This is a genomic window from Mycobacterium sp. NGS33 (genome assembly GCF_059812885.1).
On the sequence record NZ_JCALDN010000021.1, the window covers coordinates 1 to 57,671 of the forward strand.

The 57,671-nt window shown below is 68.8% G+C and carries 44 protein-coding genes and 2 pseudogenes (1 of these 46 running past the window's edge); 23 read left to right on the plus strand and 23 right to left on the minus strand.

Going from position 1 to position 57,671, the window contains the following annotated elements:
- Positions 1-180 precede the first annotated feature (180 nt).
- From AC5Y5B_RS22200 to AC5Y5B_RS22210, 3 genes are all read right to left on the minus strand, one after another.
- Entirely contained in the window at positions 181-999 is an 819-nt protein-coding gene (locus AC5Y5B_RS22200; RefSeq protein ID WP_500006678.1) for a mycofactocin-coupled SDR family oxidoreductase, read from the minus strand.
- A gap of 1 nt (position 1,000) precedes the next feature.
- On the minus strand, positions 1,001-2,083 hold the full coding sequence (locus tag AC5Y5B_RS22205; RefSeq protein ID WP_500006588.1) for an NAD(P)H-dependent amine dehydrogenase family protein: 1,083 nt from the start codon (positions 2,081-2,083) through the stop codon (positions 1,001-1,003).
- 64 nt (positions 2,084-2,147) lie between these two features.
- Positions 2,148-2,936, minus strand: coding sequence for an SDR family NAD(P)-dependent oxidoreductase (locus tag AC5Y5B_RS22210; protein ID WP_500006590.1), 789 nt, complete (start codon positions 2,934-2,936; stop codon positions 2,148-2,150).
- Positions 2,937-3,142: 206 nt separating this feature from the next.
- On the opposite strand from AC5Y5B_RS22210, the gene AC5Y5B_RS22215 reads away from it, so the two are divergent.
- Entirely contained in the window at positions 3,143-3,742 is a 600-nt protein-coding gene (locus AC5Y5B_RS22215) for a TetR family transcriptional regulator (protein ID WP_112631278.1), read from the plus strand.
- A gap of 10 nt (positions 3,743-3,752) precedes the next feature.
- On the opposite strand, the gene AC5Y5B_RS22220 is transcribed toward AC5Y5B_RS22215, so the two are convergent.
- The gene (locus tag AC5Y5B_RS22220; protein WP_500006591.1) at positions 3,753-4,856 is read right to left on the minus strand and encodes an NAD(P)H-dependent amine dehydrogenase family protein; all 1,104 of its coding nucleotides are present in this window, start codon (positions 4,854-4,856) and stop codon (positions 3,753-3,755) included.
- 287 nt (positions 4,857-5,143) lie between these two features.
- Between AC5Y5B_RS22220 and AC5Y5B_RS22225 the strand changes: the two genes are divergently transcribed.
- From AC5Y5B_RS22225 to AC5Y5B_RS22270, 10 genes are all read left to right on the plus strand, one after another.
- Positions 5,144-5,890: a hypothetical protein gene (locus AC5Y5B_RS22225; protein ID WP_500006592.1), complete on the plus strand. Its 747-nt coding sequence runs from the start codon at positions 5,144-5,146 to the stop codon at positions 5,888-5,890.
- Between the two features lie 188 nt (positions 5,891-6,078).
- Positions 6,079-7,608 carry a nitric oxide reductase activation protein NorD gene (locus AC5Y5B_RS22230; RefSeq protein ID WP_500006593.1) on the plus strand — a complete coding sequence of 510 codons (1,530 nt, stop codon included), beginning with the start codon at positions 6,079-6,081 and terminating at the stop codon, positions 7,606-7,608.
- A 22-nt stretch (positions 7,609-7,630) separates the two neighbouring features.
- A complete protein-coding gene (locus tag AC5Y5B_RS22235; RefSeq protein ID WP_500006594.1) occupies positions 7,631-8,431 on the plus strand; it encodes a CbbQ/NirQ/NorQ/GpvN family protein in 801 nt (266 codons plus the stop codon).
- 14 nt (positions 8,432-8,445) lie between these two features.
- Positions 8,446-8,574, plus strand: coding sequence for a hypothetical protein (locus tag AC5Y5B_RS22240; protein WP_255360762.1), 129 nt, complete (start codon positions 8,446-8,448; stop codon positions 8,572-8,574).
- Entirely contained in the window at positions 8,571-9,284 is a 714-nt protein-coding gene (locus AC5Y5B_RS22245; RefSeq protein ID WP_500006596.1) for a hypothetical protein, read from the plus strand. The genes AC5Y5B_RS22240 and AC5Y5B_RS22245 overlap by 4 nt, the downstream gene beginning before the upstream one ends.
- Before the next feature lie 14 nt (positions 9,285-9,298).
- Entirely contained in the window at positions 9,299-9,739 is a 441-nt protein-coding gene (locus AC5Y5B_RS22250; RefSeq protein ID WP_500006598.1) for a hypothetical protein, read from the plus strand.
- Positions 9,736-10,794, plus strand: coding sequence for an NAD(P)H-dependent amine dehydrogenase family protein (locus AC5Y5B_RS22255; RefSeq protein WP_500006601.1), 1,059 nt, complete (start codon positions 9,736-9,738; stop codon positions 10,792-10,794). The genes AC5Y5B_RS22250 and AC5Y5B_RS22255 overlap by 4 nt, the downstream gene beginning before the upstream one ends.
- 9 nt (positions 10,795-10,803) lie before the next feature.
- Positions 10,804-11,220 carry a hypothetical protein gene (locus tag AC5Y5B_RS22260; protein WP_500006605.1) on the plus strand — a complete coding sequence of 139 codons (417 nt, stop codon included), beginning with the start codon at positions 10,804-10,806 and terminating at the stop codon, positions 11,218-11,220.
- A gap of 11 nt (positions 11,221-11,231) precedes the next feature.
- On the plus strand, positions 11,232-12,191 hold the full coding sequence (locus AC5Y5B_RS22265) for an SDR family NAD(P)-dependent oxidoreductase (RefSeq protein WP_500006607.1): 960 nt from the start codon (positions 11,232-11,234) through the stop codon (positions 12,189-12,191).
- Between the two features lie 24 nt (positions 12,192-12,215).
- A complete protein-coding gene (locus tag AC5Y5B_RS22270) occupies positions 12,216-13,451 on the plus strand; it encodes a cytochrome P450 (protein ID WP_500006611.1) in 1,236 nt (411 codons plus the stop codon).
- Here AC5Y5B_RS22270 and AC5Y5B_RS22275 read toward each other — a convergent pair.
- The 3 genes from AC5Y5B_RS22275 to AC5Y5B_RS22285 all read right to left on the minus strand — a co-directional run bounded on the left by AC5Y5B_RS22275 (position 13,448) and on the right by AC5Y5B_RS22285 (position 29,373).
- A complete protein-coding gene (locus AC5Y5B_RS22275; protein ID WP_500006613.1) occupies positions 13,448-16,045 on the minus strand; it encodes a sugar epimerase family protein in 2,598 nt (865 codons plus the stop codon). The genes AC5Y5B_RS22270 and AC5Y5B_RS22275 overlap by 4 nt on opposite strands.
- A gap of 7 nt (positions 16,046-16,052) precedes the next feature.
- Positions 16,053-28,604, minus strand: coding sequence for a type I polyketide synthase (locus AC5Y5B_RS22280; RefSeq protein WP_500006615.1), 12,552 nt, complete (start codon positions 28,602-28,604; stop codon positions 16,053-16,055).
- Positions 28,605-29,022: 418 nt separating this feature from the next.
- Positions 29,023-29,373, minus strand: a complete 351-nt coding sequence (locus tag AC5Y5B_RS22285; RefSeq protein ID WP_112631261.1) for a hypothetical protein — start codon at positions 29,371-29,373, stop codon at positions 29,023-29,025.
- 177 nt (positions 29,374-29,550) lie between these two features.
- Here AC5Y5B_RS22285 and AC5Y5B_RS22290 point away from each other — a divergent pair, with 177 nt between their 5' ends.
- A complete protein-coding gene (locus AC5Y5B_RS22290) occupies positions 29,551-29,886 on the plus strand; it encodes an RNA polymerase-binding protein RbpA (protein WP_007770897.1) in 336 nt (111 codons plus the stop codon).
- A gap of 30 nt (positions 29,887-29,916) precedes the next feature.
- Here the strand turns inward: AC5Y5B_RS22290 and AC5Y5B_RS22295 are convergent.
- The 4 genes and pseudogenes from AC5Y5B_RS22295 to AC5Y5B_RS22310 all read right to left on the minus strand — a co-directional run.
- A pseudogene (locus AC5Y5B_RS22295) lies at positions 29,917-30,738 on the minus strand (polyprenol monophosphomannose synthase); the annotation flags it as partial.
- Positions 30,739-30,772: 34 nt separating this feature from the next.
- Positions 30,773-32,506: an apolipoprotein N-acyltransferase gene (gene lnt, locus AC5Y5B_RS22300; protein ID WP_430917756.1), complete on the minus strand. Its 1,734-nt coding sequence runs from the start codon at positions 32,504-32,506 to the stop codon at positions 30,773-30,775.
- 280 nt (positions 32,507-32,786) lie between these two features.
- Positions 32,787-34,319, minus strand: coding sequence for an amidohydrolase (locus AC5Y5B_RS22305; protein ID WP_500006682.1), 1,533 nt, complete (start codon positions 34,317-34,319; stop codon positions 32,787-32,789).
- A gap of 216 nt (positions 34,320-34,535) precedes the next feature.
- Positions 34,536-35,066 carry an FxsA family protein gene (locus AC5Y5B_RS22310; RefSeq protein WP_112635109.1) on the minus strand — a complete coding sequence of 177 codons (531 nt, stop codon included), beginning with the start codon at positions 35,064-35,066 and terminating at the stop codon, positions 34,536-34,538.
- Positions 35,067-35,139: 73 nt separating this feature from the next.
- Here AC5Y5B_RS22310 and AC5Y5B_RS22315 point away from each other — a divergent pair, with 73 nt between their 5' ends.
- Positions 35,140-35,847, plus strand: coding sequence for a dienelactone hydrolase family protein (locus tag AC5Y5B_RS22315; RefSeq protein ID WP_112635108.1), 708 nt, complete (start codon positions 35,140-35,142; stop codon positions 35,845-35,847).
- 86 nt (positions 35,848-35,933) lie between these two features.
- On the opposite strand, the gene AC5Y5B_RS22320 is transcribed toward AC5Y5B_RS22315, so the two are convergent.
- Positions 35,934-36,323, minus strand: coding sequence for a PPOX class F420-dependent oxidoreductase (locus AC5Y5B_RS22320; protein WP_112635107.1), 390 nt, complete (start codon positions 36,321-36,323; stop codon positions 35,934-35,936).
- Between the two features lie 125 nt (positions 36,324-36,448).
- Between AC5Y5B_RS22320 and AC5Y5B_RS22325 the strand changes: the two genes are divergently transcribed.
- Genes AC5Y5B_RS22325 through AC5Y5B_RS22340 form a run of 4 tightly spaced genes read left to right on the plus strand, consistent with a single transcriptional unit; the run spans position 36,449 to position 40,277 of the window.
- Entirely contained in the window at positions 36,449-37,693 is a 1,245-nt protein-coding gene (locus tag AC5Y5B_RS22325; protein ID WP_205869223.1) for a hypothetical protein, read from the plus strand.
- Complete coding sequence (locus tag AC5Y5B_RS22330) at positions 37,690-38,835, plus strand: sulfotransferase family protein (protein WP_112635106.1); 1,146 nt, start codon at positions 37,690-37,692, stop codon at positions 38,833-38,835. The genes AC5Y5B_RS22325 and AC5Y5B_RS22330 overlap by 4 nt, the downstream gene beginning before the upstream one ends.
- Before the next feature lie 4 nt (positions 38,836-38,839).
- Positions 38,840-39,451, plus strand: a complete 612-nt coding sequence (locus AC5Y5B_RS22335) for a TetR/AcrR family transcriptional regulator (protein ID WP_112635105.1) — start codon at positions 38,840-38,842, stop codon at positions 39,449-39,451.
- A 22-nt stretch (positions 39,452-39,473) separates the two neighbouring features.
- Positions 39,474-40,277, plus strand: coding sequence for an SDR family NAD(P)-dependent oxidoreductase (locus AC5Y5B_RS22340; RefSeq protein WP_112635104.1), 804 nt, complete (start codon positions 39,474-39,476; stop codon positions 40,275-40,277).
- Positions 40,278-40,285: 8 nt separating this feature from the next.
- Here AC5Y5B_RS22340 and cobN read toward each other — a convergent pair whose 3' ends face one another.
- From cobN to AC5Y5B_RS22360, 4 genes are all read right to left on the minus strand, one after another.
- Positions 40,286-43,861 carry a cobaltochelatase subunit CobN gene (cobN, locus tag AC5Y5B_RS22345; protein ID WP_500006627.1) on the minus strand — a complete coding sequence of 1,192 codons (3,576 nt, stop codon included), beginning with the start codon at positions 43,859-43,861 and terminating at the stop codon, positions 40,286-40,288.
- A gap of 57 nt (positions 43,862-43,918) precedes the next feature.
- A complete protein-coding gene (locus tag AC5Y5B_RS22350) occupies positions 43,919-44,593 on the minus strand; it encodes an alpha/beta hydrolase (RefSeq protein ID WP_500006631.1) in 675 nt (224 codons plus the stop codon).
- A gap of 127 nt (positions 44,594-44,720) precedes the next feature.
- A complete protein-coding gene (locus tag AC5Y5B_RS22355; protein WP_500006633.1) occupies positions 44,721-45,476 on the minus strand; it encodes an ABC transporter ATP-binding protein in 756 nt (251 codons plus the stop codon).
- Between the two features lie 11 nt (positions 45,477-45,487).
- On the minus strand, positions 45,488-46,303 hold the full coding sequence (locus tag AC5Y5B_RS22360; RefSeq protein ID WP_500006635.1) for an ABC transporter permease: 816 nt from the start codon (positions 46,301-46,303) through the stop codon (positions 45,488-45,490).
- 99 nt (positions 46,304-46,402) lie between these two features.
- Between AC5Y5B_RS22360 and cobG the strand changes: the two genes are divergently transcribed.
- Genes cobG through AC5Y5B_RS22375 form a run of 3 tightly spaced genes read left to right on the plus strand, consistent with a single transcriptional unit; the run spans position 46,403 to position 49,644 of the window.
- Positions 46,403-47,497, plus strand: a complete 1,095-nt coding sequence (gene cobG, locus AC5Y5B_RS22365) for a precorrin-3B synthase (RefSeq protein WP_500006639.1) — start codon at positions 46,403-46,405, stop codon at positions 47,495-47,497.
- A gap of 45 nt (positions 47,498-47,542) precedes the next feature.
- A complete protein-coding gene (locus AC5Y5B_RS22370) occupies positions 47,543-48,169 on the plus strand; it encodes a precorrin-8X methylmutase (protein WP_112635099.1) in 627 nt (208 codons plus the stop codon).
- Positions 48,166-49,644: a precorrin-2 C(20)-methyltransferase gene (locus tag AC5Y5B_RS22375; RefSeq protein ID WP_500006642.1), complete on the plus strand. Its 1,479-nt coding sequence runs from the start codon at positions 48,166-48,168 to the stop codon at positions 49,642-49,644. The genes AC5Y5B_RS22370 and AC5Y5B_RS22375 overlap by 4 nt, the downstream gene beginning before the upstream one ends.
- A 9-nt stretch (positions 49,645-49,653) precedes the next feature.
- Here the strand turns inward: AC5Y5B_RS22375 and AC5Y5B_RS22380 are convergent, their stop codons facing one another.
- Positions 49,654-51,303 (minus strand): PPE domain-containing protein, encoded by a 1,650-nt coding sequence (locus AC5Y5B_RS22380; RefSeq protein WP_289176292.1) that lies wholly within the window; start codon positions 51,301-51,303, stop codon positions 49,654-49,656.
- 176 nt (positions 51,304-51,479) lie between these two features.
- Here AC5Y5B_RS22380 and AC5Y5B_RS22385 point away from each other — a divergent pair.
- Positions 51,480-52,172, plus strand: a pseudogene (locus AC5Y5B_RS22385) (DUF2275 domain-containing protein); the annotation flags it as partial.
- Between the two features lie 114 nt (positions 52,173-52,286).
- Complete coding sequence (gene sigC / locus AC5Y5B_RS22390; RefSeq protein WP_240631829.1) at positions 52,287-52,841, plus strand: RNA polymerase sigma factor SigC; 555 nt, start codon at positions 52,287-52,289, stop codon at positions 52,839-52,841.
- Here sigC and AC5Y5B_RS22395 read toward each other — a convergent pair.
- From AC5Y5B_RS22395 to AC5Y5B_RS22410, 4 genes are read right to left on the minus strand one after another with little or no spacing between them, the layout of a single operon-like run.
- Entirely contained in the window at positions 52,830-53,558 is a 729-nt protein-coding gene (locus AC5Y5B_RS22395; protein ID WP_500006647.1) for a cobalt-precorrin-6A reductase, read from the minus strand. The genes sigC and AC5Y5B_RS22395 overlap by 12 nt on opposite strands.
- Complete coding sequence (cobM, locus tag AC5Y5B_RS22400; protein WP_500006650.1) at positions 53,558-54,313, minus strand: precorrin-4 C(11)-methyltransferase; 756 nt, start codon at positions 54,311-54,313, stop codon at positions 53,558-53,560. The genes AC5Y5B_RS22395 and cobM overlap by 1 nt, the downstream gene beginning before the upstream one ends.
- Positions 54,310-55,476, minus strand: a complete 1,167-nt coding sequence (gene cbiE, locus AC5Y5B_RS22405) for a precorrin-6y C5,15-methyltransferase (decarboxylating) subunit CbiE (RefSeq protein WP_112634556.1) — start codon at positions 55,474-55,476, stop codon at positions 54,310-54,312. The genes cobM and cbiE overlap by 4 nt, the downstream gene beginning before the upstream one ends.
- A gap of 46 nt (positions 55,477-55,522) precedes the next feature.
- A complete protein-coding gene (locus AC5Y5B_RS22410) occupies positions 55,523-56,272 on the minus strand; it encodes an SDR family NAD(P)-dependent oxidoreductase (protein WP_500006653.1) in 750 nt (249 codons plus the stop codon).
- 35 nt (positions 56,273-56,307) lie between these two features.
- Here AC5Y5B_RS22410 and AC5Y5B_RS22415 point away from each other — a divergent pair, with 35 nt between their 5' ends.
- Positions 56,308-56,718 (plus strand): F420-dependent biliverdin reductase, encoded by a 411-nt coding sequence (locus AC5Y5B_RS22415; RefSeq protein ID WP_112634554.1) that lies wholly within the window; start codon positions 56,308-56,310, stop codon positions 56,716-56,718.
- A 39-nt stretch (positions 56,719-56,757) separates the two neighbouring features.
- Here the strand turns inward: AC5Y5B_RS22415 and AC5Y5B_RS22420 are convergent, their stop codons facing one another.
- Positions 56,758-57,309 (minus strand): TNT antitoxin family protein, encoded by a 552-nt coding sequence (locus tag AC5Y5B_RS22420; RefSeq protein WP_500006656.1) that lies wholly within the window; start codon positions 57,307-57,309, stop codon positions 56,758-56,760.
- Positions 57,310-57,433: 124 nt separating this feature from the next.
- On the minus strand, positions 57,434-57,671 hold the end of the coding sequence (locus AC5Y5B_RS22425) for a TNT antitoxin family protein (RefSeq protein ID WP_500006658.1). Its footprint extends 287 nt past the window's final position; only the last 238 of its 525 coding nucleotides appear in the window; its start codon lies off the right edge, out of view; its stop codon occupies positions 57,434-57,436.

Consider the following 57,671-nt stretch of genomic DNA (forward strand, 5'->3'; position numbering starts at 1 on the left):
GGTGAGCTCAGCTAGTTGTATCCCTTACCGCGCGCGTGGGCGGCGTGAACGCGCAAACTCCGGCCGCCGAACCAATGTTCATCTGGCAGCCCAGCCTATGGGCTCGCGGCGAGATCGGTAAGGGCATGCGCTTTCCAGCGGCGCGTCGTCGTGCGGTGCGGCCTCGATGAGGCCGACTGTCTAGTTGATGGTCACTCCCGCATCGACCTTGAACTCCAGCCCCGTTACATACCTGGACTCGTCCGACAGCAGGAACAGCACGGCGTTACTGACGTCGACCGGCTCGACGGCCGGGGTGGGCATCGCGTTGACGAAGATGGGAATCAGATCGGACCGTTGCTCGCCCAGCAGCGGTCCGAACGACGGTGGAACCATTCCGGTGGGAACGCCGGTGGGAAGCACGGTGTTGACGCGCACGTTCTGTGCCGCCAGTTCGTTGGCCAAGGCCAGCGTCAGACCGACGACGCCGTGCTTGGCCGCCGTGTAGGGCGTCTGCAGGGGAAATCCCTTGCTGGCACCGGCCGAGCTGACGTTGACCAGGCTGCCTCCGCCCTGGTCGAGCAAGTGGGGTATCGCGGCCGCGCACGTGTTCCACACTCCGATGAGGTTGATGTCGACCACCGTGCGCCATTGGTCAGCGGTGGTCCGGTCCCACGAGGCGACCGTGAGGACACCGGCGTTGGCCACCGCGCCATCGAGCCCTCCGAGTTCGCCGACGCCGTCGTCGACAGCGGACCGCAGTCGTGCCTCGTCACGAACGTCGACGATGCCGCTCACGCAGCGGCGCCCGAAACTCCTTACCAATTCCACCGTTTCGGCCAAGTCATCCTCGGTGGCCAAGGGATATTCGATCTGGGGCAAAGATTCACAAATATCGAGCAGGATGACGTCGGCACCCTCCTGCGCAAGCCGCAGCGCGTGACTGCGTCCCAGGCCGCGGGCGGCCCCGGTGACCAGAATGCGTTTCCCGGCAACGCGTCCGGGGGCCGAGGCCGTCAGGTCAGTGCCCGTTCCACATCAGGCCCCGCATCGTTGCGGACAGCGGGATATCCTCCACGCCGATCAACCCCTGCGGCGCGCGGCACACCCAATCGATCGCGTTGACGGCCCGGCCGGCCGTCGAGATGCAGCCGGCATCAGTGGAATCGAAGAGGGGATGCGACACGTGGGTGTTGATTTCGACCCGCGGTTCGCCCTCCACGACGACCCGATGAACCCCGGTGTGGCCCTCGGGCGGGAATTCCCAATCGGGCGCGGCGGCCTGAGTGAGCCGGGTGACGTGCTCGAGGGTGATGACCGGTTCGCCGTCGCGCACCCCCTCGGTGGCGAACCGCACCGCCGCCATCTGTCCGGGCTGCACCGTCATCATGGTGCAGTCGATTCGCTCGGGGGTGTACCAGGGTTCGCAGCGCTGGCGCACGTCGTCGAGCTTGATGTCGAGATGGTCCGCCAGGCTTCGGACCTGACCACCCCACATCGCCACGATCACGCCGGGCAGGAACATCATCGCTGGGTCGTCGTCCGGCGTCGACCCGAACCCCATTGCGGCACCGGTGAACTCGGCGTCATCGTAGTTTCCGTAATCGAAGATCTCCTGCACCGTGATCGAGGAAACCCGGGTGGTCAGGCTCGCCGCCGCGTGCACCAGCGTATCGCCGGAGAAACCGGGGTCGATGCCGTTGACGTACAACGACGCGTTGCCGGCCGCGCAGGCGCGCTCCAGGGGCTCTCGCAACCAGTCGTCGGCGTGGCGAGGCGTGACCAGCCAGACCATCGACGTACCAACGACGTTGGTGCCCGCCCTGAGGAACGTGGCCATCTGTTCGATGGCCTCCATCGGCCGAGTCTCGCCCTGAGATGTGTACACAACGCAGTCGGCACCGAGGGCCACCAAGGCGTCGATGTCGTCGGTGGCGATGACGCCGGTCGGCTCGTCCAGTCCGCACAGCTGCGCCGCATCCCGGCCGATCTTCTGGCTGCTCGCGGCGTGCACGCCGACCAGCTCGAGATCGGGTCTGCCGATGATGGCTCGCAGCGAATGCCGGCCCACGTTACCGGTGGAGAATTGAATGACTCTGCGCATCGTTACCCTCGTCCTTCCGGCGGTGGGTGATGACCCATCATGACGCGTTCGATCACCGCGCAGGTCAGTAATCGGGTATCGGCAGCGGCGAATTGTTCGAATCGATGCCGCCGTCGACGTGGAACGTCGCGTTGGTCGCGTAACAGTCGCGGGTGGACAGGTACACCGCAAGCCGTCCGAGATCCTCGACGTCACCCAGCCGATGCAGCGGGGTGGCCTCCTGCATCTTCTCCAGCGACCCGGGCATCAGATCCAGGCTGCCCTTCAGGCCGTCGGTGGCGAAGGACCCCAGGGCGATGGCGTTGACGCGAATCTTCGGGGCAAGTTCCTGCGCCATGGCGCGGGTCAGCGCTTCCAGGCCACCCTTGGCAACGCAATAGGCGGTCAGCGCCCGTATGCCGAATCGCGCCGAGCCCGATGAGATGTTGATGATGGAACCGTGTCCGGCGCTGAGCATGTGCGGTGCCACGAGCTGACTCATGATGAAGGCCGACGTCACACACCAATCGAACGTGTGCCGGAAGTCTTCGTCGGTGATGTCGAGGAATCGCGCGTAGGTCGACCCGCCGACATTGTTGACCAGAATGTCGATGCGGCCGAGGCGCTCCATGGCCGTGTGCACCACCCGCTCCGAATCCGGACGACTCATCGCGTCCGCGACGAGCGCCAGCCCCTTGCCACCGGCGTCCTCGATACCCTCAATCGTCCCAACGATATCCGCCTCGGTCCGCGCGGTTCCGACTACCGTGGCACCCGCCTCCGCCAGCACCCGGGCGATGCCCGCCCCCACACCCTTCCCCGCTCCCGTGACGATCGCGACCTGTCCGTCCAGCCTGAACTGCTCCAATGCCATGCCGGCTCCTCCGATGTGCGGTGTGGTGCGGCTTCAATCTATGGAGCCTACTGACTAAAGTCAACGAGTTCGCAGTGTGCGAGATCCCGCGCAGTGCGAAGATCCCACTAAGACAAGTTGTGCAAGCCTTTTTGACCGGGACACGGCATACTGATCAGGTCAGCCTCGTAACCCTGACATGAGTCAGGTCAACCGTGAGGAAAGCAATGGCTGTGACGGACCGGCTGTCGGCACGAGAAGCGAAGCGCCTGCAGACGCGGGAGCGTCTGATGGGAGCCGCAATCGGTGAGTTCGCCCGCGCCGGAATGGCCGAGGCAGACGTGGGCGCCATCGTGGCCGCGGCGGGCGTCGCCCACGGGACGTTCTTCTTCCACTTCCCCACCAAGGAGCACGTGCTGCTGGAGCTGGAGCGCCGCGAAGAGGACCGCATCGCCAAGCAGTTCGCGCAATTCCTGAAGTCCAAACACGATCTCGCTTCGGCGTTGAACGAGGCGGTCCGATTGGTCGTCGGATTGGAACGCCGCCTGGGTGATCGGCTCTTCAATGACTTTCTCGCGCTGCACTTCTCCCAAACCCGTCCGCAGACCGAAGACGGCAGGGATCACCCGCTGATCGTCTTGGTCGCCCAAGAGATCGCGCAGGCCCAAGAGCGGGGCGAGACGGACGCGGACGTCGATCCCATGAACAGCGCGGTGTTCTTCTTGCTGGGTCTCTACGCGTTGTTGATCACCACCAACCACTGGCCCACTGGGCACGCGCTGCTGGAAGACTATGTCGCGAGGACGTTGCGAAGCCTGAAGCCATGACTCGTCGGCGTCAGTGCCGTATCACGCCACGCAGCGGCATCAGCCCGAGTTCGTTGTGGGACATGAATCCCGGCGGGGCGTCACAGACCGCGGGAATGGCGTTCGCGGGGCCCATCGCGGTCCAGGTGTAGCCGGGCAGCGCGTAGCCGCCGTTCGGATCCTGCGCCCCCTGCAGGATCAGCTCGGTGGACGAATCGCCCTCGATCACTATGCGGTAGTGGTAATGCTGAGGCCAATCCTCTTGCGGTTCAATGGCATCGAAGGAATCAATCGTGTAGATCTCGTGAAAGATCACCAAAGGCTTGCCGTCCACCCAAGCCGTCCACTTGTGATGCTGGCGGGCGACCGTGCCCTTCTTGATCACGCCCTTGAAGCCCGACATGTCGCTGGTCTCTTTTCCTTCGAAGGGGATGTCGCGCGTGGCGTGCCCTAGCTCCACCTCAGTCGTATATCTCTCGACCGTCTTACCCATTCCCTCCACAACCAAAGCCATCGACTGTGCGAACAATGGCCATGCCTGTCCCAACAGGTTCGGGCCGTCCTCAAACCCGGCCGGATCGCTGCCCATTCCCATCTCGTACAGGTACTTCAGCGTGTCCCGACCGAAGTTCACCACCTCGTAGATGTGAATCGCATCGATCTGACTGACGATTCGGGCCAACGTCAGCACGAGCAGGTCCCCGGCAAAGCCGGGGTTGACACCACCCGCATGAAACGACGTCCCGCCCTCGTGGCACGCCGCATCGATCTTGTCGATGTCGGCCTTGCTGTGCTCGGTTCGATACCACCAGGCGCCGCCGGACGCGACGACGTTCTTGCCCCCACGCAGTAGGCGGCACACCTCATCGGGGTCAGACCAGAGCGGCGCATAGAACACACAATCGGCGTCGAGCGCCTCGATGGCAGCCTTGTCGGTGGTCGCCAGCACCCCGGTCGGCGCTTTGCCGCAGAGTTCGCCGGCGTCCTTGCCCACCTTCTCCGGGCGATTGCACAGCACTCCGACCAGTTCATAGGCGGGGTTATGGACGAAATGACGGAGCGCTATCGTGCCGACATTGCCCACGCCCCATTGGATTACGCGATATTTTTTCTCGGCCGCCGGCCTGGTTGTCATCGCTACTCCTCTGCATGGCCACAAGGGCTGAGCGCTCGCTGAGCGTAGGCGCCGCTCGAATGCCGTGTCAACGATTAGCAGCTGACTTTTGTCAGTAATGTCGCCCTGCGCCGCTAGGCAGCGGGTGCCACGCGACCGGCCGGATCCGCCTGATACTCGGCCAGACAGCAGCGCGGGTCGGCCGGGCGAGGTGGCTAGCCGCCCACGCCTCACAAGCGCCACCGCGCACTTATGCTGACTAGAGTCAGCCTGTTATAGTGGGCCGGTCCAATCAGCGGGGAGGGTTCGTGAATCTGCCGAGGCTGCATCAGCGCAATGCCGGCAGTGCGGGCGCCACCGCCGGATCGAGCGGCGCTCCCCCAACGGGTCTGAGCCTCGACGAACATCTGGACCGTTCGCAGCTCGCGCAGCGCCAGGCCGACAAATGGCTCATCTCCGGCAGTCTGCTGATCGGCACCGCGGCCCTCGGCGTCTTCGGGTTGCCGCTGTTTCTCTGGGGCGTGCGGTTGCTGCGCCGGGCCCAGCGCGATGGCCTCTCCGTCCGGCCGATGCTGGTCACACTGCTGGGTTACCTCGTCATCATCGACGCCGCCATCAACACCGTCGGATGGGCCCTCGACCTGGTGGCCAACCACACGATCCTGGCGCGGGTGTTGCTCAACGGGTGGGGCAACATGTTCGACGCCGGCTACTTCTGGCACTACAACGAGCTGTGGGTCGGCGGCGCGGCGGGCCCCGGCGAGAAGGCCCTGGAAGTCGGACTCATCCTGACCGTCTTCACCATGCGCATCGCGGCCGCCATCGGTTTCCTGCAGATGAAGCGGTGGGGGCATCAGTGGATGATCGTCACCTGCTGGATGGGGGTGGTCATCTGGATCACCTACGTCTTCAACATGACCATGTTCGCCGACGTGCGCTTCGCCGGCGTCGTGCTGCCGGTTGTCGGTTGGTGGCTCTACGACATCTTCTACATCACCCCGTTCCTGGCCATCCCCTATCTGCACACCGTCAACCGCGAACTCTTCTCCGATTGACATGCGCGAGCTGAAATCCACTCCGCCACCGAGGAAGTCACATCATGGGCTATCTATGGGAAATCCTTCGCTATGTCGCCGCCTGGGGCGGCACCGGTCTGATCATCTGGTTCTGGTACTGGCTGTTCTCCAACATCGGCACGTTCTGAACCGCGGCCCGCTCCTCCACGACGCGCGGGATTCGGCCCATGGCTGACCATTCCGAAGGACACGCGATGTCACTGGAACGGGCTTGCTCCGTCACGGCGGTCGCGCTCAGTGACCAACGCCGCGACGGCGCGCGGCTGGTCACCGGCGGACGACGCGGATTCGGGGTGAACGCGGCCCTCACGTTCGTCCACGTCCCCTACCCCGTACCGCCTGACTGGACGCGGCGGACCCTGACTTGCGGCGTGGCGCTGCAGTGTTCGCCGTCGAAAGAAAGAGTCACCGCATTTCGCCTCAACGAGCTGACCGCCCGCGAGCTGTCCGCGCTCACGCTTATCGAGGCCGGCGTGGCGCTGGGCTGGATAGCGTCGCGGTGGCCGGGCCTGCTCTCCGAGTTCCAACGGCTCCTTGCCGACCTCCCACCCGAGGCCGCCGATATGGACGGCGCCGAGATGCTCAACCGGGCAATTGCATTGGCGGCCAGCGGCGAGGCATTACCGATTCATCCGCTGCTGGGCACCTTGCCGCTGGCGTACACGGCGCCGCACGGATTGGCCGACAGGTTGCGACGCAGCTTCGGCAGGATGCCATGGACCACAACGCAAAAGCGACTGCCGCGGCCGTACTCGGTTCCTGTCGGCGGCGACGGAGGCGTCCGCAACCCCAACCTGCCGCCGCCCAGCCGGCCCCAGGACAACGACCTCGACGTCACGCCCGAACACCGGCCCGGCATTCCCTATCCCGAATGGAACATGTGGACACAGCGATTCATGCGCGACCATGTCGCGGTCGTCGAGCACGTCGATGGCCGGCACGCCGGCCGTCCGGTGCCGGTAGCGGTCGACGTGCGTAGGTGGTTCGAGGAACACACCCACCGTGCGATGACCAACCGTCTCGAAGACGGGTCCGACCTCGACGTCGACCAATACGTCAATCACTACATCGATCTCGCCACCGGCGAGGCAAAGGAGCCCAAGGTGTTCCGCGATCTGCTGCCCAGCAGCCGCGACGTCACCACGGCCTTGTTGCTCGACGGCAGCTCGTCGCTGGGGGTGCACGGTGGCCGGGTGTTCGCGCTGGAATTGTCCTGCGCCGATGCGCTTTCCCGCGCCATGACGGTGGCCCACGAACGCCACGGCATCTTCGTGTTCACCGGCAACACCCGTCATCGGGTCGAAGTCCGCTGCCTCAAGGACTTCGACCACCGCCGCTTCGTGCCATCGAGCGCGCTGGGATTGGCCACCCGCGGATACACCAGACTCGGTGCGCCACTTCGGCATTTGACGAGCCGGCTGCTGGCACAGGCCGGCGAGCGCCGCCTGCTGATCGTCATCGGCGACGGACTGATCTCCGACGAGGGCTACGAGGGCCGGTATGCCTGGGCGGACGCCGCGCACGCCGTCGAGGAGGCCAACGAGGCCGGGGTGTCGATCTACTACGTCGGCGTGGGACCGACCCGCGTCGATCCCCTTCCCGAGGTGTTCGGCCCTCGCCGGTCGCAACGGATCCGGCGCATCGAGGAGCTGCCCCGGGTACTGGCCCACGTCCATCGCGAACTGGTCGCGGCATGAACACCGACCGGCGGAGGAAGAGATGACGACCGAAACATATTTCGCCAACGGCAACGAAGTTCAGCTGTTCGAGCAGGCCTTCCACCGGCGTATCCCGGTGATGCTCACCGGCCCGACCGGGTGCGGCAAGACCCGCTTCGTCGAGCACATGGGCTCGCTGCTGCAGCGGCCCGTGGTCACCATCAGCTGCCACGACGACCTCACCAGTTCCGATCTCGTCGGCCGGTTCATGGTGACCGGCGGCGACGTCGTCTGGACGGACGGCCCGTTGACCCGAGCGGTCAAAGCCGGTGCGATCTGCTACCTCGACGAAGTCGTCGAGGCCCGCCATGACTCGTTGGCGATCCTGCATTCGCTCACCGACCACCGGCGGTCGCTGTACCTGGATCGCGCCGGTGAGGTGGTGAAAGCGCCCGAGGAGTTCATGCTGGTCTGTTCGTACAACCCGGCCTACCGCAGCTCGCTCAAGGAGCTCAAACCGTCGTTCCGGCAGCGGTTCGCGACGCTGACGATGCGGTATCTGCCGCCCGACCGGGAGGCCGAGGTGATCGTCGCCGAATCCGGAATTCCGCTGGCCACAGCGAGGCGACTGGTCGGCTGCGCGGTCGCGATCCGCACCGCAGACCAAGCCTTCCACTTCGAGCCGCCATCGACCAGGGTGCTGGTCACGGCGGCCCACCTGATCGCTGCCGGCGCAACCGAATTGGATGCGGCCGAGGCGTGCATACTCGCGCCGCTGAGCACCGACGGCGCGGTCACCGACGGCCTTCGCGAAGTCGCGGCCGCCAGCCTGGGGACCGCGGACGCACCGAGCAGTTCGTAGAAAGGAGCAACGGCATGGACCGCCAAGAGGAGAAGCGCAAGAGGGCGCTCATCGTCTTCCAGATCTTCATCTACGGCTACCTGCTGGCGATGTTCGGGATCCAGCTCTACATGTCGTTCGCGCGGGGGTGGTGGGATCTGTGAATCTCCCCTTGCTGAAACGACATTCAGCCGGTGCCGAGGCGTCGGTCGGCCTCGAGGATCACCACGACGAATCGCGCCAGGCCCAGCGCCGCGCCGACAAGTGGATGATCGTCGGCGCCGCCCTGATGGGCATGTGGGCGCCGGGCCTGATCGGCTTGCCCATCTTCATGCGTGGGGTGTGGCTGCAACGCCAGGCCCTGCGCGCCGGACTGTCGGTCCGGCCCATGATCGTCACCCTGATCGGCTACCTGACCCTGATCGACGGGATGCTCAACAGCCTGGGCTGGGCGTTGGACCTGGTCGCCAACCACACCCTGATCAACAGGGTGCTGATGGTCGGCTGGGGCAACATGTTCGACGCCGGCTACTTCTGGCACTACAACGAGCTGTGGGTCGGCGGCGCGGCGGGTCCGGGCGAAAAGGCCTATGTGGCCGGCCTGATCCTCACGGTCTTCTCGATGCGGGTGGCCGCCGCGATCGGGTTTTTACAGATGAAGCGGTGGGGCCATCAGTGGATGGTCGTCACCTGCTGGATGGGGGTGGTGATCTGGTCGGCATACGTGTTCAACATGACCATGTTCGCCGACGTGCGCTACGCCGGTGTCGTTTTCCCGGTCATCGGCTGGTGGCTCTACGACATCTTCTACATCACCCCCTTCCTCGCCATCCCCTATCTGCACACCGTCAACCGCGAAATCTTCTCCGACTAGCAAGGAGTAGTGCCATGACAAGCCCTCCCGTACCGGCGTCCGCCGAAGACAAAGACCCGAGCACCGAGCTCGAGCCGGGGACGACGCCGTACTACGCGCGGATGCACAAATGGATCAAGCGCGCCGTGTTGGTGTGCCTGGTGGCCCTGGTGATCGAGGGTGCCTTCACGCTGCCGTTCATGGCGGTCTACTACGGCTACCCGACCCTGAGCCTCACCCAGATCTGCAGTGAGCTGCTCAAGATCCGTTACTCCAACGACACTTTGGAGTGCAAGTACCCCTACCCGCCGTTCGGGCCGCCCGAGGGCGCCGAAGGCAAAGCCACCGCGCAGGACGTCTGGGGCATCCAGCCGATACCGAAGTATCACCGGCTGGGGTTCCGCGAACTCGTCAAGATCCACAACGACAGGCTGGCTCGCCAAGCCGCCCAACAGCATCCCGCTGCGCACTCGTGACCTATCGGGTCGTGCAGTGGACGACGGGTAACGTCGGTAAGAGTTCGGTCAAGGCCATCGCCGCCAACCCGGCGCTCGAGCTCGTCGGGTGCTACGCCTGGTCGCCGGACAAGGCCGGGCGTGATGTCGGCGAGCTGTGCGGGATCGAACCGCTCAATGTCAAGGCCACCAACGACATTGAGGCGCTGCTCGCGCTGAAGCCGGACTGTGTGGTCTACAACCCGATGTTCGCCGACGTCGACGAGCTGGTCCGCATCCTGGGCGCGGGCATCAACGTGGTGGGCACCGCCGGGTTCATCACCGGGCACTACCTCGGCGCCGGCCGCGGCCGCATCGAACGAGCCTGCGCGGACGGCGGGTCAACCATCTTCGGCAGCGGCATCAACCCGGGCTTCATCCAACTCTTCGCCATCGTCTCGGCGGGGCTTTCGGACCGGGTGGACAAGGTCTCCATGCTCGAATCCGTCGACACCACGATCTACAATTCGCCCGCCACCGAGATACCCATGGGCTTCGGCTATCCCATCGATCTACCGGACCTCCCGGCCATCACCAAGAAGGGCTCCGGCATCTTCCGCGACGGCGTATTCCTGATCGCCGAGGCGTTGGGCGCCGAGCTCGACGACGTGCGGTGCGAAGTCGACTACGCCCAAACCACCGAGGATCTGGACCTTCCCGGCGACTGGACGATCAAAAAGGGATGCGTCGCCGGCGTGGACGTCCGTTGGAAAGGGATTGTCGCGGATCGCGAGATCATCGAAATCCGCGGGCGATGGCGCAAGGGTCAATCGCTGGATCCGGATTGGCCGCTGGACATGGGCTACACGATCGAGGTGCAGGGCCAGCCGACGATCAAGACCACGCTGAGTTTCCTTCCGCCGCCAGACTTTGCGGGCCAGACGCTGGAGGACTACATCATGCTGGGTCTCACCATCACCGCGATGCCGGCGATCACCGCGATACCCGCCGTCGTCGCAGCGCCCCCCGGCATCGTCACCTACAACGACCTGCCACTGCTACTTCCGCGCGGAGTCCTGTGCGCCGATTCTCGATAGGAAACTCCGATGCCTGAAGAACCCTCGCTCCATCACGTCGTGTTCGCGGTGGCACCGGAACGACATGCCGCCGCGACACAGATGTTCACCGATCTCGGATTCGTCTTCGAGCCCCTGCAGCTGGCCGCGCTCGGCCTGGACATCCATCTCGACTGGAATCGGGGCATCGAACTGATCAGCCCGATCCCCGGGTCGACCGGCGAGGTCGCCGTCTCGGTGACGGCGTTCCTCGAGCGTCACGGTGACGGCGTGTTCACCGTGGTGATCGGCGTTCCGGAAGCCGCCATGGCCGACGCCGTCGCCGAGCGTTACGGCGCGACAACGCGATTCCGGCAGCGCATGGAGGGCGAGGGCACCTACCTCGACGAACACGACGTGTCGATCCTGGGCCTGCCACTGACATTCCTGGCGACCAATATTCCGTGATTGGAGACGGCATGGGCGAGCTTCGCTTTGACGGAAGGGTCGCGATCGTCACCGGCGCCGGGGGTCAGGAGCCGAGCCTGGGGCGATCGCACGCCAAGCTGCTCGCCGAGCGGGGAGCCAAGGTCGTCGTCAACGACCTCGGCGTCGGGCCCGATGGGCGAAGCCTCCTGCGCGCCAACGCCGAACAGGTGGCGGCTGAAATTTGCGCGGCGGGTGGTGAGGCTGTCGCGGACCAGCACAGCGTCGCCGATCAGGACGGTGCGCGTCGGGTCGTCGAGACCGCGCTGGACGCGTGGGGTCGCCTCGACATTCTGGTGAACAATGCCGGCGTTTGCTTCATGGCGCACTTCGACGAGATTTCCGACGCCGACATCCGCAACGTCATCGACGTGCATCTGATGGGAACCGTGTGGATGTGCCGGGCAGCCTGGCCGCACATGCGGGACGCCGGTTACGGCCGCATCGTTAACACGACGTCCGGGGCGATGTTCGGGCTGGAGAACCTGTCCATCTACGGTGCCGCCAAGGGCGGAATCTTCGGGCTGACACGCGGTCTCGCGGTCGAAGGGGCACCGCTCGGCATCAAGGTCAACGCGTTAGGGCCTGCGGCCAACACCAGCGCCGTGCGGCATTTCAACAACCCGTCCGCCTTTACCAAGCTGATGGAGGATCACTTTCCGACGGGCCTGGTCTCACCCGTGGTGGCCTTTCTTGTCCACGAGAGCTGCCCGTTATCCGGTGCCAACCTCGAGGCGGGCGGCGGAAACGTGGGCATCCGGGTGTTCGGCCAGACCACCGGCCACTACGACTCCGAGCTCACCCTCGAAAAGGTACGGGACAACCTGGCCACGATCGTCGACACCGCCACGGCGAGGTTGATGCCGGATCTGGCGAATTCCGGGGAGCTGGCCCCGGGTGAGGCCATATCGGCGCCGATCGAAGTACTACCAAAGCGCTACCAGCCGAACTGATTTCGGCCCGAGGAGGACAGCACAATGAGCGTCGACACCGCGACACCCAACGTCTTCGACGCCGACCTTCCGACGCTGCACTATGACATCACCGACACCGTGCACCAGGTCGCCCCGCGGATCCACGAGGCGCGCAAGCGGTCCCCGATAGCCATCGGGCCGTTGGGACCCGAGGTGCTCGGCTACGAACTCGCCCGCGGGATACTTCGCGACCCGCGGTTCGTTTTCCCGCCCGGGATGCACATGACCGCTCGGGGGATAACCTCCGGCCCCCTCTATGACCGGGTCCTCGGCACCATCCTGGGCATGGAAGGCGAGGAACATCGACGGCTGCGCGGCCTGGTGTCCAAGGCCTTCACGCCGCGGGCGTCCGCGCGCATGGAAGACACCATCGACACGGTGATCAACGAGTTGATCGACCAGGTTGCCTCAGGTGGCCGAGCCGGCCGATGTGATTTCGTCGCCGACATCGCCCGCCCCTACCCGATCCCGATCATCTGCGCGCTGTTGGGCGCGCCCCCCGAGGACTGGGAGCGGTTTTCCCTCTGGGCCGAGGACATTTTCAAAATCGTCAGGTTCGACTCGGACCTGGCGAACGAGCAGCACATCGTGATGCGGGCGTGGGACGAGTTCGACTCCTACATCGACAACATGATCACCGAACGACGGAGCCGGTTGACCGACGACTTGATCTCCGAATTGATCCGCGCCCAGGACGGCGGCGACCGGCTGAGCAACGCGGAAATGCGGATGCTGGCGTTCAGCATCCTGAGCGCCGGCACGGACACCACGCGCAACCAACTGGCCGCGTGCATGCACGCGCTGTGTGATCACCCCGACCAACTGGCGATGCTGCGCGACAATCCCGGCCTGGCGATGCGCGCCGTCGAGGAATGCATGCGCCATTCACCCGCGGTCTGCACCACCCTGCGCACCGTCCTGGACGACGTCACGTTCGCGGAGTACACGTTTCCGGCCGGCACCTTCATTTCGGTGAATACCTTTGCGGCCAACTGTGATCCAGAGGTCTATCCATACCCGGACCGGTTCGACATCACCCGCGAGGACCCCCCGCCCATCCTGACGTTCGGCGGCGGCGCCCACTATTGCCTTGGCGCCAACCTCGCCCGAACGGAACTCGCCGGAGCGCTCAAAGTCATCGCCCGGCGCATGACCGCCCCGCGTCGCGTGGCCACGGCGCACTGGAAGCCGATGCTGGGCCTGAGCGGGCCGGTGGACCTGAAGATCGAGTTCGACTAGCTCAGCGCGTCGTCCGCGGCCAGCTCGAGCACCCGGATCTCCCCGGTGGCGCCGTCGACCTCCACCATGGCTCCCGGCGGCAGCGCCTTGGTGGCCCCCTGAACGTCGACGACACACGGGAACCCGAATTCGCGGGCCACCACCGCGGCGTGCGACATCGGCCCGCCGAGTTCGGTGACAACGGCGGCGGCGTAGCAGAACGCCGCGGTGTACCCGACGTCGGTCACCTCCGCGACCAGCACCTCGCCGGGTTGCAGCTCGTCGATCGTCTCGGGCCGCACGATCCGCACCCGGCCGCGCACCCGTCCGCCGCATACGCCGACGCCACGCAAGATGTCCCCACTGGCCAGCGCGTCCGATGAGGTCGCGGTCGGCTGCCAGCTCCCGCTGAAGACCGTCGGCGGCGCCACCGAGACCAGCCGGCGTTGTTCGGCGCGGCGGCGGGCCACCAGCGCGCCGACGTCCGCCGGGAGGGCGTCGAGTTCGTCGACGAGCAGATAGAAGACGTCGTCGGCCGCGGTGAACACCCCGGCCTCGACCGACCTGCGGCCGTATTCGCGAAGCAGCGTGCGCAGCACCCAGTTCGCCCGCACCACCTTGTCGCGGCGGACCTCACGGTCGCGCAGTTGCTGGGTGGCAAGTACGGCAACCGGCTTGGCGTGCAACGGAATCCGGGGGCGCTGGGGCTGCGCCGCGGACGGCGCGCTCATCGCTCGGGTCACCATCCGCACGAGCAGCTCGGGGTCGTCGGCGTAGCTGGTCGACAGCATCTCGAGCTCGGCCGGACCGCGGTGACCGATGAGCGCCAGCTCGTCGAGCAGGGCGGCATGGAATTCCGGCGCCTCGACGGCGAGCTTGTCCAGCCGGTCCCCCGGTTCGGCCAGCAGCGCCCTCACTTTCGGATCGCGCTGCGCGGCGACCACCAGCCGCTGCATCGCCTCGACGGAGCGCGCGCTGACCAATTCCGGTCCGCCGGGCGCGGCGATGTCTCGCCCGCATAAACCGCGCAGCAGCACGTTGAACGCGGCGCACAACAGGAACGAGCCCGCCGCCAGCACCCAGCCGTGCACCACCTGGTCACGCGCCAGGGTGATCAGGCTCAGCAGCCGACGATCGTCGAGCCCGCCGAGGTCGCCGTCGGTCAGGCGCTCCAGGCGATCGACATCGGCGACGAACTCTCGGGTGTCCAGGCCCGCACCGGCGGACAGCCCGATCAGATTGACGCCGAACACGCCGATGTTGCGGATGGTCCGCAGTTGCTTGCGAATTCGGCCGGTGTCGGCGTGTGGACGTTCCTCACCGAAGATCGGCAGGGCGGCCATGCTTGGGCCGAAGAACCCGCTGTTGCTCACCACCGTCGTGGGCTTGACGAAAGGCACCGTCTCGGCCATGAAGTGCGCGGTCGTGATGGCGCCGTACAGCCGGTGGGCAAACACCGCGACCATGCGCATCGCGATTTCGCGCTGGATCGTCCCGCCGGGCCGCAACCGCTCCGCGACGCACACGGCGCTGGCCCGCAGCCCACGCACCGTCGCCGATGCCGACGCCGGCGAAAACGGGCCAGGCAGTGCCTCGGACAAATTGGTGGCCAGAAACGTGGGAAAGCGCGGGTCGATCGGTGTGTCGAATTCCCCGTTATCCCCGGCTGCGCCCGCCCAGACGGGCTTGACGCCGTCGCCGCTCGGCGCGTCGACCGAAGGCAGGTCCTGAATGTTGGCCAGCCGCCAGGGCAGCGATACCACCCGAGTGCCCACGGTCACCCGGCCGCGCACCGCCAGCGCGAAATCCTGGACACATTCGCCCGCTTCCCACGCCGGCCGGAACGCCCATGCGTCGGCCAGCCGCGCGGTCTCCATAAGCGCGGCCCCGCGCACCAGCCGCAGCTCCGCCGGCTCGGGGCCGACGCGCACGACTGGGCGGCGTAGCGCGGCGGCGACTTGGCGGAAGGTCAGTTCGCCCGAAGCGGCCAGATTCACCGGCCCTCCGGCGATGTCGGCTTCCACGATGGCGCGGTTGAACAGCCGCAGCGCGTCGTCGAGGTGGACGACCTGCATGCGGCGATCGCCCGACCGGTCGACAAACGCCGGTAACGCCAGCAGGCGACGCACCCAGTTATCGACGCTGCGGCCCAGAATGAGCGCCGAGCGGACCGCGACCCATTCCACGCCCGATTCCGCCAGCATCTGTTCGACTCGGGCCTTGAATCGGCCTTCGGCGCTGACCGGAGTCATGGCCTCATGTTCGGCCCTCGGCACGTCACCCCCGCCGTACACGTGGGCCGACGACGCGAACACGATTCGCCTGGAACCGGTCTCGGCCATCGCGTCGAGCACGTTGCGGGTGCCACCGATGTTCACCTGGTCGTCGTCTCCGGAACCCGTCGCCCACGCGAAGTGCGCGACGACGTCGGCGCCGGCCAGGGCGCGTCGGACAGCGTCGGCGTCGCGGATGTCCGCCACGACGAAATCCGCTGCGCCCGGCCAGCTTTCGGGACGAGAGCGGGCGATGCCCGCGACGTCGTGGCCCTGGCTGAGCAGCCTCATGGCGAGGCCCCGGCCGAGCACGCCGCCGGCCCCCGTGACCGCGATTCTCACGTCATGCCTACTCGTCGTCGTCGTCGCGCAGCGCCGCGTTGACCAGGGCGTCCAGATCCATGTCCGCAATGTCCTTTTCGGTGGTCACCGTCGAGGCCTGCGCGGCGCCGTCGGCCTCGCTCGCCAAAGCCAGCAGGAGCTCCAGCACGCCGGCCTGCCGAAGACGCTTGACCGGAATGGATCCGACGACGCGTTGAATCTCCGCTTCGCCCGGTGCGGCCGCCGCGGCGGGTTGGTCCGACGATCCGACCAATTCGCGGTACATGTAGCCGGCCAGCGCGGCGGAGTTCGGGTAGTCGAAGATCAGCGTCGGTGACAGCGCCAGTCCGGTAGCGGCTTTGAGCCGGTTGCGCATCTCGACGGCGGTCAGCGAGTCGAAACCGAGTTCCTGGAACGCCCGGTCCGGATGGATCGCCTCCGGGCTGGAGCTGCCCAGCACGGTGGCGATGTTGGCCCGCACCAAGTCCAGCAGGATCGCCTGCTGCTCGTCCTCGGGGAGCCCTTCGAGGCGTTGCAGCAGAGCGGATTTCGACTTGGCGGCGGCCAGCGAGTCATCGACCTGGCGCCGCGTCGGGGCGTTGATCAGATCGACGAACATCGGCGGCAACGTGCCTCCATCGAACTTGACCCGCAGGGCCGCGAGGTCGATGTGGGCCGGCAGCATGAACGGCTCATCGACGATGAGCGCGGTGTCCATCAGCTCCAGAGCCTGGTCGGAGGACATTGCGACGATCCCGTCGCGCCCGAACCGCGCGCGGTCGGCGGCGCCCAACCCTCCGGTCATGGCGCTGGCCTGATCCCATAGGCCCCAGCCCAGCGAGATCGCCGGCAGCCCGTGCGCCCGCCGGTGGGCGGCCAGCCCGTCCAGGAACGAGTTGCCGGCCGCGTAGTTGGCCTGACCCGACGCGCCGGCGAGTCCCGCGATCGACGAGAACATCACGAAGGCAGACACGTCCAGCTCGCGGGTCAACTCGTGCAGGTTCCAGGCCGCGTCGACCTTGGACCGCAACACCGATTCGATTCGGTCGGTGGTCAGCGACGTCACGACCGCGTCGTGCAGGACTCCGGCGGCGTGGATCACCCCGGTCAACGGACGCTGCATCGGGATGTCGGCGATCACCTTGGCCAGGGCCTCACGATCGGCGGCATCACAGGCCACCGTCTCCACGTGCGCACCGGCCGCGCTCAGCTCGGCGACCAGCTCCGCGGCGCCCGGTGCGTCCAGTCCGCGGCGGCTGACCAGCACCAGATTCCTTGCGCCGTGGCGGGTCACCACGTGTCGCGCGACCGCCGAACCGGCCATGCCGGTGGCGCCGGTGATCAACACCGTGCCGGCCGTCCACGCGTCCGGCATGGTCATCACGACCTTGCCGACATGGCGGGCCTGACTCAGGTAGCGCAGCGCCGCGGGCGCGCGTCGCACGTCAAACCTGGTGACCGGCAACGGCCGTAGTACATCCTCGCCGAACATGCCGGCCAACTCGTCGAGCATCTGGGCGATGCGATCCGGTCCCGCCTCGAACAGATCGAAGGCGCGGTAACGCACACCCGGGTGGTCGCGGGCGACGACCTCGGGATCCCGGATGTCGGTCTTGCCCATCTCCAAGAACACGCCGCCGGGCGCCATCAAGCGCAGGGACGCGTCGACGAAATCACCGGACAGCGAGTCCAGCACGATATCCATTCCGGCCACGCCGGCCCTGCCGGTGACCGCCCGGAACTTCTCCTCGAATTCCAGGCTGCGTGAGTCGGCGATGTGGTCGTCGTCAAAGCCCATGTCGCGCAATGTGTCCCACTTGCCACGGCTGGCGGTCGCGAATACTTCCAGACCCATGTGCCGGGCCAGCTGGACGGCGGCCATGCCGACACCGCCGGCGGCGGCATGGACCAGCACTCGCTGACCGGGCTTGGCGCCGGCCAGGTCCACCAGTGCGTAGTTCGCCGTGGCGAACACCACCGACGCCGTCGCGGCGGCGGTGTGTGACCAGCCGGGCGGCACCTTGACGAGCAGGCGCTGGTCGGTCTTGGCGATGGTTCCGGTGCCGTCCGGGAAGAGCCCCATCACGCGGTCACCGACAGCGAAACGCCCGGCACCGGGGCCGATTTCGCTCACCACACCCGCGGCCTCGATGCCCATGATCGCCTCGGGGTCGGGGTAGAGGCCCAACGCGATCATGACGTCGCGGAAGTTGGCCGCGATGGCCGACAGCGCGACCCGCACCTGACCGGGACCCAACGGGGTGTCGGCGTCGGGAATGCGCTCTATCCGCAGGTTTTCGATCGTGCCGTAGCTGCTCATGCCGAGTCGCCACGGTCCCTCGTCGGGTGGCAGCAACAGACCGCCGACGGCGCGGCTGCCGAGCACCCGGGCGGTGTGGACCGCCCCGTTGCGCAGTATCGCCTGCGGCTCGCCGACCGCCAGCACCGCCGCTATCGCGTCGGAATCCAGCGGGGCGTCCGTGTCGACGAGCACGATTCGTCCGGGGTGCTCGGTCTGCGCCGACCGCACCAGCCCCCAGACCGCCGCGCCGGCCAAATCGGTGACGTCCTCCCCCGGCAGCGTCATCGCGCCCCGGGTCGCCATCACCAGGGTGCCTGCACCGTCGCGGGCCAACCAGGACTGCAGCACGGGCAGCACCGCTCGCGTCGCCGCGTACACCTCGGCGATCACGTCGCCGGACACCGGCGCCGATTCGAACAGCACCGCCGATCGTTCGGCCGCGGGGTCGTCGACTTCCGCTGCGCCCCAGGCGGACACCGACACGGGCTGCGTCGGCTGCGACGGTTGAGCGGACCAGATGACCTCGAAGAGCCGGTCCGGTCCCGAATTCGTCACGGCGGCCAGGAGTTGCTTGTCGGTGACCGGACGGGCCACCATCGACGCCACCGAGAGCACCGGGAGACCCAGCCCGTCGGCCAATTCGATGGACACGGTGGACGGGCTCACCGGCACGATCCGCGCGCGCACCGCCCCGGCCCCCGCGGCGTGCAGCGACACCTGCTGCCAGGAGAACGGGACCAGCATCGATCCCTCGGGCAGTTCGTCGCTGTCGGACGCCAACATGACGGCGTGCAGCGCCGCGTCGAGCATCGCCGGGTGGACGCCGAATCCGGCCGGCGACACCCCCGCGTCGGCGGGCAGCGACACCTCGGCGAAGACCTCGTCGCCGCGGCGCCACATCGATGTCAGGCCGCGGAACGCGGGCCCGTAGCCGTAACCCCGCTCGGCCAGTTGCTCGTATCCGTCGCCGACATCCACCGGGACCGCACCCGCCGGCGGCCACGCCGACAAGTCCGCGCCCGGCTGCACCGACCCCGCTCGCAGCACACCCTCGGCGTGCAGGGACCAGCCCGAGCCCGCTTCGGCGCGCGAAAACACCGACACTGAGCGGGCGCCCGAGTCGTCGGGGCCGCCCACCACGACCTGTACCGCGACCGATCCGCCGGCCGGCAACACCAGCGGCGCGGCCAGATTCAGTTCGTCGACCACGCCGCAGCCCACCTCGTCGCCGGCGCGGATCGCCAACTCGACGAATCCCGCGCCGGGGAACAGCACGACACCGCCGACGGCGTGATCGGCCAACCAGCTCTGCGTGCCCGGAGACAGCCGGCCGGTCAGCACCACTCCGCCGGTGGCCGGCAGTTCCACCACCGCGCCCAGCAGGGCGTGTTCACTGGCGGCCAGACCCAGGCCCAGGGCGTCGGCCGGGGCGCCGTCGGCGGCAAGCCAAAAGCGCCGCCGGTCAAAGGCATACGTGGGCAGCTCGACCAGATTGGCCTCGCCCAGCGCACCGCGCCAGTCCACGTCCATCCCGGCGACGAATCCCTGCGCGACGGCGTTGACCAAGGCGACTGGTTCCGGGCGGTCCTTGCGCAGCGCCGACATCGTGGTCACCTGGGCCGCCCCGGGATCCAAGTCCAGCGATTGCTCGATCGATGCCGTCAGACCGCTGCTCGGCCCGACCTCGAGGAACCGGGTTGCGCCGGCCGAGTGCACGAACCGCACGCTGTCTGCGAACCGCACCGCCTCGCGCACGTGTCGCTTCCAGTACGCCGCCGACGCGAAGTCGTCACCGGCCAGCTGACCGGTCACATTGGACACGATCGGGATGGTCGGCTTGCCGATGGCCAATCCGGCCGCGACGGTGCCGAATTCATCGATCATCGGATCCATCAACGGGGAGTGGAAGGCGTGCGACACCGAGAGCCGGTGCACGCGGTCGCCCTCGGCGCGGAGCCGGTCCGCGATCGCGATCACCGCGTCTTCGGCGCCGGAAATGACCACCGAGGCAGGCCCGTTGACCGCGGCGATGCCGACGCCGGCCCCGTCCGAGGACGCCAGCAGCGCCCGCACCTCGTCTTCGGTGGCCTGCACCGCGACCATCGCGCCGCCCTCGGGAAGCGCCTGCATGAACCGGCCGCGGGCCGCCACCAGCACCGCGGCGTTCTCCAACGACAACACGCCGGCGACGTGCGCGGCCGACAGCTCCCCGATCGAGTGCCCCAGCACGAAATCGGGGCGCACGCCCCAGGATTCGAGCAGCCGGAACAGCGCTACTTCCACCGCGAACAGCGCGGGTTGCGCGAATTCGGTGCTGTTCAGCAGGTTTTCGTCGTGGCCCCACATCACCTCGCGCAGCGGGCGCAGCAGGTGCCGATCCAGTTCGGCCACGACGGTGTTGAACGCCTCGGCGAAGACCGGATAGCCGGCGTGCAATCCCATTCCCATGCCCAGCATTTGGGACCCCTGGCCCGGGAAGACGAAGACCGTCTTCCCTGCGGTCGCAGTGCCGCGGATGACCGAGCCGGCCAGGTCGTCGCCGGCCAGCTCGTCCAGGCCCGCGAGCAGCCCGTCGCGGTCGCTACCGACGATGACGGCCCGGTGCTCGAAAACCGACCGCCCCGCCAGCGACCACCCCACATCGGCAATGTCTGACTCCGGGTGGGCCCGCAGGTGGGCGGCCAACCGGGCGGCCTGAGAGTTCAACGCCGACAACGATTTCGCCGACACCGGCCACGACACAACCGGCGCCTTGGGGCGGTCCACGGCGTGCGGCGGCTCGACCGGCACGGCCTCGACGATGACGTGCGCGTTGGTGCCGCTGATCCCGAACGACGACACGCCCGCGCGGCGCGGACGGTCGCCGGGCCAAGGCCGCGCCTCGGTCAACAACGACACGGCGCCGGTCGACCAGTCCACATGTGGGCTCGGCTCATCGACATGCAGTGTGGCGGGCAGCATTTCGTGGCGCATCGCCAGGACCATCTTGATGACGCCGGCCACTCCGGCGGCGGCCTGCGTGTGGCCCATGTTCGACTTGATCGATCCCAGCCACAGTGGCTGTTTCCCGGGCTCGGCCCTCTCTTGCCCGTAGGTCGCCAGCAGCGCCTGCGCCTCGATCGGGTCGCCCAACGTGGTTCCCGTGCCATGGCCCTCGACGACGTCGACCTCCGCGGCCGTCAAGCCCGCACTCGCCAGGGCCGCACGCACCACCCGCTGCTGCGAGGGACCATTGGGCGCGGTCAGCCCGTTGGAGGCGCCGTCCTGGTTGATGGCGGAGCCCCGCACCATAGCCAGCACCGGGTGCCCCAGCCGTCGCGCATCAGAGAGCCGCTCCACCACGAGCATGCCGCCGCCCTCGGAGAATCCGGTGCCGTCGGCCGCGCCGGCGTACGCCTTGCACCGGCCGTCCTCGGACAGCCCGCGCATGCGGCTGAACTCCACGAAAATGTCGGGGGTGGCGTTCACGGTGACGCCGCCGGCCAGGGCCAGGTCGCACTCCCCCGAGCGCAGCGACTGCGCGGCCATGTGCAACGCCACCAACGACGACGAACACGCCGTGTCCACCGACACCGCCGGGCCCTCCAGCCCCAGCACATAGGACACCCGCCCCGAGGCCACGCTCGACGACTGCCCGGTCAGCCGGAAGCCCTCGGCCGTCGGTGCGGCGCCCATGCCGTAACCCTGCGTGTACACGCCGGCGAACATTCCGGTGGCGCTGCCGCGGAGCTTGCCGGGTTCGATTCCCGCTCGCTCCAACGCTTCCCAGGACAGCTCCAGGAACATGCGCTGCTGCGGGTCCATCGCCAGCGCCTCGCTGGGCGCGATGCCGAAGAAGGCCGGATCGAAGTCCGCTACGCCGTCGACGAAGCCCCCGGTGCGGGTGTAGCAGGTGCCCGGCACGTCGGGATCCGGGTTGTACACACCGGCCAGGTCCCAGCCGCGGTCGGTCGGAAACTCCGAGAGCACGTCGCGGCCCTCGGTCAGCATGTCCCACAGGTCGTCCGGCGAATTCACCCCGCCCGGATAGCGGCATGCCATGCCGACGATCACGATCGGGTCGTCGTCGGTGGCGCGCGTGACCGGCGCGTGCTTGACCTCTTGCGGAAGCCCCGCGAGCTGGGTCCGGATGTAGCCGGCCAGGCCGTTGGGCGTCGGGTAGTCGAAGATCAATGTGGGCGAAAGCGCAAGGCCGGTCGCGGTTTTGAGGCGGTTGCGCATTTCGACCGCGGTCAGCGAGTCAAACCCCAACTCTTGGAACGCCTTGTCGGGGTCGATCGCGTCGGCGGTGGTGTTCCCCAGCACGGTGGCGATGTGCGATCGCACCAGGTCCAGCAGCACGGCGTGCTGCTCGGCTTCGGACAGCCCGTCCAGGCGATGCGCCAGCGCCGATTTCGATTTCGCGGCCGCCAGCGAATCGTCGACCCGGCGGCGCGTCGGGGCGTTGATCAGATCGGTGAACATCGGCGGCACCGCGACCGCATGGGCCCGCAGCGCTCCGAGGTCGATGCGGGCCGGCGCCAGGAACGGCTCGTCGACGATCAACGCGGTGTCGAACAGTTCCATCGCCTCGTCCGAGGACAGCGCCAAGATCCCGTCGCGGCCCAACCGGGCGAGGTCGGCGGCGTCCAGTCCGCCGGTCATGGCGCTGGCCTGATCCCACAGCCCCCAGGCCAGCGAGATCGCCGGCAGCCCGTGCGCCCGCCGGTGCGCGGCCAGCCCGTCCAGGAACGCGTTCGCCGCCCCGTAGTTGCCCTGTCCCGACGAGCCCACCAGCCCGGCCATCGACGAAAACACCACGAAGGCCGACAGATTCGCGTCGCGGGTCAACTCGTGCAGATTCCACGCCGCGTCGACCTTGGCTCGCAACACCGCGTCGACACGCTCCGGCGTCAGCGAGGTGATCGTGGCGTCGTCCAGCACGCCGGTCGCGTGAATCACGCCCGACAGTGGCCGCTGCGCCGAAATGTCGGCGATCACCCGCGCCAGCGCCGTGCGATCGGCGGCATCGCACGCCACCACGCGCGCGCTTGCTCCGGCGGCTTGCAGCTCGGCGATCAACTCGGCGGACCCGGGCGCGTCCGGACCGCGTCGGCTCAGCAGCACCAGGTCCTCGACGCCGTGGTTGGCCACCAGGTGACGGGCCAGCGTCGAACCCGCCATGCCGGTGCCCCCGGTGATCAGCACGGTGCCCGATGCGAGGCCGGACGGCAGGGTCATCACGACCTTGCCGATGTGGCGGGCCTGGCTCAGGTAGCGCAGCGCGGTGCGGGCGCGCCGCACGTCAAACGTGGTGACGGGCAACGGTTCCAGCACGCCTGCGTCGAACAGCCCGGCCAGCTCCTCCATCCACTGATGCATCCGCGGACGGCCCGGCTCGAACAGGTCGAAGGCGCGGTAGCGGACACCCGGGTAGTCCCGGGCCACCACCCCAGGGTCGCGGATGTCGGTCTTGCCCATCTCCAGGAACACGCCGCCGGGGGCGACGAGTCGCAGTGAGGCGTCGACGAATTCACCGGCCAGCGAGTCCAGCACCACATCCATGCCGCGGCCGCCGGTCACCGCCCGGAACTTCTCCTCGAACTCGAGGCTGCGCGAATCCGAGATGTGGTCGTCGTCGAAGCCCATGGCCCGCAACGTGTCCCACTTGCCGCGGCTCGCGGTCGCGAAGACCTCGAGGCCCAAGTGCCGCCCCATCTGGACCGCGGCCATGCCCACGCCACCGGCGGCGGCGTGCACCAGCACCCGCTGCCCGGGCTTGACGTCGGCCAGATGAATGAAGGCCATGTAGGCGGTGGTGAAAACCGCCGAGATGCCGGCCGCTTCGGCATAAGACCAGCCGGCGGGCTTGTGCTGCAACAGGCGGACGTCCCCGGGCACCAAGGTGCCGCTGCCGTCGGGGAAGAAGCCGTACACCGAATCGCCGACCTCGAATTCGGTGACCCCCGGCCCGACTTCGACCACCACGCCGGCGCCCTCGCCACCAAGCAGGGCGTCGTGGGTGAACATGCCCAGGGTGATCATGACGTCGCGGAAATTGGTGGCGATGGCCCGCAGGGCCACCCGAACCTGGCCCGGTTCCAGCGCGGCGCCGGCGTTGGGAACCGGCTCCAGCTGCAGGTTTTCGAAGGTGCCCGCGCTGCTGATGCCGAGCCGCCAGGGCCCGTCCGCCGGGGGCGTCATGATGCCGTCGACCGCCCGGCTGCCGCGCACCCGCGCGGTGTACGCGATGCCGTCACGCAGCAACACGGCGGGCTCGCCGACCGCGAGAACCGTCGCGATGGCGCTATCGTCAAGCGTCGCATCGGAATCCACCAGCACGATGCGGCCGGGATGCTCTGTCTGCGCCGAACGCACCAGCCCCCACACGGCCGCGCCGGCCAGATCGGGGACATCCTCCCCCGCCAATCCCATCGCGCCACGCGTCGCGACGACGAGCACCCCGGAGTCACGCTCGGTCAGCCACGACTGCACGGCCGCCAGCGCCCGATGCGTGCGTTCATACGTTCCGGACACCGGATCTTCGCCGGCCGCAACGGATTCGAAGACCTCGTGCGCCGGCGGGTCGGCATCGCCGGCGGTCGCCGTGACCGGTGACCATACCGCCTCGAACAGACGGTCCGGGCCCGAAGCCGATACGGCCGCGCGCAGCTGCCGCTCGCTCACCGCACGCGCGACCATCGCGCGCACCGACAGCACCGGCAAGCCCAACCCGTCGGCCAGCTCGATCGAGACCGCCCTGGTGGGGGCCCCGGCCGCCCCGGACGCCGACGCCGGGGCCAGGCGCGCGCGCACCGCCGAGGCGCCCGCGGCATGCAGCGACACGCCCTGCCAGGAGAACGGCAACACCACTTCGTCGGTCTGGCCACCTATTTGGTGGCTGACGACCAGTGCGTGCATGGCCGCGTCGAGCAAGGCCGGGTGGACGCCGAACCCGGTGACGCCGCCGGCGGCGTCGGGCAGACGCACCTCGGCGAACACCTCGTCGCCGCGGACCCACGCCGCCGTCAGGCCCTGGAATGCCGGGCCGTAGCCATATCCGCGCGCGGCCAGCTGCTCGTAACCGTCGGCCACGTCGACCTTCACGGCTCCCGCCGGCGGCCATGCCGACAGGTCGGCGCCCGGCTCGACCGAGCCGGTGCTCAGCGTTCCCTCGGCGTGGCAAACCCAGCCGGAGCCGGCGTCGGGGCGCGAGAAGATCGACACCGCGCGCTGACCGGATTCTTCGGCGGGACCCACGACCACTTGCACCGCAACCGATCCCGAGCCGGCATCCTTGCCCGGCAACATCAACGGCGCCTGCAGCGTGAGTTCGTCGACCGTCGAGCAGCCGACTTCGTCGCCGGCGCGAATCGCCAGCTCCACGAAGCCGGACCCGGGGAACACCGCCGACCCGGAGACGGCGTGATCGGTCAGCCAGCCCTGCAGACTGGCAGACAGGCGGCCCGTCAGGACGACCCCGCCCGAGGCCGGCAGTTCGACGACCGCGCTCAACAGGGGGTGCTCGCTGGCGCCGAGCCCCAGGCCGGACGCGTCCGCCGAGATGCCCTCCCCGGAGAGCCAAAACCGCCGCCGGTCAAAGGCATACGTCGGCAGCTCGACGAAGCCCGCGCCGTCCAGCGCCCCGCGCCAGTGCACGCCGACTCCCGCGACAAACGCGGTGGCGGCCGACGTCAGGAATCGTTCGAGCCCGCCGTCCTCGCGACCCAGGGTGGGGATGACGATGGCCTCGGTGTCGCCGGGCAGGCTGTCGTTGGCGGTGTCCTCGATGCCGGCGACCAGGGCGGGGTGGGGGCTGGATTCGATGAACGTCCGGTAGCCGTGTTCGCAGGCGCTGCGCACCGCCTGGTCGAACTGCACGGTCTGCCGGATATTGCGGTACCAGTAATCAGCATCCAATCCCGCTGTGTCCAACCGGTTTCCGGTGACGGTGGAGAAGAATGCGATGCGCGTGGAGCGCGGCTCGATGCCGGAGAGCACCTCAGCGAGGTCGGTGCGGATCGCCTCCACCTCGACCGAGTGCGAGGCATAGTCCACGTCGATGCGCCGGGTCCGCAGCTCGAGGTCGGCGCAGAAGCCGACGAGCTCGTCGAGCGCGGCCACCTCGCCGGAGACAACGACGGCGGAGCGACCGTTGACGGCGGCGATGCTGACTCGATTTCCATACGGAGCCAACAACTCCCGCGCCCGTTCGGTGCTGCAGGCGATGGACAGCATGCCGCCGGGGCCGGCCAGTGACGTCAGCAGCTTGCTGCGCAGCGTGACCACCCGGGCGGCGTCCTGCAGCGACAGCGCCCCGGCGACGTAGGCGGCCGCGATTTCGCCTTGCGAATGGCCGATCACCGCATCGGGGTTCACCCCCACCGACTTCCACAGCTCGGCCAGCGCCACCATCACCGCGAAGAGCACCGGCTGTACGACGTCGACGCGGTCCAGTCCCGGAGCGTCGGGTGCGCCGCGGAGCACGTCGGTCAGCGACCAGTCGACGAAGTCGGCGAAGGCCTCGTCGCATTCCTGGATCTGTTGCGCGAATACCGGCGCGGTATCCAGCAATTCGACGGCCATGGCCGCCCATTGGGAGCCCTGGCCGGGGAAGACGAACACGGTCTTGCCCGCCGGCGTCGCGGCGCCCCGGATCACCGATCCGATCGGGTCGTCGTTGGCCAGCTCGTCCAGCCCGGCCAGCAACCGGTCGCGATCACCGCCCACCACGACTGCCCGGTGCTCAAAGGTCGCGCGGCCCGCCAATGACCACCCGATGTCGGCGATGTCCAGATCATCGTGTGCGCGAACGTATTCGGCCAATCGGGCCGCCTGCGCCGCCAACGACGACGGGGACTTCGCCGTCACCGCCCACGGCACCACCGCCCGCGCCGGTCCGGCCTCCCGATGCGGGGCCTGTCGGTCCGGCGCCGGCACGGCCTCGACGATGACGTGCGCGTTGGTGCCGCTGATGCCGAACGACGACACGCCCGCGCGGCGCGGGCGCTCGGCGTGCCAGGGCTGCGCCTGGGTCAGCAGCGAGACCGAGCCCGCCGTCCAGTCGACGTGCGGGCTCGGCGCGTCCACGTGCAGCGTCGCCGGCAGCGTCTCGTGGCGCATCGCCTGCACCATCTTGATGACGCCGGCCACCCCGGCGGCGGCCTGCGTGTGGCCCATGTTCGACTTGATCGACCCCAGCCACAGCGGCTCGCTGCGATCCTGTCCGTAGGTCGCCAGCAGCGCCTGCGCCTCGATCGGGTCGCCCAACGTGGTTCCCGTGCCGTGGCCCTCGACGACGTCCACGTCGGCCGCGGTCAATCCGGCGTTGGCCAGGGCCGCACGCACCACCCGCTGCTGCGAGGGACCGTTGGGCGCGGTCAGCCCGTTCGAGGCGCCGTCCTGGTTGACCGCCGAGCCCCGCACCACCGCCAGCACCGGATGTCCCAGCCGCTGCGCGTCCGACAGCCGCTCCACCACCAGGATGGCGCCACCCTCGGACCAGCCGACGCCGTCGGCCGCGCCCGCGTAGGCCTTGCACCGGCCGTCCGGCGCCAACCCGCGGTGCCGGCTGAACTCCACGAAGACGGTCGGCGTGGCGTTCACGGTCGCACCGCCGGCCAGGGCCAGGTCGCACTCCCCCGAGCGCAGCGACTGCACGGCCATGTGCAACGCCACCAACGACGACGAACACGCCGTGTCCACCGACACCGCCGGGCCCTCCAGCCCCAACACATAGGACACCCGCCCCGAGGCGACGCTGGAGGTCATGCCGGTCAGCCGGTAACCCTCGATCTCCTCGGCGAGCATGCCGTAGCCCTGAACGATGAGCCCGGCAAATACCCCGGTGGCGCTGCCACGCAGCCCGCTGGGGTCAATCCCGGCCCGCTCCAACGCTTCCCATGCCAGTTCGAGCAGCATCCGATGCTGGGGGTCCATCGCCAGCGCCTCGCTGGGCGCGATGCCGAAGAATGCCGGATCGAAGTCCGCGACACCGTCGACGAAGCCCCCGGTGTTCACGTAGCACTTGTGCCGCGCGTCGGGGTCCGGGTCGTAGAGGCCCGCCACGTCCCAGCCGCGGTCGGTGGGAAACTCCGAGATCACGTCGCGGCCCTCGACCACCATTTGCCACAGCGCCTCCGGGCTGTCCACGCCGCCGGGGAAGCGGCAGGACATACCGACGATCGCGATCGGCTCGTTGGACCGCTCCAGCAGCGCACGGTTGGTGCGCTTCAGGCGCTCAACCTGGACCAGCGCCTTACGCAGCGCTTCGGTGGCATGCTGGAGTTGATCAACCATCACAAACCTCGCCTAACCTTCACCTGACGACGTGCGGCCGTCTTCCACCGCCGGATGCGGTTCTCGCCGAGTCACGGAATTTGCTGCACGAGGCGACGCCGTTTCCCGTCCGACCAGCGTCGTGCCGCTCTGAGACCCAAGAATATTGCTGGTGAGTATGGCCAACTCCGACAGGATTTCAAAACGTCCGCTGCTCCCGGCTGCTACGGGAGGACCGGCTTGGACAGTTGCGCCGCGCCGCGCAAAAAAGATGTGGCACGAGGTGCCCGGTGTGCTCGCTGGACAGCGGTGCGCTGCAGACATGGCCCGACGTCCATGGCGCGACTGTACCCGGCTAGCCATAGCTGGTGGTCAGGAGCATGTCGGGAAAGGTCCGGCGCAGCATCGGGCCCGGCCGGGTCCGGTGCGGACGAGGCGGTCACACACCCGCTCGGCGCCAGCCGTCGGCGGCCCTGGCGGCCTGGATCAGCGTGTCGCACAACTGACGCAGCTCGGTGGCGCCGGCGCCCTCGTCGACCGCCGTGGCGACATCCTCGGCCGCGCAACGTACCTGGTAGACGCGATCCGACAGGTCGGCCGCTTCGTCGGCCGACAGCACCACGGCGTCCTCGGGAACGGCCGCCGCGCCGTTTCGGTTCAGCGAGGCCCGCTGCTCGTACGCCCGCTGCCGGCACGACTGCCGGCAGTATTGGCGGCGACGACCCATTCCCGCGTCGGTGACGTCTCGTCCGCACCAGCGACAGGGCTGGGGGCGGGTACGGCGGCTCACGCCTGCCGACTTTAGTCGGGTTTTCCCGGCGACCCCGGTATCATTGAAGGTCGCGTCGCGCACGCCGGCTTCGGCCGGGGAACTGCGTAGATGGCCGCAGCGTTTGCTAGATGAAGAATGCACTGGACGCACTAAGGGAGCCGCAGAGCTCCGAGAAGACCTGAAGGAGTAGCAGCGATGGCTGATCGCGTACTGAGAGGCAGTCGCCTCGGGGCCGTGAGCTACGAGACTGACCGCAACCACGACCTGGCGCCGCGTCAGCTCGCGAAGTACCGCACCGAGAACGGCGAGGAGTTCGAGGTCCCCTTCGCCGACGACGCCGAAATCCCCGGCACCTGGCTGTGCCGCAACGGCCTGGAAGGCACCCTGATCGAGGGCGACCTGCCCGAGCCGAAGAAGGTGAAGCCGCCGCGGACCCACTGGGACATGCTGCTGGAGCGCCGCTCGGTCGAGGAGCTCGAAGAGCTGCTCAAAGAGCGCCTCGAGATCATCAAGACCCGCCGTCGCGGCTGATTCAGCCCGCGCCGGCCCGCGAACCCCGCGCTAGGTGCGGTTGTCGGCCCTGCTGGTCCGGGCACCGGACCGGCGGCCCTGGACACCCCAGCGGGTGACTTTGACCAGGGCCTCGCGGATGTTCGATCCGCTCATCTTGGACACGCCGAGTTCTCGCTCGGTGAAGGTGATGGGCACCTCGGCGATGGTGAAGCCGTTGCAGATGGTGCGCCACGTCAGATCGATCTGGAAGCAGTAGCCCTTGGAGTCGACGCCGTCGAGGTCGATCGCTTCGAGCACTTCGCGGCGGTAGGCGCGGTAGCCGGCGGTGATGTCGTGCACGCCGATCCCGAGCGCCAGCCGGGCATAGGTGTTGGCCGTCCAGGACAACGCCCAGCGCCGCCAGGGCCAGTTGCGGACCGTGCCGCCGTCCACGTAGCGCGACCCGATGGCCAGGTCGGCGCCGGCGTCGACGGCGTCTAACAGGCGGTGCAGCTGCTCGGGCGCGTGGCTGCCGTCGGCGTCCATCTCGACCAGCACCGAGTAGTCACGGCTCAGCCCCCAGGCGAAGCCGGCCAGATACGCCGCGCCCAGGCCGTCCTTGGCGGTGCGGTGCATGACGTGCGTACGCCCCGCGTCGCCGGCCGCGAGCTCCTCGGCGAGCTGGCCGGTGCCGTCGGGGCTGCTGTCGTCCACGACGAGCAGGTGCACGTGCGGGCACGCCTCTTTGAGCCGCCGGTGGATCACCGGAAGGTTCTCCAGCTCGTTGTAGGTGGGGATGATCACCAAGACGCGCTGGCTGGGACGGTTGCCCGGAATCTGGGGCGCCGGCTGGCCGGTGGTCATGTAGCTCCTCTGTGTCGCCCGTATTCGAATAGTCGGCCCGTCCTGGTCGGACGGAGTGTGGTCAGTCGCCGTCGTCTGCCGGCGTGCGGTCCCGGGGGTCGGGCGCAGTGTCTGCGTCGCGCTCGCCGGGCGGGGGTTCGCCCGGGGTGGCGCCGACCCCTGTCGATCGACATGTGGACCGCAGACGTATCGAACGCGGGAACCATCCATTGTGCCGTATCCCGGCCAGGATGACCGCTCCGGCCGCCAGGACCATGGCCCATTGCAGCAGCGGTGCCCAGCGGGTCGCCGGTGTCAGCCTGGTCTTCAGGCGAACCTGCATGTCCAGGTAGGCGGGCTCGAAGAAGTCGGTGCGTGCCAACTCGCCGCCGTCGGGGGCGACCACGGCGCTGATCCCGGTGGTGCCGGCCACCACCACGTACCGGTCATGTTCGACGGCCCGGACCTTGGCGAATGCCAGCTGCTGCTCGCTCATCCTCTTGTTGAAGGTCGCGTTGTTGGCCGGCACGGCCAGCAGTTGGGCCCCGCCGAGCACCGCTTGCCGCGGCACCCGGTCGAAGATCACTTCCCAGCAGGTGGCGACGCCCAGGGGCACCCCTGCGATGTGCACCACATCGGTGCCCTGCCGGGGTACGAAGCTGCCGGCGCGGCCGGCGTAGCCGGACAGGTGTTTGAACAGCCACGGCATCGGCAGGTACTCGCCGAACGGCTGCACGATTTCCTTGTCGTGGCGATCGGCCGGGCCGGTGGCGGGATTCCACACGATCATTGTGTTGGTGTAGTTCGGATCCTGCGGGGGACGCCCGGGCACCTCGAGGACGCTGCCGATCAGGATCGGCGCGCCGATGGCCGCGGCGGCCCGGGAGATCTGCAGTCCCGCGTCGCCGTTGACCAGCGGGTCGATGTCCGACGAGTCCTCCGGCCAGATCACGAATTGCGGTTGCGGGGCGGCCCCGGCGCGCACGTCGTCGGCCAGTCGCAGGGTCTCGCGGAGGTGGTTGTCCAGCACCGCGCGCCGCTGCTCGTTGAACTCGAAGCCCAGGCGCGGCACGTTGCCCTGCACGGCCGCGACGGTGACCGACGGCTCGCCACCCGACCCGGTACCGGAGTGGCGCACCTGCGGCCAGACGATGAGCGACGCGAACAGCACCAGGCAGATGCAGACGCCGGGCAGCACCACCGCGGGCGGTGCGGAATCGGACGGCGCCGGACCCTCGGCGCCGCTGCCGCCGCCCGCGCGGGGAGCAGGGTGACCGGAGTGCCACCACTTCACGATCTCGAGCGCGATGGCCGTCGCGCTGAACCCCACCAGCATGATCGCCATGGACAGCAGCGCCACGCCCCCGAGCTGGACCAGCGGCAGGAACGGTCCGTGCGTCTGACCGAACGCCACCGAGCCCCAGGGAAAGCCGCCGAACGGCACGCTCGACTTGAGCCACTCCTGAGCCGCCCAGATCAGCGCGAACCAGACGGGCCAGCCCGGCAGCCGGCGCACGATGACGGCGCACAGGCCAAAGAGGGCGGGAAACAGCGCCGATACGGTCGCGAGCGCGATCCATGGGATGGGGCCGACCAACAGCCCGACCCACGGCAGCAGCGGCAGGTAGAACGCCAATCCGAATAGGAATGCGTAACCCAGGCCACCCGCCGGGGTGGTCGCGGGGTGGGTGAGCACCCACGCCAGCAACGCTGCCGCCAGCACGGCGCCCCACCACCAGTTCAGCGACGGGAAGCTGGCGCAGAACAGCAGGCCGCCGGCGATGGCGCCACTGAGCCGGGTCAGGCGCGGCAACATGGCGGCTTGGGCGGCGGGCAGCCGCGCGATCACCGCGGCCACCAACCCGGTCAGCGCGCCGCGCGCCCCTGCCCTCAGCCGATCGGCCAGCGCGGGCCCGCGCTCGTCGGCGGCATCCGGGTCCGTGGCGCCCTCGTCGCGGTCGTCGTCGTCCGGGCCGTGTTCCCCCGGCTCGGGATGCACGTCGGCGGGCTGGTCATCGCGGTCGGATTCCGCTTCGTCGCTGATGGGGTCCCTGTCGGGCCGCCGCGGCGGTTCGTCGTCGCCGGGCCGGTAATGCCTAACCATGGATGACAGCGCCCCGATGCACCGTCCGCCGGCACCGCGGTAGGGCGTCGTCCGGGCCCAATCGGGGCAGCGCGGGCACGCGCGAACGCGGGTCGGTGGACCAGCGCTGGACGGTGTCGCGCGGGGCGTGCACCTCCAGATCCCCGGCGTCCCAGATCACGTACGAGGCGGCCGCGCCGGGCACCAGGGTGCCCGTGGTGCCGTCGCGGACACCGGCCGCCCGCCAGCCCCCGCGGGTGGCCGCGGCGAACGCGGCCCGCGCCGAGACCCCGCTGCCGGGGGTGCGGTGATTGACCGCCGCGCGCACGCTCACCCACGGGTCGAAGCCCGTGACCGGAGCGTCGGAGCCTAGCGCGAGTGGCACGCCTTGGGATGCTAACAGCGCAAAGGGGCTGAGCCGACTGCCTCGCTGGGTGCCCAACCGCTGCGCGTACATGCCGTCGGGGCCGCCCCAGAGCGCGTCGAAGTTGGGTTGCACGCTGGCGATGACCCCCCACTGGCCGAGCTTGGCGGCCTGATCGGCGCTGACCATCTCCACGTGTTCGAGGCGGTGTCCGCAGCGCGCGACGGCGACCGGCCCGAGGTCGGCGACGACGCGCTCGAGGGCATCCACCACGGTCGTGACCGCGGCGTCCCCGATGACATGGAATCCGGCGGTGACCCCGGCCTGCGTGCAGGCCCGCAGGTGCGCCTCGACGGCCTCGGCGTGCAGATAGCACGTTCCGGTGCGCTCGGGCGCGTCCGTGTACGGCTCGTGCAGCCAGGCGGTGCGCGACCCCAGCGCTCCGTCCACGAACAGGTCGCCGGCGAGCCCGTGGGCGCCGGTCGCCGCCATCAGCTCTTTCGCCTGGTCGGGGCTGCTCACCGGCTCACCCCAGTAACCGATCACCTCGACCCCCTGGTCGAGGGCGCGCAGCTGCAGCCAATCGTCGATCCCGGCGATCTCGGGCCCGGCGCATTCGTGCACCGCGACGATGCCGGCGGCCGCGGCGGCCCGCAGAGCGGCGGCGCGGGCGTCCGCGAGTTGGTCGGCCGTCAGCAGGCCTCGGGCCACGGCGCGCACCCGATGGTGTGCGTCGCCGAGCAGCGGCGACTCGGCGCTGTACCCGGCCTCCGCCGGAAGTTCGGTGGCCAGCCGCCGCAGGGCCGTCGACGCGAAGGCGGAGTGCACGTCGACGCGGGCCAGGTAGGCGGGCCGGTCGCCGAGAACGGCGTCCAGGTCGGCGGTGCTGGGCGGGCGGTTCTCCGGCCACGACGCTTCGTCCCAGCCGTGTCCCCACACCGGCTGGCCGGGATGGGCGGCGGCGTAGGCGGCGACCATCTGCAGGCACTGGACCTGCGACCCGGCGCCGCGCAGGTCCAGCCCGCTCAGCGTCAGCCCGGTGGCGGTGAGATGGATGTGGCTGTCCACGAACCCCGGCGCCACGAAACCGCCGTCGAGGTCTTCGACGACGGCATCGGGAAACATGCGGCGGCCGACCTCGTCGCCGCCCAGCCACGCCACCACGCCGTCGCGGACGGCCATCGCGGTCGCGTCGGGGTGGGCCGGGCTGTGCACGCGGCCGTTGACCAGCAGGGTCAGCGGAGCGGGACCATCGGGACCATCGGTCACGTCCCGCGACGATGCAGGCCGTGCCTCGGCCTGAGGAGGAGCGGGACCATCGGTCACAGGCCAAAACTACGTGCACCGGTCGGCATTGCGATAACGGTCGGCGGATGGACGGTGCGGTGGGGTGCCGCGTCAGCGCCCGTCGAATCCTTGCGACCGCACCGGCGCCTCGACGTCGCGCACGTCGATGACCTCACCGTCGATGTAGTCGCCGTGGCCGGGTCCATCGAAAGGCCCGGCGGGATACGACGCGGAATTGGGCTGTGCGCGGTAGGCGCTCGCATAACTGAGGCCGGGCATTTGGCGTTGCAACCTGCGCACCGCCAGGGCGGTCAGCCCTGGCCCGACCGCGGACCGGACCGGACCGATGAGCAGCAGCAGGCCCAGCGCCGTACTGACCAGCCCGGGGACGAGGACGAGCAGTGCGGCCAGGCTGACCAGCGCACCGTCGCCGGCCGCGGCGCGTTGGTCGGCCAGGCCGGAGCGCAGCCGCCCGATCCGGCGGATGAGGTGCGACCCCGCCATCGGGAGTACGAGGCCCCAGCCGAGCAGGACTGTCGCCAGGAGCACCAGCAGGGTCCAGCCCCATCCGATCGTCGACACCAGCGCGAAGATCACCGCGAGTTCGACGACGGCGTAGATCAACAACAGCCGCGACACCATGCCAGTCCAACGTCCGCCGACCGCGCCCAAGTTCCCGTGGTGTTCGCCGGTGCGATTGCAGTTAGATGACGCTATGACGACGATTGAGATCGATACCCCCGGCGGACCGATCGATGCCTTACTGAGCACCCCTGCGGGGCAGGGCCCGTGGCCGGGTGTGGTGGTGATCCACGACGCGATCGGCTACGGGCGGGACAAGCAGTCGATCAACGACCGCATCGCCGCGGCGGGTTATCTGGCGATCACCCCGAACCTGTATTCCCGCGGCGGCCGCATCCGCTGCATCACCCGCGTCATGAAGGAACTGCAGACGCAGCGCGGCCGCTCCCTGGACGACATCCTGGCCGCCCGCGATCACCTGAGGTCCATGCCGGAGTGTTCCGGCCAGGTTGGCATCGCGGGCTTCTGCATGGGCGGCCAGTTCGCTCTTGTCATGTCTCCCAAGGGTTTCGGTGCCTGCGCGCCGTTCTACGGCACTCCCCTGCCGCGCAACCTCGACAAGACGCTCGACGGCGCATGCCCGGTGGTGGCGAGCTTCGGCGGGCGGGACCCGTTGGGGCGGGGAGCGCCAGAAAAGCTGAACAAGACCATCGCCGCCAAGAACATCACCGCCGATGTGAAGACCTACCCCGGCGTCGGGCACAGCTTCGCCAACGAGCTGCCCGGCCAACCGCTACTTCGCATCACGGGCTTCGGCTACGACCGGGACGCGACCGAGGACGCGTGGCGGCGGGTGTTCGCATTCTTCGGCGAGCATTTGGGGACCGGCGCCACGACGTAGAAGCAAGCCGACTGCGGTGAGCCTTCCCGACAACAGTTTCGGGGCTCCGGGATCGGGATGACGGCGCTGGCCACGGCCCCTTGGGTTCAGGCCACTTTCAGCTCGAGGCCGACGTTGTTGTCCATGCCCCCGCGCAACTTGCTGAAGAAGTTGAACACCTTGCCCACGATGCCGTAGCGCTCACCGATCACGTCGTAAACGGCGGCCGTCTCCGACTTGTCCAGGATGGCCGCGGTTGCGTCGACGGCCTCGCTGGTGGGGCGGCCGTTCATCGTGCAGGTGGCCAGCGTGACCCGCGGGGTGTTGCGAATTCGCTTTACCTTCCACGACTTTTCCTGGGTGATGACCAGAAGCCGGTCTCCGCGCTGCTTGTCCAGCGCCGCCCAGATCGGTGTCGGCTTGGGCTTGCCGTCTTTGGTGAAGGTGGTCAGCAGGATGTACTGCGCCTTGGCGAGGTCGGCGAAGGTCGGTGTCACCAGAACAACGTACCGCCGTCGGTAAGCGTTGACATTCTCACCGCGCAGCTGCGATAGTCATGACACCTTAAATGAAAACACCGTTTTCAATTAAGCGTTGAGAGCACCGATCGAAGTCGGGAATCGTGAGCGATCCGAAGAAGCCGCTGGCGTGGTTGCCGTTCACGATCGCCGAGGCCGCGATGGAGCCGGCATCGCCGGGCGCGGCGGGTAATCCCGATGTGCTCGCGGCGTGGTCACGACTTTTGGCCCGGCTCGGCGAAGCCGCGGACACCGTCGATTCCTCGCGGGCCAATCGCACTCGGATCGACGTCGCCGCCGGAATCCGGCACCTGCTGGTATTGCTCACCGCGGGCATCGACGAGGTGCTGCGGTTCGATCCGGATCCGGCGCTGCGCGTTCAACGCACGAGCACCGACGACATCGTGACCTGGGGAATGGAGTGTCCGGACTGCCTCTACACCCGCGCCACGCTGCGCGGCGGGGAAAGCTATCGACTGTTCGGCAACCGCGGCACCGCCCGCTACGTCGGGCTCCAGACGATGAACGGCATCACCGCAACGGCTAACGAGTTGGTCGACGAGCTGGAGACCGATTCCGACGGCAATTTCGAAGTGGTGCTCTCAGCCTCCGAAGCCCCTGGGCGAGAAGGCAATTGGATGCGGATAGCGGGTGAGCATCCCACGTTGACGGTGCGGCACTTCTTCTACGACTGGGATACCGAGGTGGCTTCGTCACTGCGCATCGAGCGACTCGGCGACCCGATCCGGACAGCGGCCCGTCCGGTCGATCCCTACTCGGCCGTGACGCGGCAGCTGATCGCCCTGGGCGACTTCGTCGTCGACAACCTGGCGTTCTTCCTGCAGTTCGGCTCGGCCGCACCGCCCAACGGATTCCTGCCGCCGATCGATCGCAGCGACATGGGTGCCGCCGCGGAGAACCGGCCGGTGATCGGCCGGTGGGAACTGCACCCGGGCGAGGCCCTCATCGTCGAAGTGGAACCACCGCACGGCGTCTATTGGAGCTTCTCGATCGGCAACCCGTGGTGGGAGACAATCCATTACGGGCGCCACCAGTCCAGCCTGAATGCCCACCAGGCCGCGGTGGATTCCGATGGATTGGTCCGCGTGGTGCTGTGCGACCGCGACCCCGGAGTCGCCAACTGGCTCGACACCGCCAGCCACAGCAACGGCCCGATCATCCTGCGCTGCGTGCGGACCGAAACGGCGCCCACGCCGACGACGCGAGTGGTGCCGTTCGACCAGATTCAGGCCGAATTGCCCAGGGACACCGCGCAAGTCACCGCCGAAGAGCGCGCCTCAATCCTCGCGGCACGACGCCGCGCGGTGCAGGAAAGGTTCGGACGGTGACCTTCGATGCTGACGAGTTAGAGGACGGCGCTCGAACCGCGACCGGGCTCGACGATTTCGGATCGCCCTACTACCGCGAGGGCCTCGAGCGCATTGTCGACGCGCTGAACACCGAGGCGGACCTCAACGAGATAGGGCGGGTCATCCAGCACGCCACCATCAGCAACGCACTGATCCAACGCCTCAAGGTCGAGGACACCTACCGGCAGCACCCCGAGATCGACAACGAAGTAGTCGGAGGCCCTGTCTTCGTCATCGGCCTACCCCGCACCGGAACCACCGCACTGAGCCAGCTGGTGGCCGCCGATCCCCAGTTCCGATCACTGCGAATGTGGGAATCGCAGGCGCCCACCCCTCCGCCGGAAACGGCCACCGAACATAGCGACCCGCGGATCGCGCAGGCCGAGGCCGGCTTGAAAATGCTCGACGAGATGTTCCCCTTGATGAAAACCCTGTACAACTCCGAGCCCACGGCGCCGACCGAATGCCAGGATCTGATGGGAATGAGCTTTCGTACCTTCCACTTTGACGGTGCCGTGCGCGCACCCGGGTACCTCACCTGGCTGATGGGCTGCGACATGCGCGAGACCTACACCTTCCATCGACGCGTACTGCGGCTTTTGCAGTGGCACTGTCCGCCGGTGCTGTGGCATCTCAAGACGCCCGTGCACATGTTCGCCCTCGATGCGCTCGTCAAGGCCTATCCCACTGCCAAATTCCTGTGGAGCCATCGCGACCCGGCCAAAGTGATGGGTTCGGTCTGCAGCCTGATCCGGTATGTGCGCAGCTGGAGCAGCGACCGCGACGACGCCGAGGAGCTAGGCGCCGAGCAGGTCGACAGCTGGGTCGAAGGTGTCCGGCGGGCCATGGATTTCCGCGCCCAGGTGGGCGACAACCGCTTCGCCGATGTCTCCTTCGCGGACCTCCAGACGGATCCGGTAGGCACGCTGCAAGCCAGCTACGACACCCTGGGCTTGACCTTCACCGATGCCACCCTGGCCTCGGTCCAGCGCTGGGCCACCCAGCACCGGCCCGGCTCCCGCGGCGCACACGACTACGACCTGGCTGACTACGGCCTGACACCGGAAGGCGTTCGCGAGCGGTTCGCGGACTATCTAGCCACCTACGACGCGACCGCCTGAATCCGTGAGCACACCCCGCACGCGGCGACGCGAAAAACTCGGCCCGGACGCAGCGGTGCGCCGCCAGATCCTGGTCGCCGCAGCAACCACGTTGCGAGAGCAGGGAATCGGGAAGCTCAGCATCGGCGCGGTACTGGAGCGGGCCGCGCTGGGCACCCGGGCGTTCTACCGGCATTTCGAATCCAAGGACGATTTGGTGACCGCGCTGTTTCTCGACATGGCGCGCGCGGAGGAACGGCGACTGCGACGCCGGATGGCATCCGCGGCCACCGCGGCCGACGCGGTCGCGGCCTGGATCGATGGGCGACTCGACTTGGCGTTCGATGAGAACGTGAAATCCGACTTGCGTCGTCTGTCGATAGAAGCCCAGGCGCAGTCCCCCGCGTTGGTTCAGCCCGCGTACGCGGAGATGCTCAAGCCCCTCATCGAGACGCTGCAGCGCGGCGTGCAGGCCGGGGTGTTTCACCACGTCGACCCGGTCACCGACGCCCAGTTCATTCACGGAGTGGTATGGGCGGGCATCAATGAGCAATGGGCGACGGGCGAGTGCCATCGCGATGTCCTGCGCGAACGCATGGTGCGGTTCTGTCTGCGCGGGTTGGGCGTAGGGCTCTGAGCACCGATCAAAGGAATTAACGATGGACCTTGGCTTTTCGGGATCGACGGCCGTAGTCACCGGCGGCAGTAAAGGCATGGGACTGGCCATCGCCGAAACCCTTGCGGCCGAGGGAGCCAGCGTGGCGGTGATGGCGCGAAGCCGCCGGGCGCTCGACGCCGCCATCGCATCGCTGCGGCGGGCGGGCGCTCCGGATGCCGTGGGCATCAGCGTGGACATGACCGATGCCGAATCCATCACCGACGGCTTCGCCGCCGTCACGCAACGCTGGGGGCAACTCAACAGCCTGATCCACACGATCGGGCCGGGCGACGGCTATTTCGAGCAGATGGACGACGCACAGTGGGACGAGGCGTTCACCCTCGGCACGATGTCGGCCGTGCGATCGATTCGCGCCTGCCTGCCGCTGCTGCGCCGCGCGGAGTGGGCCCGCATCGTGACGTTGTCCGCACATTCCATTCAGCGCCAAAACCCGCGGATCGTCGCCTACACCGCATCGAAATCGGCGTTGGCCAGTGTCACCAAGAACCTGTCGAAAAGCCTTGCCAAGGACGGCATTTTGGTCAATTGCGTGTGCCCGGGAACCATCGTGACCGCAAGCTTCACCGAAGCGCTCAACGACATCCTCGCCGCCGACGGCCTTGACGCCACCAATCCGGTCGACGTCATGACCTGGATCGACAACAACTTTCACCAGCCCTGTGACCTCGGCCGCGCCGGACTGCCCGAAGAGGTCGCCTCGATCACGGCCTACCTTGCCTCGCGGCGCAACGGCTATGTCACCGGGGCGACGGTCAACATCGACGGCGGGTCGGACTTCATCTAGGGGGCTCTTCAGCCTTCCAGATCGCCCTCGGTGTCCAGCAGCGCCTGCCGCAACCCGTCCAGGGTTTCCGGCTGCGGCGCCGCCCACATGCCACGCCCGGCCGCCTCCAGCAGCCGCTCGGCCATGCCGTGCAGCGCCCAGGGATTCGACTCCGACATGAACTTGCGGTTCTCCGGGTCCAGCACGTAGCGCTCGGTGAGTTGTTCGTACATCCAGTCGGCCATCACCCCGGCGGTGGCGTCGTAGCCGAACAGGTAGTCCACGGTTGCCGCCATCTCGAACGCGCCCTTGTATCCGTGCCGTCGCATCGCCGCCATCCAGCGCGGATTGACCACTCGCGCCCGGAACACCCGGGTGGTCTCCTCCGACAGGGTCCGGGTGCGGATCGCGTCGGGGCGGGTGTTGTCGCCGACGTAGGCGGCCGGCGCCTGTCCGGTCAGCGCGCGCACGGTGGCGACCATGCCGCCGTGGTACTGGAAGTAGTCGTCGGAGTCGGCGATGTCGTGTTCGCGGGTGTCGGTGTTCTTGGCGGCCACCGCGATCCGCCGGTACTGGCGGTTCATGTCGTCGACGGCCTCGCGGCCGTCCAGGTCGCGGCCGTAGGCGAAACCGCCCCACGCGGTGTACACCGCGGCCAGGTCGGCGTCGTCCCGCCAGTTGCGGCTGTCGATGAGCTGCAGCAGCCCGGCGCCGTAGGTGCCCGGCTTGGATCCGAAAATCCTTGTGGTGGCGCGCCGCTGGTCGCCGTGCTGGGCCAGGTCGGCTTGAGCGTGCGCGCGCACGTAGTTATCCGCCGCGGGCTCGTCGAGGGCGGCGACCAGCCGTACCGCGTCATCGAGCATCGTCACGACGTGCGGGAAGGCGTCCCGGAAGAAACCCGAGATGCGCACCGTCACGTCGATGCGCGGGCGGCCCAGCTCGGACAGCGAAATCGGCGCCAGGTCGACGACGCGCCGCGACGCGTCGTCCCACACCGGCCGAACACCCAGCAGGGCAAGGACTTCGGCGATGTCGTCGCCGGCGGTGCGCATGGCCGAGGTGCCCCACACCGACAGCCCGACCGACTGCGGCCATCGCCCGTGGTCGTCGCGGTACCGGGTGAGCAACGAATCAGCCAGCGCCACACCGGCTTCCCAGGCCAGCCGGGACGGCACCGCCTTGGGGTCGACGGAGTAGAAGTTGCGGCCGGTGGGCAACACGTTGACCAGTCCGCGCAGCGGTGAGCCCGACGGGCCGGCCGGGATGAACCGCCCGTCCAGGGCGCGCAACACCTGCTCGATTTCGGCGGCCGTGCCGGCCAGCCGAGGCACCACCTCGGTGGCCGCGAAGCGCAGCACCGCGGCGATGTCGGCATTGTCGGTAATCCGTTCGACCGCCTCGGCGTCCCAGCCCTTCGCCTGCAGCGTGGCGACGAGTTCGCGGGCCGCGGCCTCGGTTCGATCGACCGCCGTCCGGTCGTCGGTGCCGTCCTCGGCCAGGCCGAGGGCTTGGCGCAATCCGGGCAGGGTGTGCTCGCCGCCGAACAGCTGGCGCGCCCGCAGGATCGCCAGCACCAGGTCCAGTTCGGCCTCCCCCGTGGGCTTTTGCCCCAGGATGTGCAGGCCGTCGCGAATCTGGACATCCTTGATCTCGCACAGCCAGCCATCGACGTGCAGCAGCATGTCGTCGAACGAGTCTTCCTCGGGCCGTTCGGTCAGGCCCAGGTCGTGGTCCATCTTCGCGGCGCGCATCAGCGTCCAGATCTGCTGGCGGATGGCGGGCAGCTTGCCGGGATCCAGCGCGGCGACGTTGGCGTGCTCGTCGAGCAGCTGCTCCAAACGCGCGATGTCGCCGTAGGATTCGGCGCGCGCCATCGGCGGAATGAGGTGGTCGACCAGGACGGCATGCGCGCGCCGTTTGGCCTGGGTTCCCTCGCCGGGGTCGTTGACCAAAAACGGGTAGATCATCGGCAGGTTGCCCAGCGCCGCGTCGGGCCCGCACGCCGCCGACATGCCCAGCGTCTTGCCGGGCAACCATTCCAGATTGCCGTGCTTGCCCAGGTGCACCACCGCGTGTGACCCGAAGCCCGCGTCCAGCCAGTGGTAGGCGGCCAGGTAGTGGTGGCTGGGCGGCAGGTCGGGGTCGTGGTAGATGGCGACGGGGTTTTCCCCGAAACCGCGGGGCGGCTGCACCATCAGCACCAGGTTGTCCGATTGCATTGCGGCGATGACGATTTCGCCGTCGGGGTCGTTGCTGCGGTCCACGAAGAGTTTCCCCGGCGGCGGGCCCCAATGTTGGGAAACGGCATCGGTGAATTCGGGGGGCAGGGTCGCAAACCATGCGCGGTAGTCCTTGGCGGACACCCGGATCGGGTTTCCGGCCAGCTGCCCTTCGGTGAGCCAATCGGGGTCCTGTCCGCCCCGCTCGATCAGCGCGTGGATCAGGGCGTCACCGTCGTTGGCCTCGACGCCGGGCAGCTCACCCGCCCGGTAGCCGTGCTCGCGCATCGCCTGCAGCAACGCGACGGCGCTCGCCGGCGTGTCCAACCCCACCGCGTTACCGATCCGGGCGTGCTTGGTCGGATAGGCCGAGAACACCAGGGCCACCCGCTTATCGGCCGGGGCGACGTGGCGCAGCTGCGCGTGGCGCACCGCCAGCCCCGCGACGCGGGCGCAGCGTTCCGCGTCGGCGACATAGGAGATCAGCCCGTCTTCGTCAATCTCCTTGAACGAGAACGGCACCGTGATGATGCGGCCGTCGAACTCGGGCACCGCGACCTGGCTGGCCACGTCGAGCGGGCTCAGGCCGTCATCGTTCTCGCGCCACGCGGCGCGCGGGCTGGTCAGGCACAACCCCTGCAGGATCGGGATATCCAGGGCGGCAAGGTGTTCGACGTTCCAGCTGTCGTCATCGCCGCCGGCGGACACCGTGGCCGGCTTCAGTCCCCCGGCCGCCAGCACGGTGACCACCATGGCGTCGGCGGCCGCCAACCGTTGCAGCAGTTCGGGTTCGGCGGTGCGCAGCGACGCGCAGTAGATCGGCATCGGGTGCGCGCCGGCGTCCTCGATGGCCCGGCAGAGCGCCTCGACGTAGCCGGTGTTGCCGGCCAGGTGTTGCGCGCGGTAGTACAGCACGGCGATCGTCGGGCCGTCGGCCTCTACCGCGTTCGGGCGGGGCAGCTCGCCCCACGTCGGCGTCACGACCGGCGGGGTGAACCCGAAGCCGGTCATCAGCACCGTGTCGGACAGGAAGGCGTGCAACTGGCGCAGGTTGTCGACGCCGCCGTGGGCCAGATAGATGTGCGCCTGCACCGCGATGCCGGCCGCGAGCGTGGACAGGCCGGTCAGCTCGGCGTCGGCGGCCTGCTCACCGCTGACCAGGACGGTGGGCACCCCGCTGGCGATCACCGTGTCGATACCGCTCTGCCAGGCGCGGTAGCCGCCGAGGATGCGCACCACCACGATGGCGACATCGGCCAGCAGGTCGGGCAGTTCCTCGTCGGACAGCCGAGACGGGTTGGCCCACCGATAGTTTTTCCCGCTGGAACGGGCGCTGATCAGGTCCGTATCGGAGGTCGACAGCAGCAGGATGGTCGGCTCAGCCACCCATCATTCGTACCGCAACGGGGGGCGCCCGCCCCTATTGGGCCGCGACCGCACCGCTCAACCGGCCAGCATCGCCGCAATCCGGTCGGCAACCTGTTGGGCCACGATCCGGGCCGGTCCGTCCTTGGCCGGTTCGTAGCGGTCCGCGAGGGCGTCGTAGTCGGCACCCGCGATCGAACCGTGATCGGCCGCCAGCTCAACCATTTCCACCGGCCAGCCGACGCGCTCCAGGCGGGCGGCGAAGTCTCTGCTCGCGTCGACCGGCACGACGTCGTCGCCGACACCGTGCAGCAGCGTGAACGGCGACCCGATCTGCGCGCCGTCCAGGCCCTCGGTCAGCGGCGCACCGAAGATCGGATCGGGGACCATGAAAGCCCCGGCGAGGCAAACCGTGTGCGCGGGAGCGAAGTCGAGCTGCCCCGCGTGCAGCGTCACGCCCGCCGCGGCGGCACCGCCCATCGACCACCCGACGAGCAGGATGCGCTCGGCTTGGGTGGCGAGGTTGCGGGCGAACTCCAGCGACGCCAACAGGTCCGCGCGTCCGCCGTCGTCGGCATGGGAGTTCCAGTCGGGTGCGACCACCACGGCGGCGCGGCCGGCCAGCATCCCAGCCAGCGGGCCGACGGCCGCGCGGGCATCGGTTTGCGCCCCGTGCCATAGCAGGATGGTGGATGGCGCGGGCTCACCGAAGACATCGGCCAGCCGGCCTGGGGCATATTCCACCGTCCTCACGGGCACGAGGATGCCCGTACTGGCACGTGTTCAATCCTCGGGGTCAGGCGGCGAAACCTTGACGCAGTGCCTTATAAAAGGCCGGGGCCCCGAGACTGGCGGTGCGCGAAACACACTCGCGATTCGCTCAAAGCCGCACACCGAGGCGATCCAGCAGCTCCGCGCGGTGCTGTTCGGTGTGGGGTCCGGGGTCACCGGGCGCGCGGCGCGGCTCGTCGATGGCCAGCGCGTGGATGACGCGGCCTTCCTCGAGCACTAGCACGCGATCGGCCAGTGCCACCGCTTCGTCGACGTCATGGGTGATCAGCAGCACCCCGAACCCGTGCCGGCGCCACAGCTGCAGCAGCAGTGTGTGCATGGTCAACCGGGTCAGCGCGTCCAGTGCGCCGAACGGTTCGTCGAGCAGCAGCAGACGCGGTTCGGCCACCAGCGCGCGGGCCAGCGAAACACGTTGCGCCTGACCACCGGACAGTGTCAGCGGCCACGCGCCGGCGTGGTCGGCCAGCCCGACGTCGGCCAGCGCCCGCTCGGCGCGCTCCCGGACCCGCCGCCGCGGGAGGCGGCTGCGGGTCAGGCCGTAGCCGACGTTGGCGCGCACGTCGCGCCACGGAAAAAGCCGCGGTTCCTGAAACGCCAGCGCCGGGGCCCCGGACACCGCGCGTTGTCCGCCGTGGTCGCGTGAGAGACCGGCCAGCACCCGCAGCACCGTCGATTTGCCCGAGCCGCTGCGCCCGAGCAGGGCGACGATCTCGCCGCTGTGCACGCGCACGGAAACGTCGTTGAGCACCCGCCGGTTTCCATACCACTTGTCGACGTGGCACAGCTCGCCGGCGACGTCGGTCCGGGCGCCGGTGAGGGCGTCCGACTCGGCGAAGAGAGTCACGCCTGGACCTTTCACTGTCGGTAGCGCAGGGTGTGACGCTCGATGAGCCGGACGACCGCATCGGTGAGGATGCCGAGCAGGGCGTAGATGGTCAGCCCGAAGATGATGATGTCGATCCGCAGGAAATCGCGGGCATTGTTGATCAGGAAGCCGACTCCCTTGTCGGCGTTGATCTGCTCGGCGACGATCAACGTCAACCACGCGGTGGCCAGCGACTGCCGCAAGCCGACGAGCACCTGCGGCGCGGCGCTGGGCGCGAGGATGCGGGTTAACCGCTGAGTAAACGAAAAGCCCAGCACCTGAGCGGTTTCCAGCATCTTGGGGTCGACCTGGCGGATCGCCGAAAAGGTGTTGAGGTACAGCGGGAAGACCACGCCCATTGCGACGAGCAACACCTTGGGCAGCTCGCCGATCCCGAACCAGAGGATGAACAGCGGGATCAGCCCCAGGTGCGGCAGCGCCCGGATCATCTGCATGGGTGGGTCCACCGTCGATTCGACCCAGCGGGACAGGCCGTCCGCCGCACCCGCCACGACGCCGATGACCCCGCCCAGCACCAGCCCCTCGACGACGCGGACGGTGGAGATGTGCAGCGCGTCGCCGAGCTGGCCGTTGCGGGTCACCTCCACGCCGGCCTCGAGAATCAACGAGGGGGCCGGCAGCACGTCGGCGGGAATGACGCCGATCGCGCTGCCCAGCTCCCACAGCGCCAACAACGCCAGCGGCGACACGACGCGCACGATCTCCCATTTGCGGCGCGCCCATAGCCCGCCCGCCCCACCGGCCGGCCTGCTCGGCGCAGCATCGAGCGCGGTGGCAATGCTCATCGTGCCGACGCTAGGGCGCGGTCGGGTGCGGGTAAGGGTTTAGGTCTGGCTGAAGGCAATCCCGGCCGGCGCGCGACGCGGGGGCCGTACCGTGGACGGGTGGCCAGGACGCGCGACACCGACGCATGCCCGGGTGCGCTGCAGGTGCACCAGGCGGCCGACGGCGCGCTGGCCCGGATCCGGCTGCCCGGCGGCATGATCACCGCCGCCCAGCTGGCCGCGCTGGCGGCCGTCTCCACCCAGTGGGGGTTGGGAACGCTCGAGCTGACCGCCCGGGGCAATGTGCAGTTGCGCGGGCTGACCCACGTGACCGCCGTCGGCGACGCGGTCGCTGGCGCGGGGCTGTTGCCGTCGACGACGCACGAGCGGGTCCGCAACATCGTGGCCTCACCGCTGTCGGGGCGATCCGGCGGCCCCCTCGACGTGCGGGGCTGGGTCGGCGAGCTCGACGCCGCGATCTGCGGCGCGCCCAGGCTCGCGGAGCTGGGCGGGCGTTTCTGGTTCGGCCTGGACGACGGGCGCGGCGACGTCTCGGGGCTGCGCGCCGACGTCGGCGTGCACGCGTGTCCCGATGGCTGCACGTTGCTGCTGGCTGGGCGCGACACCGGTGTCCGGTTGGCGGCCGACGAGGTGGTCGAGACGCTCGTCGCGCTCGCGACGCGGTTCGTCGACATCCGCGGAACCGCTTGGCGCGTCCAGGAATTGGGCGACGTGCGGCGGCTGCTGCCCGGTGCCGAACCGCGCGCCATTTCCTTCCCCGCGGTCACCAGGGCGCCGGTGGGCTGGATCGGCCAAGACGACGGCCGGGTGACCCTGGGCGCCGCGGTGCCGCTGGGGGTGCTCCCGGCGCGCGTCGCGGAGTACCTGGCGGCCATCGAGGCGCCGCTGGTGATCACGCCGTGGCGCTCGGTGCTGGTGTGCGATCTGTCCGAAGAGGTGGCCGACGTCGCGCTGCGCGTCCTGGCGCCGCTGGGGCTGGTGTTCGACGAGAACTCCCCCTGGCTGACCGTCAGCGCCTGCACCGGCAGCCCGGGCTGCGCACGCTCGGCCGCCGACGTGCGGGCCGACGCCGCGCGGTCGCTGGACCCCGATTCGACGGTGCACCGTCACTTCGTCGGCTGCGACCGGGCGTGCGGCAGTCCGCTCGCCGGTGAGGTGCTGGTGGCCACCCCGCAGGGATACCGGCGCCTGTAGCCGGGTGCGGCGGGTCGTCACCGGCGAGAGCCTTAAGGTGGGCGGGTGCTCGACTACATCCGCGACGCGGCGGAGATCTATCGTCAGTCGTTCGCGACGATCCGCGCCGAAGCCGATCTGGCGCGATTCCCCGCCGACGTGGCGCAGGTGGTGGTCCGGCTGATTCACACCTGCGGGCAGGTCGACGTGGCCGAGCACGTCGCGTTCACCGACGATGTCGTGTCGCGAGGGCGTGCCGCGCTGCGCAGGGGCGCTCCCATCCTGTGCGATTCGTCGATGGTGGCCGCCGGAATCACCAGAGCACGGCTGCCCGCGGGCAACAAGGTCGTGTCACTGGTGGCTGATCCGCGGACGCCGCAGCTGGCCGCACGCCGGGGCATCACCCGTTCGGCGGCGGGGGTGGAGCTGCTGGCCGACGAGCTGGCCGGCGCGGTCCTGGCGATCGGCAATGCACCTACCGCGTTGTTCCGGCTGCTCGAACTGATCGACGAGGGAGCCCCGGCCCCGGCTGCGGTGCTGGGCGGCCCGGTGGGTTTCGTCGGGTCGGCGCAGTCCAAGCAGGAGCTCATCGACAACCCCCGCGGGACGTCGTATCTGGTGGTGCGGGGCCGCCGGGGCGGCAGTGCCATGGCGGCCGCCGCCGTCAACGCGATCGCGAGCGACCGCGAGTGACCAGCCGGGGCACGCTCTGGGGCGTCGGGCTCGGGCCCGGTGACCCGGAATTGGTGACCGTCAAGGCCGCCCGGGTGATCGGTGATGCCGACGTGGTGGCCTACCACAGCGCCCGGCACGGCCGCAGCATCGCGCGCGGCATCGCCGAACCGTACCTGCGGCCCGGTCAGATCGAAGAGCACCTGGTCTATCCCGTCACCACCGAGACGACCGACCATCCCGGCGGCTATGCCGGTGCGATCGAGGACTTCTACGTCGAGGCCAGCGAACGCATCGCCGCTCACCTCGACGCCGGGCGCAACGTGGCCCTGCTGGCCGAGGGCGATCCGCTGTTCTACAGCTCCTACATGCATCTGCACACCCGGCTCACGGAACGGTTCGACGCGGTCATCGTGCCGGGCGTGACGTCGGTGAGCGCCGCCTCGGCGGCCATCGCGACGCCGTTGGTGGCCGGCGACGAGGTGTTGTCGGTGTTGCCGGGCACCCTGCCGGTCGAAGAGCTGACCCGCCGCCTCGCCGACGCCGACGCCGCCGTCGTGCTCAAGCTCGGGCGTTCGTATCATGCTGTGCGGGAAGCGCTTTCGGCGACCGGAAAACTTGACGACGCGTTCTATGTGGAGCGGGCCAGCACCGCCACGCAACGCATACTGCCCGCCGCCGACGTGGACGAGGCCGGCGTCCCCTACTTCTCGCTGGCCATGCTGCCGGGCGGGCAACGGGGACGGCGCATGCCCGCCGCGGGCAGCGTCACGGTGGTGGGCCTGGGTCCCGGGGACATGGACTGGATGACCCCGCAGACCCGGCGTGAGCTGGCCGCGGCGACCGACCTGATCGGGTACGGCGGCTACCTGAACCGCGTCCCGATCCGCGACTACCAGCAGCGTCACCCCAGCGACAACCGCGACGAACCCGAGCGGGCCCGGCTGGCCTGCGCGCTGGCCGAGGAGGGACGCGCGGTGGCCGTGGTGTCGTCGGGTGACCCGGGCGTGTTCGCGATGGCCACCGCGGTGCTGGAGGAGGCCAAGGAATGGCCGGGCGTGCAGGTGCGGGTGATTCCGGCGATGACAGCGGCCCAGGCCGTCGCCAGCCGCGTCGGCGCGCCCTTGGGACACGACTACGCGGTGATCTCGCTGTCCGACCGCCTCAAGCCGTGGGAGGTGATCTCCGCGCGCCTGCAGGCCGCGGCGGCCGCCGACCTGGTGCTGGCGATCTACAACCCGGCTTCCAAGACGCGAACCTGGCAGGTGGGCGCGATGCGCGACGTACTGCTAGCCCACCGCGAACCCGGAACCCCGGTGGTGGTCGGCCGCAACGTGTCCGGCCCCGACGAAGACGTCCGCGTGGTCAGGCTGGCCGACCTCGAGCCCAGCGAGATCGACATGCGCTGCCTGCTGATCGTCGGGTCGTCCCAAACCCAGTGGTACTCACACGATTCCACCGACCGGGTCTTCACCCCCCGGCGCTACCAGCGCTGAAACGGCCGTTTAGTCGCGGTCCCAGGTGCTCGGCATCATCGGCACCGTGGGGCCCTCGCTCAACCCGTCGCGGGTCAGCGTCGCCAACCCGGTGGCTTGCGCCGCATCGGATTTGGCTGCGGCACCGGCGAATCCGAGCGGTCCCGCACTCTCCTCGGAGGGACGCGCGGCGTACGGGTCTTCGGCGTCACCGGCCGGAGTCGTCGCGTCGTCGGCGTCCATGAATTCGTAGCGGTAGGCGCGCTCGGTGGCGGTGCCGCCGCGGCGCCGGCGGGCCCGCGCCTTCTTCTTGGCCGCGGCGCCCGCGGCCGCGGCGGCGGGCGCGTCGAGGTCGTCGGACGACGGTTCCTCGGACTTGCGCCGGGACCGGCTGCTCGCGCTGCCGCGCGCCGACAGACCCGAAAGCCCCACGGCGTAAAGGGCATTAAATGCGTTCGCCCCGATTCCGTCGGTCGCCGTGGGACCGAAGCCGACGCCGGGCCCGCCACCGACCGGTCCGCCGCCCGCCGATCCGGCGACGGTCGTCGCGGGCGCGGTGGACGGTGTGGGCACGTGGCTCACGCTCGCGGGCGCGGTGGCGATCGTCGGGGTCGGGGCCACCACCGGTGCGGGCGCCGCGGCGACCGCCGGCAAGGGCGCGGGCGTCGCGAGCGGGAGGGCGACGCTGATCGCGGTGACCGCCGCGGCCGCCCCGCCCGCCGCGGCCGCGCCGATCGCGGCCACGACGACCGGCGCCAGCACCACCGCCATCTGGATCGCGAGCTGAATGAACGGCCAGAAGATCATCAGGGTGTGGAAGATGGCCCAGCCCAGCGCGCTCGACAGCGCCGGCGACAGCCCCAACTGCCCGAAGAACGAGGCGAGGCTGTTGACCCACGGCGCCGGCGGGAAGGGCCACCCACCGGGGTTGAGGTCCTTGGACACCGGCCACGCGAAGTTCTGGGTGTACTGCTGCAGCCATTGGGTGAGCTGGTCCATCCACGACGGGTAGGTCTGCGTCGTGGCCTGCTGCTGGGCGCTCGAGGTGTCGGCGTTGTTGAGGTTGGAGCCCGAAGCCGCGGCCGGCGCCACGGCGGCCGCCTGCACCGCCTCGACGCCGGCGGTGCCGGCCTCGGCGCCCGGTACGACGATCGTCGGCGCGGGCGTCGTCGCCGGGACCGCCGCCAGCGCGGATTCGCTGACGGCCTGATAGGTGGTCATCGTGGTGGCGGCCTGCACCCACATGCGCGCGTAGTCGGCCTCGTTGACCGCGATCGGAATGGTGTTGATTCCGAAGAAGTTCGTGGCGACCAGCGCACCGTGCACCGCGTGGTTGGCCGCGAGCTCGCCCAGCGTCGGCATGGCGGCCAGCGCGGTGGTGTAGGCGGTGGCCGCGGTCTCGTGCAGGGCCGCGGCCGTGGTGCTCTTGGCCGCGCTCTCCAGCAGCCAGGCCTGGTAGGGGGCGTGTGCCGCCACGTACTGGTCCGCGCTCGGGCCTTCCCACGAACCCGCCTGCGCCGCGCCCAAAACTCCGCTGAGCTCGGCCGCCGCGGTCGCGTAGTCGGTGCTCAGCGTCGACCATGCCGTGGCGGCGGCCAACAGCGGCGCGGGGCCGGGGCCGCTGCTGAGCAGCGTCGAGTGCACTTCGGGCGGAAACGCGATCCAGATCGGGGCGGTCATCGTCGGGGGCCTTCAGGCAAGAACACGAATACCTCTTCGGTGCATCTCGTGGGTGGGCTGGCGATGCGTACGACCAGAGGTCGGTTGTCGGCGCCGTTTAGTTCCCCCCGATTTCGTTCGGGGGCCAAATGGGGCGAGTCTTTGCGCGGGGCCGGGCCATGCGCAACGATGCAGGGATGCGGTGTGAGATTGCGCGCGAAGCGCTGTCGGCTCGATTGGACGGCGAGCGTCCCCAGGTGCTCGCGCAGCAAGTCGATGCCCATCTCGAATCGTGCCGCAGCTGCCGCTCGTGGTTGATCGGGGCGGCGGTGCAGACGCGCCGGCTGGCGTCGGTGACGCCCGGCGAGGGACCCGACCTGGTCGACAAGATCATGGCAAGCATCGGCGAACAGGCCACCGGCCATCAGGCCCGGATGCGGTGGCTGCGGTCGCACTACCGGCGCTGGGGTCTGATCGCCGTCGGCCTGTTCCAGGTGGCGATCGCCGCCGCCCAAATCAGCGGGATCGATTTCGGCATGGTGGCCGGTCATATGCACGGCGCGATGTCCGGTGAGCACCTGATGCACGAGTCCACGGCCTGGCTGCTGGCGTTGGGTCTGGCGATGATCGCGGCCGGTGTCTGGCCCGCCTCGGCCTCGGGGGTGGCCGCCATCACCGGTGTCTATTCCGTTGCGCTGCTGGGTTATGTCATCGTCGACGCCTTCGACGGCGAGGTGACCGCCACCCGCATCGCCAGCCACATGCCGCCGCTGTTGGGCTTGGCGTTCGCGTTGCTGGTGGCGCGGGAGCGGGTGGGTTCGCACCGGCGGCGCGGCTCGGATGCGTCGGACGACGCCGAGTTTGCCGCCTGGGCGGCGGACTCACCCGGTGGTCGGCGACGGGGGCATCTGCGGCCCATCAACCATGCGGCCCTCCACCCCACCGCGTCGTCTACGACGGGCCGTCGTAGAATCGGAAAACTCGCACAACAAAGGTGGTTGGGCATGATCGCGCCGAGCGATGACGAGGCCGTAACGGAGCTCGCGTTGTCAGCCGCGCGCGGAAACGCGCGAGCGCTCGAGGCGTTCATCAAAGCCACCCAGCAAGACGTGTGGCGGTTCGTCGCCTACCTGTCGGATGCGGGCAGCGCCGACGACCTGACTCAGGAGACGTTCCTGCGCGCCATCGGGGCCATCGAGCGGTTCTCCGGGCGTTCGAGCGCCCGGACCTGGCTGCTCTCGATCGCGCGCCGCGTGGTCGCCGACCACATTCGCCACCTCCAGGCGCGGCCCCGTGCCGCCCTGGGCACCGATCCCGAGCATGTGGTGCGCGGGGACCGGCACGCCCGCGGGTTCGAGGACTTGGTCGAGGTGACGACGATGATCGCCAACCTCAACGCCGAACAGCGGGAAGCGCTTTTGCTCACCCAACTGCTCGGCCTGCCCTACGCCGATGCCGCCGCGGTATGCGGCTGCCCGGTGGGCACCATCCGCTCCCGCGTGGCGCGGGCCCGCGACGCGCTGCTGGCCGATGGCGAGCGCGGCCACCTAACCGGCTAGCGCGCCAACCCATTCGGCGGCCTCGGCCACCGAGCCGACGGTCAACACGCCGGGCGGTAGCGGCGGGCGCGCCACCATCACCACCGCAACGTTGAGCGCCGCTGCGGCATCCAGTTTCGCGCGGGTCATGTCCCCGCCGCTGTTCTTGGTAACCAGCGCGTCTATGCCATGGTCACGCAGCAGCGCGACTTCGTCGTCGTAGCCATACGGTCCACGGGAGAGCAGCACCCGGTGCCGACGGGGCAGACTGGATGGATCGGGTTCGGTGACCGCCCGGATCAGAAACCATGCGTCGCTGGCGGCGAAGGCCCGCACACCCGAGCGCCCGGTGGTGAGGAACACCCTCGAATAGCCTTGCCGCGCAACGGCTTCAGCGGCCTCGGCGTCGGATTCGACGACGACAGCGGTGCCCGGATCCCAGGCGGGGCGCGCCAGGATCAGATGAGGAATCCGCGATTCGGCGCAAGCGGCGGCGGCATGTGCCGTCATGGTGGCCGCGAACGGGTGGGTGGCGTCGACGACAGCGTCGATGCGTTCGTCGTGCAGCCAGCGCCGTAACCCGTCGACGCCACCGAAGCCCCCGATGCGCACGGGACCGACCGGCAGGGCCGGGTCGGGCACCCGGCCGGCCAGGGAGCTGACGATGTCGATGCGCGGGTGCAACTCTTTCGCCAATGCGCGCGCCTCGCCCGTGCCGCCGAGCAGCAGGACCCGCATCAGTGCCGGCTCCCCCGCGACCGTCCGGACGAGTACAGGTAGCTATCGGTGAATCCCCCGGCGGTCAGCGCATCACCGACGACGATGACGGCCGTCTTGGTGATGCCGGCACGGTGCATCTCTTCGCCGATGTCGGAGAGCCTGCCGCGCAGCACCACCTGCTGAGGCCAGCTGGCGAAAGCCACGACGGCTGCGGGTGTTTCGGCGCGGTAGCCGCCTTCGAGCAGTTGCGGAACGATGGCGTCGATTTGGGCGGCGGCCAGATGCAGGACCAGGGTCGCACCGGACTGGGACAGCGTTTTCAGGTCTTCGCCGGGCGGCATGGCCGTCGACAGGGTCGCCACCCGGGTCAGAGTCACCGTCTGCGCCACCCCGGGAACGGTGAGCTCACGCTTCAGCGCGGCCGCGGCGGCGGCGAAAGCCGGTACGCCGGGCACGATTTCGTAGCCGATGCCCAGGGCGTCGAGCCGGCGGCACTGCTCGGCCAGCGCGCTGTACAGCGACGGGTCACCGGAATGCAGCCGCGCCACATCGTGGCCCGCGGCGTGCGCCTCCGCGAGCTCGGCGATGATCTGCTCCAGCGTCAGTGGGCCGGTGTCAACAACTTTCGCGTCGGGCGGGCACAGCGCGAGCAGGTCGTCGGGCATGATCGACCCGGCGTACAGGCACACCGGGCAGGAGCGCAGGAGCCGTTCGCCGCGCACGGTGATGAGGTCGGCGGCGCCCGGCCCGGCCCCGATGAAATACACGGTCACTTGGTCACCACCCACTGGGTGACCGGATACTGCGGGCGCCAGCCGGTGAAGGCGCCCAGCGGCTCGCCGTGATAGTGCTGGAAGCGTCGCAGGTGGCCCCCCAGGCGTTGATGTGCGTGCACCAGAACGGCTTCCGATTCGGTGGTGACCACATTGACGACGAGCCGGCCGCCGGCGGGCAGGTGGTCCAGGCATGCGTCGAGCAGACCGGGCTGAGTCAGCCCGCCGCCGATGAAGATCGCCGACGGCGGCTCGGCGCCGACGAACGCGTCGGGGGCCTCACCACGCACCTCGATGTCGACGCCGAAGGCCTCGGCATTGAGTTCGAGATTGTGCCGACGCCGCTCGTCGCACTCGAATACCACTGCGCTGCAACCGCGCCCACTCAGGCACCACTCGACGCTGATGCTGCCGGAGCCGGCGCCGACGTCCCACAACCGCTCCCCCGGCCGCGGCGCCAGGGCTGCCAGCGTCACCGCGCGGATTCCCTGCTTGGTGATCTGCCCGTCGTGGGTGAACGCGTCGTCGGGCAGGGGTGAGACGCGGTCGTCGGGCAGGTAACGCACGGCGATCACGTTGAGGTCGTCGAGGTCACCGTCGCCGCCCCAGTCGCGGGCGGTGGTGTCGCGGCGGTGCTCGTGCGGGCCGCCGAGGCGTTCGAGGACGGTGAATTCGGAGTCGCCGCGGCCGTGTGCGGTGAGCAGTGCGGCGAGTGCGTTTGGGGTGGAGTGGTTTTGCGACAGCACGATTGCCTGGCCGCCGCGGCGCACCGCGGTGCGCGGCGGCGCGGTGACCAGACTGATCACCTCGGTGTCGTGGACGTTCCAGCCCATCCGCGCGCACGCCAGCGTCACCGAGGACACGTGCGGCAGCACCCTGACGTGGTCGCGGCCGTGCAGGCGGATCAGGGTGCCGCCGATGCCGTGCAGCAGCGGATCACCGCTGGCCACTACGTGGACGTCGCCCGTGTGCCCGTCGAGCAAGGCTTGCAGCGCGGGCAGCATCGGCGACGGCCATTGCCGTCGCACCGCACGCACCGTGTCGTCGAGCAGGTCGAGTTGCCGCTTGGAGCCGTAAACTGTTGCAGCCCTTGTTAGTTCGGTGCGCGACGATTCGCTGAGTCCGGCCATGCCGTCGGCGCCGATGCCGACCACGATGATCATGAGTGCCGCTCCTCATCGCTTCGCTTTGCATCGTCGGCGGCGCGGATCATCGGGGCATCCTGCGCCACACGAACTGCGGCAGCAGGCGCATCACGGCCGCCGCCGGCCCCAGCGCCCACGGAATCCACACTGTGCGGCGGCCCTTCGCCAGCGCACGCGCGGTCGCGGCGGCCACCTGCGCCGGTGTGCTCGGCAGCGGTGCGGAGGTCATGCCCTCCGTCATGCGCCCGATGACGAATCCCGGCCGCGCGATCAGCAGCCGCACCCCGGTGCCGTGCAGCGCGTCGGCCAAACCGCTGGCGAACCCGTCCAGGCCGGCCTTGGCCGAGCCGTAGACGTAGTTGGCGCGGCGCACGCGTGCGCCGGCGATCGAGGAGAACACCACCAACCGGCCTTGGCCGGCCGTGCGCATGGCGGTGGCCAGGTGAGTGAGCAGGCTGACTTGGGCGAGGTAGTCGGTGTGCACGACGGCCACCGCGTGCGCGGCGTCGATTTCGGCGCGGGCCTGGTCGCCCAGGATTCCGAACGCCAACACCGCGGTACCGATGGGACCGTGCTCGGCGATGACGGAGGCGATCAGCGGGCCGTGCGAGGCCAGGTCGTCGGCGTCGAATTCTCGGGTGGCGACCGCCGTCGCGCCGGCGAGTTTGACCGCGTCGACCTGGTCAGCGAGTTGATCGGCGCGCCGGGCGGCCAGCACGACCGTCGCGCCCGGCGCCAGCAGCTGCGCCAGTTCGATCCCGATCTCGCTGCGGCCGCCCAGGATTAGTACTGGACCTGCGCCCGTGTCGTCCACGGCTGCGATTATGACCTGCGCTAGCGTGGGCGGTGATGGCGAATACCACTACCCGGCTTACCGACGACGCGTTGGCGTTCCTGTCGGAACGGCATTTGGCCATGCTGACCACGCTGCGAGCCGACAATTCGCCGCACGTCGTGGCGGTGGGATTCACCTTCGATCCCAAGACCCACATCGCGCGGGTCATCACCACCGGGGGTTCGCAGAAGGCCGTCAACGCCGATCGTGGCGGACTGGCCGTGCTCAGCCAGGTGGACGGCGCGCGGTGGCTGTCCCTGGAGGGCCGGTCTAAGGTCAACAACGACGCCGACGCGGTGCGCGACGCCGAGCTGCGATACGCCCAGCGCTATCGCACGCCGCGCCCCAACCCGCGACGCGTGGTCATCGAGGTTCAGATCGAGCGGGTGCTCGGGTCGTCGGGTCTTTTGGACCGGGGCGAGTAGGTTCTGCCGCAGGCTCGGTCTACGACGTTCGATTCAACATTATCGACGTTCGAAGAGAGGCTTTCCGTCCGAATCGACAACCGAGGCTTCAATTTGGTCAATCGTTGCCGTCATATAGAGGGCGAGTTTCTTAAGTTCTGCTGTAGCAGTTACTTTGTCAGCGCTACCGATAGCTAGCGTTGAGCCGTCAGAAGCAATTAGTGCAAAGCGCTCGACACCTTCATAGTCGCGTGTTTCGACTCTGAATTCGGAACCTATTCCGTTAGCAACGACTGGCACGCCAACTCGAGGCAGACCCCTCGCGCTGCGGATATACATGCCGAACCTTCCGAACAAGTACTTCTCGATTGTTTCGATGGATGAAGCTGCCAGAACGAAGTTTTCGGATTCCATTCGGTCGGAATCAGTAATCACTAACCAGCCGTCTGGTCGTCTTCCGATGAAGAGCCGGGTCTCGCCTAGAGCCGAACAAAAACTTGGCCGTCCGTCGGCCGTACTCGAACCAGGCGTGAGCATGTAGTCAGCGAATTTGGCCCACTGCTCAAGGCGTTGGGACACTTCTATGCCTTTAATCAATTCAATACGGCGCATTCCCCTAACGAAACTTCGGGCGCGGCAATCCTCCCAATGGTTGAATTCCGTCTGCTCAAGCAGAATCGAGCCTTTCCATTCGTTAGCTTTATCCGCTCGAATAATCGTCCTCCGCCTGGGCCAGTCATTCGATCTTATTCCACACATTAAACAGCGGCTTCCCGTCCGCAGCTTCGAAGGAGGCTTTGATGGCATCGACGGACGCATCCAAGTAATGTGATACCGCCACCAGCCGGTCAATCGCTGCGATCGCTACCGGGTGTCCGGAGCGATCGATAAGGGTGCTTCGTTCTCGACCGGCAAAAAACTGGTTATCGATCGTATAACCTGGACGCAATTCGTGACGCTCAAACGGTGCTCGG

Coding starts and splice junctions, on each gene's coding strand:
- AC5Y5B_RS22395 (WP_500006647.1), bottom strand. CDS start 53,558: ATGCGGGTCCTGCTGCTCGGCGGCACGGGCGAGGCGCGCGCATTGGCG.
- AC5Y5B_RS22420 (WP_500006656.1), bottom strand. CDS start 57,309: ATGCGCCGTATTGAATTGATTAAAGGCATAGAAGTGTCCCAACGCCTT.
- AC5Y5B_RS22315 (WP_112635108.1), top strand. CDS start 35,140: ATGACGACGATTGAGATCGATACCCCCGGCGGACCGATCGATGCCTTA.
- AC5Y5B_RS22380 (WP_289176292.1), bottom strand. CDS start 51,303: ATGACCGCCCCGATCTGGATCGCGTTTCCGCCCGAAGTGCACTCGACG.
- sigC (WP_240631829.1), top strand. CDS start 52,287: ATGATCGCGCCGAGCGATGACGAGGCCGTAACGGAGCTCGCGTTGTCA.
- cbiE (WP_112634556.1), bottom strand. CDS start 55,476: ATGATCATCGTGGTCGGCATCGGCGCCGACGGCATGGCCGGACTCAGC.
- AC5Y5B_RS22280 (WP_500006615.1), bottom strand. CDS start 28,604: ATGGTTGATCAACTCCAGCATGCCACCGAAGCGCTGCGTAAGGCGCTG.
- AC5Y5B_RS22305 (WP_500006682.1), bottom strand. CDS start 34,319: ATGGCCGTCCGCGACGGCGTGGTGGCGTGGCTGGGCGGCGACGAGGTC.
- AC5Y5B_RS22270 (WP_500006611.1), top strand. CDS start 12,216: ATGAGCGTCGACACCGCGACACCCAACGTCTTCGACGCCGACCTTCCG.
- AC5Y5B_RS22230 (WP_500006593.1), top strand. CDS start 6,079: ATGGCTGACCATTCCGAAGGACACGCGATGTCACTGGAACGGGCTTGC.
- AC5Y5B_RS22310 (WP_112635109.1), bottom strand. CDS start 35,066: ATGGTGTCGCGGCTGTTGTTGATCTACGCCGTCGTCGAACTCGCGGTG.
- AC5Y5B_RS22415 (WP_112634554.1), top strand. CDS start 56,308: ATGGCGAATACCACTACCCGGCTTACCGACGACGCGTTGGCGTTCCTG.
- AC5Y5B_RS22360 (WP_500006635.1), bottom strand. CDS start 46,303: ATGAGCATTGCCACCGCGCTCGATGCTGCGCCGAGCAGGCCGGCCGGT.
- AC5Y5B_RS22290 (WP_007770897.1), top strand. CDS start 29,551: ATGGCTGATCGCGTACTGAGAGGCAGTCGCCTCGGGGCCGTGAGCTAC.
- AC5Y5B_RS22265 (WP_500006607.1), top strand. CDS start 11,232: ATGGGCGAGCTTCGCTTTGACGGAAGGGTCGCGATCGTCACCGGCGCC.
- AC5Y5B_RS22205 (WP_500006588.1), bottom strand. CDS start 2,083: ATGCGCAGAGTCATTCAATTCTCCACCGGTAACGTGGGCCGGCATTCG.
- AC5Y5B_RS22220 (WP_500006591.1), bottom strand. CDS start 4,856: ATGACAACCAGGCCGGCGGCCGAGAAAAAATATCGCGTAATCCAATGG.
- AC5Y5B_RS22210 (WP_500006590.1), bottom strand. CDS start 2,936: ATGGCATTGGAGCAGTTCAGGCTGGACGGACAGGTCGCGATCGTCACG.
- AC5Y5B_RS22235 (WP_500006594.1), top strand. CDS start 7,631: ATGACGACCGAAACATATTTCGCCAACGGCAACGAAGTTCAGCTGTTC.
- lnt (WP_430917756.1), bottom strand. CDS start 32,506: ATGTTGCCGCGCCTGACCCGGCTCAGTGGCGCCATCGCCGGCGGCCTG.
- AC5Y5B_RS22240 (WP_255360762.1), top strand. CDS start 8,446: ATGGACCGCCAAGAGGAGAAGCGCAAGAGGGCGCTCATCGTCTTCCAG.
- AC5Y5B_RS22340 (WP_112635104.1), top strand. CDS start 39,474: ATGGACCTTGGCTTTTCGGGATCGACGGCCGTAGTCACCGGCGGCAGT.
- AC5Y5B_RS22215 (WP_112631278.1), top strand. CDS start 3,143: ATGGCTGTGACGGACCGGCTGTCGGCACGAGAAGCGAAGCGCCTGCAG.
- AC5Y5B_RS22260 (WP_500006605.1), top strand. CDS start 10,804: ATGCCTGAAGAACCCTCGCTCCATCACGTCGTGTTCGCGGTGGCACCG.
- AC5Y5B_RS22250 (WP_500006598.1), top strand. CDS start 9,299: ATGACAAGCCCTCCCGTACCGGCGTCCGCCGAAGACAAAGACCCGAGC.